53 protein-coding genes and 2 tRNA genes (2 of these 55 only partly in view) are annotated in these 56,969 nt (G+C 67.6%); 24 read left to right on the top strand and 31 right to left on the bottom strand.

The features are described from left to right. Positions 1-171: the beginning of an NAD(P)/FAD-dependent oxidoreductase gene (locus tag ACH34W_RS28005; protein ID WP_395964075.1), read on the bottom strand. The gene continues 975 nt to the left of window position 1, outside the view; only the first 171 of its 1,146 coding nucleotides appear in the window; the start codon lies at positions 169-171; its stop codon lies off the left edge, out of view. A 9-nt stretch (positions 172-180) separates the two neighbouring features. Next, positions 181-1,743, bottom strand: a complete 1,563-nt coding sequence (locus ACH34W_RS28010; RefSeq protein ID WP_395964076.1) for an aldehyde dehydrogenase family protein — start codon at positions 1,741-1,743, stop codon at positions 181-183. 185 nt (positions 1,744-1,928) lie between these two features. On the opposite strand from ACH34W_RS28010, the gene ACH34W_RS28015 reads away from it, so the two are divergent. The 5 genes from ACH34W_RS28015 (at position 1,929) to ACH34W_RS28035 (ending at position 8,229) form a co-directional block, all read left to right on the top strand. Next, positions 1,929-2,969 carry a hypothetical protein gene (locus ACH34W_RS28015; protein WP_395964077.1) on the top strand — a complete coding sequence of 347 codons (1,041 nt, stop codon included), beginning with the start codon at positions 1,929-1,931 and terminating at the stop codon, positions 2,967-2,969. A gap of 165 nt (positions 2,970-3,134) precedes the next feature. Then, complete coding sequence (locus tag ACH34W_RS28020; RefSeq protein WP_395964078.1) at positions 3,135-5,372, top strand: thiamine pyrophosphate-dependent enzyme; 2,238 nt, start codon at positions 3,135-3,137, stop codon at positions 5,370-5,372. 66 nt (positions 5,373-5,438) lie between these two features. Next, entirely contained in the window at positions 5,439-6,422 is a 984-nt protein-coding gene (locus ACH34W_RS28025; protein WP_395964079.1) for an ornithine cyclodeaminase family protein, read from the top strand. A gap of 159 nt (positions 6,423-6,581) precedes the next feature. Next, positions 6,582-7,085: a SigE family RNA polymerase sigma factor gene (locus ACH34W_RS28030; protein ID WP_395964080.1), complete on the top strand. Its 504-nt coding sequence runs from the start codon at positions 6,582-6,584 to the stop codon at positions 7,083-7,085. After that, positions 7,078-8,229: a hypothetical protein gene (locus ACH34W_RS28035; RefSeq protein ID WP_395964081.1), complete on the top strand. Its 1,152-nt coding sequence runs from the start codon at positions 7,078-7,080 to the stop codon at positions 8,227-8,229. Before ACH34W_RS28030 ends, ACH34W_RS28035 begins: the two co-directional genes overlap by 8 nt. Positions 8,230-8,302: 73 nt before the next feature. Here ACH34W_RS28035 and ACH34W_RS28040 read toward each other — a convergent pair whose 3' ends face one another. Further along, positions 8,303-8,659, bottom strand: coding sequence for a hypothetical protein (locus tag ACH34W_RS28040; protein WP_395964082.1), 357 nt, complete (start codon positions 8,657-8,659; stop codon positions 8,303-8,305). Between the two features lie 74 nt (positions 8,660-8,733). Between ACH34W_RS28040 and ACH34W_RS28045 the strand changes: the two genes are divergently transcribed. Further along, positions 8,734-9,945 (top strand): hypothetical protein, encoded by a 1,212-nt coding sequence (locus ACH34W_RS28045; RefSeq protein WP_395964083.1) that lies wholly within the window; start codon positions 8,734-8,736, stop codon positions 9,943-9,945. Positions 9,946-9,986: 41 nt separating this feature from the next. Here the strand turns inward: ACH34W_RS28045 and ACH34W_RS28050 are convergent, their stop codons facing one another. From ACH34W_RS28050 to ACH34W_RS28075, 6 genes are all read right to left on the bottom strand, one after another. Next, positions 9,987-11,294: a sensor histidine kinase gene (locus ACH34W_RS28050; protein ID WP_395964253.1), complete on the bottom strand. Its 1,308-nt coding sequence runs from the start codon at positions 11,292-11,294 to the stop codon at positions 9,987-9,989. Between the two features lie 147 nt (positions 11,295-11,441). Then, complete coding sequence (locus ACH34W_RS28055) at positions 11,442-12,056, bottom strand: nitrile hydratase subunit alpha (protein WP_395964084.1); 615 nt, start codon at positions 12,054-12,056, stop codon at positions 11,442-11,444. Then, positions 12,043-12,297: an SH3-like domain-containing protein gene (locus tag ACH34W_RS28060; protein WP_395964085.1), complete on the bottom strand. Its 255-nt coding sequence runs from the start codon at positions 12,295-12,297 to the stop codon at positions 12,043-12,045. Before ACH34W_RS28060 ends, ACH34W_RS28055 begins: the two co-directional genes overlap by 14 nt. Positions 12,298-12,445: 148 nt before the next feature. Next, positions 12,446-12,709 carry a hypothetical protein gene (locus ACH34W_RS28065; protein WP_395964086.1) on the bottom strand — a complete coding sequence of 88 codons (264 nt, stop codon included), beginning with the start codon at positions 12,707-12,709 and terminating at the stop codon, positions 12,446-12,448. A gap of 58 nt (positions 12,710-12,767) precedes the next feature. Next, positions 12,768-13,748: a glycerophosphodiester phosphodiesterase gene (locus ACH34W_RS28070; RefSeq protein WP_395964087.1), complete on the bottom strand. Its 981-nt coding sequence runs from the start codon at positions 13,746-13,748 to the stop codon at positions 12,768-12,770. A 101-nt stretch (positions 13,749-13,849) separates the two neighbouring features. Next, the gene (locus ACH34W_RS28075; RefSeq protein ID WP_395964088.1) at positions 13,850-15,637 is read right to left on the bottom strand and encodes an adenylate/guanylate cyclase domain-containing protein; all 1,788 of its coding nucleotides are present in this window, start codon (positions 15,635-15,637) and stop codon (positions 13,850-13,852) included. Positions 15,638-16,102: 465 nt separating this feature from the next. On the opposite strand from ACH34W_RS28075, the gene abc-f reads away from it, so the two are divergent. The 3 genes from abc-f to ACH34W_RS28090 all read left to right on the top strand — a co-directional run bounded on the left by abc-f (position 16,103) and on the right by ACH34W_RS28090 (position 18,523). Next, a complete protein-coding gene (gene abc-f, locus ACH34W_RS28080; protein ID WP_395964089.1) occupies positions 16,103-17,722 on the top strand; it encodes a ribosomal protection-like ABC-F family protein in 1,620 nt (539 codons plus the stop codon). A 631-nt stretch (positions 17,723-18,353) separates the two neighbouring features. Then, positions 18,354-18,431 (top strand) — tRNA-Asp (locus ACH34W_RS28085). Positions 18,432-18,449: 18 nt separating this feature from the next. Continuing rightward, positions 18,450-18,523 (top strand) — tRNA-Phe (locus ACH34W_RS28090). Between the two features lie 147 nt (positions 18,524-18,670). Here ACH34W_RS28090 and xerC read toward each other — a convergent pair. The 11 genes from xerC to ACH34W_RS28145 all read right to left on the bottom strand — a co-directional run bounded on the left by xerC (position 18,671) and on the right by ACH34W_RS28145 (position 31,022). Further along, the gene (gene xerC, locus ACH34W_RS28095; protein WP_395964090.1) at positions 18,671-19,552 is read right to left on the bottom strand and encodes a tyrosine recombinase XerC; all 882 of its coding nucleotides are present in this window, start codon (positions 19,550-19,552) and stop codon (positions 18,671-18,673) included. 82 nt (positions 19,553-19,634) lie between these two features. Beyond that, positions 19,635-20,282 (bottom strand): hypothetical protein, encoded by a 648-nt coding sequence (locus tag ACH34W_RS28100; protein WP_395964091.1) that lies wholly within the window; start codon positions 20,280-20,282, stop codon positions 19,635-19,637. Between the two features lie 1,221 nt (positions 20,283-21,503). Beyond that, positions 21,504-21,878 carry a plasmid mobilization protein gene (locus ACH34W_RS28105; RefSeq protein WP_395964092.1) on the bottom strand — a complete coding sequence of 125 codons (375 nt, stop codon included), beginning with the start codon at positions 21,876-21,878 and terminating at the stop codon, positions 21,504-21,506. Continuing rightward, entirely contained in the window at positions 21,875-22,156 is a 282-nt protein-coding gene (locus ACH34W_RS28110; protein WP_395964093.1) for a hypothetical protein, read from the bottom strand. The genes ACH34W_RS28105 and ACH34W_RS28110 overlap by 4 nt, the downstream gene beginning before the upstream one ends. 453 nt (positions 22,157-22,609) lie before the next feature. Next, positions 22,610-22,975 carry a tyrosine-type recombinase/integrase gene (locus ACH34W_RS28115; RefSeq protein ID WP_395964094.1) on the bottom strand — a complete coding sequence of 122 codons (366 nt, stop codon included), beginning with the start codon at positions 22,973-22,975 and terminating at the stop codon, positions 22,610-22,612. Between the two features lie 129 nt (positions 22,976-23,104). After that, a complete protein-coding gene (locus ACH34W_RS28120; protein WP_395964095.1) occupies positions 23,105-23,686 on the bottom strand; it encodes a hypothetical protein in 582 nt (193 codons plus the stop codon). 509 nt (positions 23,687-24,195) lie between these two features. Further along, complete coding sequence (locus tag ACH34W_RS28125) at positions 24,196-25,131, bottom strand: hypothetical protein (protein WP_395964096.1); 936 nt, start codon at positions 25,129-25,131, stop codon at positions 24,196-24,198. A gap of 221 nt (positions 25,132-25,352) precedes the next feature. Further along, positions 25,353-26,717: an N-6 DNA methylase gene (locus ACH34W_RS28130; RefSeq protein ID WP_395964097.1), complete on the bottom strand. Its 1,365-nt coding sequence runs from the start codon at positions 26,715-26,717 to the stop codon at positions 25,353-25,355. Between the two features lie 45 nt (positions 26,718-26,762). Continuing rightward, positions 26,763-26,945 (bottom strand): hypothetical protein, encoded by a 183-nt coding sequence (locus ACH34W_RS28135; protein ID WP_395964098.1) that lies wholly within the window; start codon positions 26,943-26,945, stop codon positions 26,763-26,765. 601 nt (positions 26,946-27,546) lie between these two features. After that, complete coding sequence (locus ACH34W_RS28140) at positions 27,547-29,316, bottom strand: hypothetical protein (protein WP_395964099.1); 1,770 nt, start codon at positions 29,314-29,316, stop codon at positions 27,547-27,549. Positions 29,317-29,657: 341 nt separating this feature from the next. Continuing rightward, complete coding sequence (locus ACH34W_RS28145; RefSeq protein WP_395964100.1) at positions 29,658-31,022, bottom strand: hypothetical protein; 1,365 nt, start codon at positions 31,020-31,022, stop codon at positions 29,658-29,660. Between the two features lie 200 nt (positions 31,023-31,222). Between ACH34W_RS28145 and ACH34W_RS28150 the strand changes: the two genes are divergently transcribed. After that, positions 31,223-32,260, top strand: coding sequence for a septum formation family protein (locus tag ACH34W_RS28150; protein WP_395964101.1), 1,038 nt, complete (start codon positions 31,223-31,225; stop codon positions 32,258-32,260). Positions 32,261-32,660: 400 nt separating this feature from the next. Here the strand turns inward: ACH34W_RS28150 and ACH34W_RS28155 are convergent, their stop codons facing one another. Continuing rightward, complete coding sequence (locus ACH34W_RS28155; RefSeq protein ID WP_395964102.1) at positions 32,661-35,930, bottom strand: BTAD domain-containing putative transcriptional regulator; 3,270 nt, start codon at positions 35,928-35,930, stop codon at positions 32,661-32,663. 107 nt (positions 35,931-36,037) lie between these two features. Between ACH34W_RS28155 and ACH34W_RS28160 the strand changes: the two genes are divergently transcribed. The 3 genes from ACH34W_RS28160 to ACH34W_RS28170 all read left to right on the top strand — a co-directional run bounded on the left by ACH34W_RS28160 (position 36,038) and on the right by ACH34W_RS28170 (position 38,011). Beyond that, the gene (locus ACH34W_RS28160) at positions 36,038-36,712 is read left to right on the top strand and encodes a hemerythrin domain-containing protein (RefSeq protein WP_395964103.1); all 675 of its coding nucleotides are present in this window, start codon (positions 36,038-36,040) and stop codon (positions 36,710-36,712) included. A 53-nt stretch (positions 36,713-36,765) separates the two neighbouring features. Further along, the gene (locus ACH34W_RS28165) at positions 36,766-37,293 is read left to right on the top strand and encodes a DUF4267 domain-containing protein (RefSeq protein WP_395964104.1); all 528 of its coding nucleotides are present in this window, start codon (positions 36,766-36,768) and stop codon (positions 37,291-37,293) included. 220 nt (positions 37,294-37,513) lie between these two features. Further along, complete coding sequence (locus tag ACH34W_RS28170) at positions 37,514-38,011, top strand: hypothetical protein (protein ID WP_395964105.1); 498 nt, start codon at positions 37,514-37,516, stop codon at positions 38,009-38,011. Positions 38,012-39,074: 1,063 nt separating this feature from the next. Here ACH34W_RS28170 and ACH34W_RS28175 read toward each other — a convergent pair. After that, positions 39,075-39,476, bottom strand: coding sequence for a nuclear transport factor 2 family protein (locus tag ACH34W_RS28175; protein WP_395964106.1), 402 nt, complete (start codon positions 39,474-39,476; stop codon positions 39,075-39,077). A gap of 94 nt (positions 39,477-39,570) precedes the next feature. On the opposite strand from ACH34W_RS28175, the gene ACH34W_RS28180 reads away from it, so the two are divergent. Next, positions 39,571-39,951, top strand: coding sequence for a winged helix-turn-helix transcriptional regulator (locus tag ACH34W_RS28180; protein ID WP_395964107.1), 381 nt, complete (start codon positions 39,571-39,573; stop codon positions 39,949-39,951). 331 nt (positions 39,952-40,282) lie between these two features. Here the strand turns inward: ACH34W_RS28180 and ACH34W_RS28185 are convergent, their stop codons facing one another. After that, entirely contained in the window at positions 40,283-40,564 is a 282-nt protein-coding gene (locus tag ACH34W_RS28185; RefSeq protein ID WP_395964108.1) for a hypothetical protein, read from the bottom strand. Between the two features lie 326 nt (positions 40,565-40,890). Here ACH34W_RS28185 and ACH34W_RS28190 point away from each other — a divergent pair, with 326 nt between their 5' ends. Beyond that, entirely contained in the window at positions 40,891-41,079 is a 189-nt protein-coding gene (locus ACH34W_RS28190; RefSeq protein WP_395964254.1) for a helix-turn-helix domain-containing protein, read from the top strand. 153 nt (positions 41,080-41,232) lie between these two features. Then, a complete protein-coding gene (locus ACH34W_RS28195; RefSeq protein ID WP_395964109.1) occupies positions 41,233-42,339 on the top strand; it encodes an RNA-guided endonuclease InsQ/TnpB family protein in 1,107 nt (368 codons plus the stop codon). 664 nt (positions 42,340-43,003) lie between these two features. Here the strand turns inward: ACH34W_RS28195 and ACH34W_RS28200 are convergent. After that, positions 43,004-43,519: a nuclear transport factor 2 family protein gene (locus ACH34W_RS28200; protein ID WP_395964110.1), complete on the bottom strand. Its 516-nt coding sequence runs from the start codon at positions 43,517-43,519 to the stop codon at positions 43,004-43,006. A 58-nt stretch (positions 43,520-43,577) separates the two neighbouring features. Here ACH34W_RS28200 and ACH34W_RS28205 point away from each other — a divergent pair, with 58 nt between their 5' ends. Together ACH34W_RS28205 and ACH34W_RS28210 are read left to right on the top strand one after the other, a co-directional pair. Next, positions 43,578-44,225: a winged helix-turn-helix transcriptional regulator gene (locus ACH34W_RS28205; protein ID WP_395964111.1), complete on the top strand. Its 648-nt coding sequence runs from the start codon at positions 43,578-43,580 to the stop codon at positions 44,223-44,225. Next, complete coding sequence (locus ACH34W_RS28210; RefSeq protein WP_395964112.1) at positions 44,222-44,953, top strand: hypothetical protein; 732 nt, start codon at positions 44,222-44,224, stop codon at positions 44,951-44,953. Before ACH34W_RS28205 ends, ACH34W_RS28210 begins: the two co-directional genes overlap by 4 nt. Before the next feature lie 364 nt (positions 44,954-45,317). Here the strand turns inward: ACH34W_RS28210 and ACH34W_RS28215 are convergent, their stop codons facing one another. Next, the gene (locus ACH34W_RS28215; RefSeq protein WP_395964113.1) at positions 45,318-45,710 is read right to left on the bottom strand and encodes a VOC family protein; all 393 of its coding nucleotides are present in this window, start codon (positions 45,708-45,710) and stop codon (positions 45,318-45,320) included. Positions 45,711-46,147: 437 nt separating this feature from the next. Here ACH34W_RS28215 and ACH34W_RS28220 point away from each other — a divergent pair, with 437 nt between their 5' ends. After that, complete coding sequence (locus ACH34W_RS28220) at positions 46,148-47,212, top strand: hypothetical protein (protein ID WP_395964114.1); 1,065 nt, start codon at positions 46,148-46,150, stop codon at positions 47,210-47,212. A gap of 271 nt (positions 47,213-47,483) precedes the next feature. On the opposite strand, the gene ACH34W_RS28225 is transcribed toward ACH34W_RS28220, so the two are convergent. Beyond that, on the bottom strand, positions 47,484-48,350 hold the full coding sequence (locus tag ACH34W_RS28225) for a peptidoglycan-binding protein (RefSeq protein ID WP_395964115.1): 867 nt from the start codon (positions 48,348-48,350) through the stop codon (positions 47,484-47,486). Between the two features lie 455 nt (positions 48,351-48,805). After that, positions 48,806-49,240 carry an ester cyclase gene (locus ACH34W_RS28230; RefSeq protein WP_395964116.1) on the bottom strand — a complete coding sequence of 145 codons (435 nt, stop codon included), beginning with the start codon at positions 49,238-49,240 and terminating at the stop codon, positions 48,806-48,808. Between the two features lie 335 nt (positions 49,241-49,575). Here ACH34W_RS28230 and ACH34W_RS28235 point away from each other — a divergent pair, with 335 nt between their 5' ends. Next, the gene (locus ACH34W_RS28235; protein WP_395964117.1) at positions 49,576-50,118 is read left to right on the top strand and encodes an RNA polymerase sigma factor; all 543 of its coding nucleotides are present in this window, start codon (positions 49,576-49,578) and stop codon (positions 50,116-50,118) included. Between the two features lie 48 nt (positions 50,119-50,166). Continuing rightward, positions 50,167-50,634, top strand: coding sequence for a peroxiredoxin family protein (locus ACH34W_RS28240; protein ID WP_395964118.1), 468 nt, complete (start codon positions 50,167-50,169; stop codon positions 50,632-50,634). A gap of 100 nt (positions 50,635-50,734) precedes the next feature. Here the strand turns inward: ACH34W_RS28240 and ACH34W_RS28245 are convergent, their stop codons facing one another. From ACH34W_RS28245 to ACH34W_RS28255, 3 genes are all read right to left on the bottom strand, one after another. Next, complete coding sequence (locus ACH34W_RS28245) at positions 50,735-50,974, bottom strand: EF-hand domain-containing protein (RefSeq protein ID WP_395964119.1); 240 nt, start codon at positions 50,972-50,974, stop codon at positions 50,735-50,737. 150 nt (positions 50,975-51,124) lie between these two features. After that, positions 51,125-51,559, bottom strand: a complete 435-nt coding sequence (locus ACH34W_RS28250; protein ID WP_395964120.1) for an iron chaperone — start codon at positions 51,557-51,559, stop codon at positions 51,125-51,127. Positions 51,560-51,656: 97 nt separating this feature from the next. Then, positions 51,657-52,217 carry a hypothetical protein gene (locus ACH34W_RS28255; protein WP_395964121.1) on the bottom strand — a complete coding sequence of 187 codons (561 nt, stop codon included), beginning with the start codon at positions 52,215-52,217 and terminating at the stop codon, positions 51,657-51,659. 284 nt (positions 52,218-52,501) lie between these two features. On the opposite strand from ACH34W_RS28255, the gene ACH34W_RS28260 reads away from it, so the two are divergent. The 3 genes from ACH34W_RS28260 (at position 52,502) to ACH34W_RS28270 (ending at position 55,996) form a co-directional block, all read left to right on the top strand. After that, positions 52,502-53,656 carry an alpha/beta hydrolase family protein gene (locus ACH34W_RS28260; protein ID WP_395964122.1) on the top strand — a complete coding sequence of 385 codons (1,155 nt, stop codon included), beginning with the start codon at positions 52,502-52,504 and terminating at the stop codon, positions 53,654-53,656. Between the two features lie 199 nt (positions 53,657-53,855). Beyond that, on the top strand, positions 53,856-54,311 hold the full coding sequence (locus ACH34W_RS28265; protein ID WP_395964123.1) for an ATP-binding protein: 456 nt from the start codon (positions 53,856-53,858) through the stop codon (positions 54,309-54,311). 62 nt (positions 54,312-54,373) lie between these two features. Beyond that, the gene (locus tag ACH34W_RS28270) at positions 54,374-55,996 is read left to right on the top strand and encodes an FAD-dependent oxidoreductase (protein WP_395964124.1); all 1,623 of its coding nucleotides are present in this window, start codon (positions 54,374-54,376) and stop codon (positions 55,994-55,996) included. 6 nt (positions 55,997-56,002) lie between these two features. On the opposite strand, the gene ACH34W_RS28275 is transcribed toward ACH34W_RS28270, so the two are convergent. After that, a protein-coding gene (locus tag ACH34W_RS28275; RefSeq protein ID WP_395964125.1) for a sensor histidine kinase crosses the window boundary here: on the bottom strand, positions 56,003-56,969 show its 3' portion. The gene runs 254 nt beyond the window's last position; the window shows 967 of its 1,221 coding nt (coding positions 255-1,221); its start codon lies off the right edge, out of view; the stop codon is at positions 56,003-56,005.

Consider the following 56,969-nt stretch of genomic DNA (forward strand, 5'->3'; position numbering starts at 1 on the left):
GGAGAACTGCGCCCGCACTCCCCCGGCCGCCTTGCAGGTCGAGCCCGAGCCGAGCTCGTCCCGCTCGATCAGCACCACGTCCACCCCGGCCTCCGCCAGGTGGAACGCGATGCTCGTCCCCATCACGCCCCCGCCGACGACCACCACGTCGGCCGATGCCGGAAACTCCACTCAGGCCCCCTAAAGCCGGAAGCCGAGGTCGGCGTCGATCTCCAGTACGTCCATCTGGGCCTTCTGGAGGCGGCCCGAGTAATCCCAGTTCATCGACTGCCAGCGCGTGAACTGGTCGAGCACCCAGATCCCAGACTGCCGGCTCCCGTTGCCTGAACGCCCGTTGCCGCCGAACGGCAAATGCGCCTCGGCGCCCGATGTCGAGTTGTTGGCGCTGACCATCCCGGCCCGGATGCCCCGGCGGAATGTGAAGACCTTCTTCGGGTCCGTCGTGTAGATCGCCGACGACAGCCCATAGCCCGGCGCGTTCGCCAGCGTGATCGCCTCGTCCAGCGTCCGGTAGGTCGTGACCCCCACGATGGGCCCGAACGTCTCGTTCAGGAACAGCTCGTCCCCGGCCGTCACCCCGTCCACGATCACCGGGTGGTAGTAGAGCCCGCCGAGATCTCCCACGAAGCCCTCGCGCGGCTGGCTCTCGCTGATCCGCCCCACCGCGCCCGAGCCGTAGACCCGGTGCCGCGCGGGATCGATCCATCCCAGCGACTTCTCGAAGCCGTCCGCGAAGCGCTCGTTGATGAGCGGGCCGAAGAGGATGCCCTCCTCCATGGGATCGCCGACCTTCGCGGCCCGCGTGGCCGCGTCCAGCGCCCGCACGAACTCCTCGTGCACGGACTCGTGAACGATCACGGTCCCCAGTGACGTGCACCGCTGCCCCGCCGTCCCGAACCCGGCGAACAAGGCCCCCTCCACCGCCAGCTCAAGCTCGGCGTCTTCGGTCACGACCATCGGGTTCTTGCCGCCGAGCTCCAGGCAGGGCGTCTGCAGATGCCGCCCGCACAGCTCCCCGATCCGCACCCCGACCTCTGTGGACCCGGTGAACCCCACCTTGTCCACGAGGCCTTCGCCCAGCGCGGTCTCCAGCCCCCGGAAGGCCTCCGCGCCGTCCGCATAGACGACGTTCAGCACGCCCTCCGGGACTCCCGCGTGAGCGAAGAGCTCATAGAAGGCCTCCGCGCACGCCGCCGCGTACTCCGCGGGCTTCCACACCACCGTGTTGCCGCACAACAAGGCCGGGACGATGTACCAGGACGGCACCGCGACGGGGAAGTTGCCCGCCGTGATCACGGCCACCACGCCCACCGGATCCCGGAACGTGAACAGCTGCTTGTCGGGCATCTCCGAAGGCACGGTCTGCCCGTACATGCGCCGCCCCTCCCCCAGAAAGAACGCGCACGTGTCGGCGATCTCCTGGACCTCGCCCAGGGCCTCCCCGTACGGCTTCCCGACCTCCCGCGAGACGATCTCCGCGAGCCGCTCCTTGTTGGCCTCGACCAGCCGCCCGGCGCCCGCGATCACCTGGCCCCGCACCGGAGGAGGCACATCACGCCAGGCGTCGTGGGCGCTTCGCGCGGCCCGGCAGGCATCCACGAACACCCCGGCGTCCCCGAGCGCCACCTCGGCGACCACATCGTCCGGCCGGGCCGGCGACGTCGACACATAACGGTCTGCACGGTCTGCACGGTCTGCGGCCAGCTCCACACGGGACCCGGCGATGATGGAGGAGAGCGTCATGCCCCCAGACTGCGCCCCGGGCCCGCTCCCGCCAAGATCGGACGGACCACGGTTTCTTACGAAGATATTAAGCATCTCGCGCCCTTCCACCATGCCAGCCACAACTGGCAAGTTGCGCGATAGACTCCCCGGACCCTCCGATACCTGGCTTCCCGGGAGACTCCTTGCGCCGCATCGTTCTCGGAATGCTGACCGCACTCGCGGTCATGCTCTCGTTGCTCTCCCCGCCCGCCCACGCGGCGGCCGACCCGCAGATCACCTCCGCGCGGATCTCGATCGCCTCCAACACCACCTGGGTGAAGCCGGGCGGCCAGGTCACGCTGACCGGCCTCCTCGAGGGGTACGACCAGACGTCGTCGACCTGGATCCCGCTGCCCGGCAAGGACATCGAGTTCTACGTCTCGACGAACACCCCGGCGCGGCCGACCACGACCACCGACGCCAACGGCCGGTACCGCCTGGTCGCCACGGTCCGCGAGACCATGACCTTCGAGGCGCACTGGGCCGCCGACTCCAGCGTCGGCTACGGCGCCACCAGTCCCGCGGTCCGCATCACCGTGCCGACGCGCGTCAAGATCTCGTTCCATGAGTTCCGGTACAGCCCGTACGGCAAGCTCACAGCGGCCGGATACATCGAGGCCTATCCGCAGAACATCTCCACTCTGCTGCTGGAGTACTCGCCGAACGGCCGCGCCCCCTGGAAGCTGGTCAAGAAGTTCCGCCCGACCGACGGCTCTTCGTTCCGCACCACCACGCAGTGGAACAGCTCCGGCTACTGGCGGATCCACACCAAGGCCAACCGTGACCATCTGGAGGGCTTCAGCCCGGTCCGTCTGGCCCTGCGCTGGCGTACCGACATGTCCAAGATCAGCGTGTCGCCGGGCAAGGTCCGCAAGAACCGTTACGTCACCGTCCGCGGCACCCTCACCCGCTGGTACAACACCAGGCGCCGCGGCGCCTACAAGGGCCAGAAGGTCGCGATCCTCTTCCGCTTCAAGGGAAAGAAGACCTGGTACCTGGCCGGGTGGGCCAAGACCAACTCCAAGGGCCGGTTCAGCAAGAAGGTCCGCGCTTACGGGGACGGCTACTTCGCCGCCGAGTTCACTGGCGGCAAGGGAACCTTCGCCTCCGGCTCCCCCAACATCCGCTACGTGAACACCTACAAGACGGATCTGCTCCCCACAACGCGCCAAGCCGGGCCCTCAGCCCCCGTCTGGATTCCCTGACTCCCTAACTCCTGACCCACCGTCAGGCCCGCTCCAAACGGTTTTGGAGCGGGCCTGTTTGGAGCGGGCCTGAGGTATGGGCTCGGCTTGCTTACCGCGGCGTTAAGGAGATCGTGGTCTCCTCGCACTTGGCTGGTCCGGGGGATCAGGCCGATGCTCGGAAGCATGTCCACCGATGCCTATTTCGCGGAGACGGTCTCGGCCCTGGAGCCCGTCGCACCGCATGGCGAGTTGCCCTTTACGAGTGAGCGCTGCCTGGAGCTCTTCGACGCGCAACTCGGAAGCCGGCACCTCGATCTCGCCGCTCGCTGGTTGCAGTCGCAGGGACGGGGCTACTACACGATCGGGTCAGCGGGGCATGAGGGGAACGTGGCGGTGGCCGCGGCGACGAGGCCTGGAGACCCGGCCTTGCTGCACTACCGCTCTGGGGCGTTCTTCCTGGAACGGGCTCGGCAGGTGCCGGGGCATCGGGCCTTGCGGGATGTGCTGCTCGGAGTGGTCGCGGCGGCGGAGGAGCCGATCGCGGGCGGGCGGCACAAGGTCTTCGGGAGCCACTCGCTGAGTGTCATCCCGCAGACGTCGACGATCGCGTCGCATCTCCCCCGTGCGGTCGGTGTGGCATTCGGGATCGAACGGGCCAAGCGGGTCGGCGTCGAAAGCCCTTGGGCCGAGGACGCCATAGCTGTGTGCAGCTTCGGCGACGCTTCGGCCAATCACTCGACGGCTACCGGAGCCATCAACGCGGCTGTGCATTGCGGCTATCAGGGATTGCCGATGCCCCTTCTGTTCGTCTGTGAGGACAACGGGATCGGGATCAGCGTGCGCACTCCTGAGGGTTGGATCCAATCGGCATACGGATCTCGGGAAGGGCTGGAGTACTTCGCCCCAGACGGATGTGACTTGGCCGAGGCGTATGTGGTCGCCCAGAACGCCGTGAAGTTCGTACGCGACCGGCGGCGCCCCGCGTTCCTGCACCTGAAGACCGTACGGTTGATGGGGCACGCGGGGTCGGACGTCGAGTCGGCCTACCGGACTCCAGCGGAGATCGCGGCCGCGCAGGCGGGAGATCCACTGCTGGGTACGGCCAAACTCCTGGTAGATCACGGGGTCGCCACGCCGGACGAGATCAACGCCCTCTACGAGGCCAAGCGCGACGAGGTCATGGCGATCGCGGCTGAGGTCGCGGGGGCGCCGCGCTTGAGCTCTGCACACGAAGTGATGGCCCCGCTGGCGTCGTCGCCGGCGTCGTTGGCGGCGGCGTCGGCGGCGGCGGCGGCGGCGTCGGCGGCGGCGGCGTCGGCGGCGGCGGCGGCGTCGGCGGCGGCGGCGGCGTCGGCGGCGTCGTCGCTGGCATCGTCCCGACCCGCAGCGACGCCCCTGGCTGAGACCTCACAGCCACTGACCTTGGCGCAGGTGATCAACCGGAGCCTCGATGACCTGCTGGGAAGCGTTCCGGAGCTCCTACTCTTCGGCGAGGACGTCGCGCGGAAGGGCGGGGTGTACGGGGTGACGCGGGGGCTGCACAAGCGGCACGGAGCCGCCCGCGTTTTCGACACGCTGCTCGATGAGCAGGCCATTCTGGGGCTCGCCTTGGGAACGGGAGTTTCGGGCTTCGTGCCGATGCCGGAAATCCAATACCTGGCTTACCTGCACAACGCCGCTGATCAGCTGCGAGGCGAAGCGGCCACTCTGTCGTTCTTCTCGAACGGGCAGTACCGGAATCCCATGGTGGTGCGGATCGCCGGCTACGCCTACCAAAAGGGGTTCGGCGGGCACTTCCACAACGACAACGCCATCGCGGCCCTCAGGGATATCCCGGGGTTGATCATTGCGTCGCCGTCCCGACCGGAGGACGCGGCGGGAATGCTGCGCACCTGCGTCGCGGAGGCCATGACGAACGGGCGGGTCTGCGTCTTCCTGGAGCCGATCGCGCTCTACCACGCACGTGACCTCTATGAGGAGGGCGACGAAGAGTGGCTGGCCTCCCCAGGAGAGCCCGTCGAGCTCGGACGCGCTCGCACCCATGGATCCGGCACCGACCTCACCATCGTGACGTTCGCCAACGGACTCCCGATGAGCCTCCGCGCCGCCCGCAGCCTGGCCGAGTCCGGCATCAACGCTCGCGTCCTGGATCTTCGATGGCTGTCCCCCCTCCCGACCGAGGACCTGCTCCGAGAGGCACGCGCCACCGGACACGTCCTCGTAGCCGACGAGACACGGCGCAGCGGCGGAGTCTCGGAGGGCGTGCTCGCCGCCCTGTCCGACGGCGGCTTCGAGGGACGTGCAGCCCGCGTGACCAGCGAGGACAGCATCATCCCCCTTGGCGACGCCGCGTACCACGTCCTCCTGTCGGAGACCGACATAGAACAAGCCGCCCGCAAACTGCTCCAGGCCACCGGCTGAGTAACAAGCACCGCTTTACCTTCTGCTCTTGGCAGTGCGGCGCCGAATTCGTGAGGATGACCTTGTATGACCAACGTTCTCCTCATGTCAGCCGCCGACGTGCACGCGGTGTTCGACGTCCGCACGGCGATCGAGTCGCAGCGGGCCGCGTTCACCGCCCTCGGCCGGGAGGAGGCGCTCCTCGCGCCGCGGGCGCTGCTGCCCGCCGGCGATGGCGATGATGTCGCGTTCTGCTACGTCTCCCGGCTGCCGGGGACCGGCCCGGTCGCCAAGTTCGGCAGCGTCAACCCCGGCAACGGCGAGCGCGGTCTGCCCAGCGTCTCGGCGATGGTGACCGTGCTGGACGGGACCACCGGCCGTCCCGTCGCGATCATCGAGGGCACATCGGTCACCACGCTGCGCACGTCCGCCGCGAGCGCGGTCGCCGTGGACCACCTCGCCCGCGCGGACGCGTCACGGCTGGCGATCATCGGCTGCGGCGTTCAGGGGCAGGCCCATGTGAGGGCGATCGCCGCCGTCCGGGCGCTCAGCGAGGTTCGCCTCTACTCCCGTACGGCCGGCTCGGCGACGGCGGTGGCGGCCAGTCTCGAAAAGGAACTGGGGCTCTCCTTCAGCGTCGCCGAAAGCTCCCAGGAGGCCGTCGAAGGGGCCGACATCGTCGCGGCCTGCACGACCAGCGAGCGGCCGGTGGTGCGCGGCGCGTGGTTGTCACCCGGCTGCACCGTGGTCAGCGTCGGCTCGTTCACGCCCGACCACTCCGAAGTCGACGCCGAGGTGCTGGCGCGCGCCGCCGTGATCGTGGTCGACGATGTCGCCACCGCCGCGGAACAGGCGGGCCCGGTGGTGAGCGCCCTGCGTGACGGCAGCTTGGCCGAGGCCGACCTGTTGCCGCTGGGCCGGGTCACCGCCGGTCTGGCCACCGCCCGGCGCTCGCCCGAAGACATCATCTTCTTCAACAGCGTCGGGCTCGGCGTTCAAGACACGGCAGCCGCAGCGAGGATCGTCGACCTAGCCCGCACCAAGGGAGCCGGCACCGTCGTCGATCTTTAACAGGCGGGCAATTTCACGGCTTTCTTCGCGTTCGCGTACGGGCTGGCGTGCGCTTTGCGTGCGAGTTGGCGCGCTGAGCCTCATCCGGCTCCGAACCGGCGGAAGATGGATGCAGCAGAACGGCGGTGTCAGGTGTCCCTGGCTATAGGGAGGTAAGCCGTGCCGCAGCCGGATCTGGGGCCGTTCGAGGAGTTCGTCGAACACCGACTACCTGCGCTCTACCGGTATGCGCGTGTGCTGACCGGCAACCAGCATGACGCCGAGGACCTGGTCCAGGAGGCGCTGACCCGTACGGGCGCGAGCTGGCGCCGGGTACAACGCAAGGACGACCCCGAGGGCTACGTGCGCATGACGATGGTGCGGCTCGTCGCCAACCGGCGGCGGCGGTGGGGACGCGAGGAGCTGACACCCGACCCACCGGACCGGCCGGTCGCCGACCACCGCCTCGACCGGGTGACCGGCGACGCCGGGTTCGCGGCGGCGCTGGCCGGGCTGGGCCCGCGCATGCGCGGCGTCCTGGTGCTCCGGTACGTCGACCAGCTCAGCGATCCGGAGATCGCGCAGGTGCTCGGCTGCTCCCCCAGCACCGTACGCAGCCAGGCGGCCCGCGCCCTCGCCAAGCTGCGCACCACCGTGACCGCCGAGGAGGAGTCCCGTGGATGAATTCGAGCTCAAGGTCGCCGAACATCTGCGGACCGCCGGCGGCGACGAGCGGCCGCCGTCCGGGCTGGGTGCCCGGATCGTGTCCGGGGCCGGGCGACGCCGCCGCGGGCGGCACCAGCTGACCGCCGTCGCGGTGGTCGGCGTGGGCGCCACACTGGCCATTCCGGTGATCATCATCTCCGTGAGGGACCAGGCCTCTCCCAAGCCGAGTTTGTCGGTGACCCAGGCGGCCACCGTGTCGCCGAGGCCGCCCATGGCGACGATCTCGCGGAGGCTCCCGGGTGGCGACCGGTTCAAGGCCATGGCCCTGGGCTCGGACGGGACGGTGCTCGGCGGCGCCGTGGCGGTCGACAGCGACGGCTTCGTCGCACCGCGCCGGGGCGTGTGGCAGGTCAGGCCCGGTGGCAGGTCGGCGGAGCGCGTCTCGGACACCCCATCCGGGTCACTTCCGTTCCTCTGGCTCATGGCCGTGGGCGGAGCCGGGCGCGTGTGGCCGGAGCGCGAGACGCTGAAGTGCCTGCCCGCCGGTGAAAGCGGGGAGGCGCAGGCCGGTGAGAGCAGCCGGGCGCACACGCTCAAGGCAGGGTGGGACGGCCGTGAGCCGTTCTTCGTCGGCGAGGGCGTGATCGTCTGGAGCGATCCCGACCGTGGCGAGCTGATCGTGGCGAACGGCTGCGAGGCGCCGCCCAGGACGGTGCCGGTGAAGGCCACGCTGGAGGCGTTCGCCCACCCCTACGCGTTCGTCCGCCCGGCGTCAGGCGGCCTGGTCGAACAGGTGGACGTCCGTACGGGCGCTAAGACCACGATCCGGACGAACGCCGATTCGTCCGGCGCGTTCGGCGCGGGTCCGGACACGCTCGCCTGGGCGTCCGGCGACACGCTGACCGTGCATGCCCTCCGATCCGGCGCACGCCGAGTCGTCCACGGGCTGCCTTATGCACGCAATGCCGAATACAGCGTACGGATCACCGTGGGCGATGGCCTCGTCGTCTACTCGGCGACGCACCAGGATGCCGACACCGCCCGGTCGCTGGTCTATGACCTGCGCACCGGCAAACGATCAACGGTCCAGGGCGAAGCCTGGGCCGCCGGTGATCTGTTGCTGTGGCGCGAAGCCGACTCCTACCGCCTAGCACAACACTGACCGGCCCCGAGTCCGCCGCTGACCGCCCCCGACGCCGACGGCCGTATGGCCGCCGCTGAAGGCCGCCCGCTGGTCAGTGGGCCTTCCGGGCCGGATCGGTGAGGGTGGCGATGAACGCGGCGGACTCGGCGAGCAGGGCACGCCAGCGGGTGCGGTCTTCGGGCGTGCCCGTCGCGGGCACCACGACCCATTCGCGCATGCGGCGCCCGCCGAGCACGCAGTTCTCCCCCTCACCCTTGCCGACCATCTCGTCCACGCGCGCCGCGGGGACCTTGAGGAAGAGCCGCTCCTTGGACACGAACGCGAACGACTTGCCGTTGAGCTGGAGCGAATCGCTCTGCAACATCTTTCCGACGGTGACATCGGGCCGCGTCAGCTGCTCGGCCGCGAGCTCGTCGAAGATTTCCTGCGCTGTCGGTTCTCCGGGCATGGTCCGAGACCACCATCCCGTTCAGGAGCAGGTCAAGGGGTGGTGGCGGGCGCGAGGGGTGACACACTCGGAGAATGGAGCTCATGCCTCCGTCCCCCGAGTGGGAGGAGCGATGGGAACGGCTTCAGATCGAGCTCGACGAGCGGATCCGCAGCTGCGACTGGCCCCTGCTCGCCCTCGCCGAATCCGCTGCACTGCCCGCACCACGGATGGTCGGCGACGTCTCGATCACGAACGGAGAACTGCGTGAGGTGGGGCTCTCGTACGGCGATCCGATGCGTCCTGACGGCCCGCTGATCCAGGTGCAGACGGCATCCGTTCCGGCGGGGCGGGACGTATGGCCCGACGACCTGCGCGACCTGCTGGAGCAGGAGCTTGATCGGATCGGTGATCGGTCCGAGGCGGACGGCCCCACCCAAGGCACGCGGCTGGTCGTCGAAGGCACCCGCCGGCCCGCACTGCTGGTCCGGGCCGGTGCGCGGTTGTGGGCGGCGCGCTGTGTGCATATGGGACGCCAGGTGACGGTGACCGCTCGTGACTGGGAGCTTGAGGGCATCCAGCTGGTCAGGGTCACCGACCCCGAGGTGTTCCTGGAGGGGCGCCGGGACTATATGGCCGCGTTGCGGAGCCGCGTCCCGGCCAGGCCACCGGGCCACGCCGGGCCACCGGGCCACGCCGGGCCATCGGACCACGCGGGGCCATCGGACCGCGCCGGTCCGGCAGACCACGCCGCGGAGCAGCCGGTCGATGTGGCCAACGCGCACCGCACGCTCGTCCGGGCGTGCCTGGAGCAGACGGCCGAGTTCGTGTCCCGAAGCCGTGACCGCGATCGCGATCGTGACCGCAGCCGGGATCGGCGGGAGCGCCGGTTCCGCGGCATTCTGCCCGAGCGGTATAGCGAAATGTGGGACGCGGCGGTGCGGGCGCAGATGCGGTTGTCCGACCAGAGCCGAGAGGAGGCGAACGCAGCCGTCACCGCGCTGGTCAACCAGCTCACCCAGCTCCAGGAGAAGGCCGCCTGGTTCGCCGACGAGCGGCTGCGCGAGGCCGCCGTCACCGAGACGCTGCTGTATTGGAGCGGGTTGACCGAGCGCGTGCGCAGCCAGTCGGCACAACGGTCGTGGCACCACGCCTGGGCCGCACGGACGACGGGCCTCGCACGGCAATTGGGCGGCGCGGAGGCGTCTCCCGAAGAGCTGAGACGGCGGCATCGCGACATCCGTTCGGCCGAAGACGCGTGGCTCGATGCCTGGGCCACGTGGGCGGCGACGTTCCCTGAATCGTGAAGCTCACGTGAGGAGACGGGAGCCCGTAAGGGGCGTGAGGCTCAGTCGCTGCGCGGGATGCGGAGGACGATGCGGGCGCCCTGATCGCTGTCCTCGATGCGGAGGGCACCGTTGTGGGCGAGGGCGACCTGGCGGGCGATCGGAAGGCCGAGACCCGTGCCCCCGGCGTCGCGGCTGCGGGCGGCGTCGAGCCGGGTGAAACGCTGGAAGACGATCTCCCGGTCGCCAGGCGCGATTCCCGCGCCGTCGTCGTTCACCTCCAGGATCGCCATTTCACCCTCGATCCCCACAACGACATGCACGGTGCTCGTCGCGTGCCGTTCGGCGTTGTCGAGCAGGTTCGTCAGCAGCCGCGCCAGGCGCAACCGGTCACCGCGCACCGTCACGTCCGGCTCGAGGTCGGTGACGATCTCCTTCGTGCGCGGCGACCGCGAGAGCTCGGCCTTGACCAGGTCGGCGAGATCGACCAGTTCGCTGCCCTCCTGGGCCGCACCGGCGTCGAGACTGGCCAGTTCGAGGAGGTCGGAGACGATGTCCTGGAGCCGCTCGAGGCTGGCGAGCACCGCCCGGGCAACCGCCGGCCAGTCGGTGTCATCGGGATGCTGCAGCGCGTCCTCGACCTGGGCGCGCGCCGCGGTGATCGGGCTGCGCAGGTCGTGCGAGGCGTCGGAGGTGAAGCGGCGCTGCTGTTCGATCGCGGCGTCGAGACGGTCGAGCGTCGCGTTCGCCGCCTCGGCGAGGGCCCTGAGCTCGTCCCGGTTGGGCGGTACGGGCACGCGGCGGCCGGACTCGGTCGCGGTGATCTCCGCGAGCTTCGCCCGGATCGCGTCCACCGGGGCGAGGGTCTGGTCCACCGTCCGCCAGCAGCCGACGACCGTGACCAGCACCAGGAGCACCGACAGGCAGAGCAGGAAGACGACGAGGTTCGAGCTGACGTACCACGGGATGACGTCGTCGGCGGCGTACACCGTCCAGTCCCCGTCCGGCTGGTACACCCGGAACGCCACCACGTGCATGCAGCCCTTGAGCCCTGCCGGCGGGCAGAGCATCCGGATCGAGTAGACGCTCTGCTCGGTGGGCTTGAACGAGGCGATCGGCGAGTGGCCCTTGAGGTTGGCGGACGGCGAGACGACCCGGTCCTTGGCGTTCAGGACCTGCAGCCCGGCCGTCTCGCCCAGGGGCAGCACAGCGGGCAACCGGTCGCGCTTGATGAGATGCACCACCTCCAGGGCGGCGGAGATCGTCTTCTCCCGTTCGAAATCCTCCGCCTGGCCGCGGACGCCGAGAAGGACGAGCACGCTGACGCCCGCGCACACCAAGGCCGCGATGGTCCCCGCCGTCAGGGTCATGCGCACCCGGATGGACCATCGACGTTCTCCGACCACTCGACCTCCCGAGGGTGAGACAACCACCCTGCAGGCAGGCCCGCACCCCGGCCTTCTCACATACCGACCAGGAGAAGGCAAAGAACCGGTTCGTCACCTCGCGACGAAGGATCAGACGCGCGCCGTCCCGATGAGCCCCTCGCGGGTGACCAGCCGGGTCAGGGCCTCCTCGTCCAGATCCGCGGTCCCGTCCGGCCGGCGTGGCAGCACCATGTAACGCGCTTCGGAGCTGGAGTCCCAGACGGTGATCTCCAGCTCCTCCGGCAGCTCCAGCCCGAATTCGGCGAGCACGGCGCGCGGCTCGCGGACCACGCGGGCCCGGTAGGCGTGGCTCTTGTACCAGGACGGGGACGGCCCGAGCAGCGCCACCGGGTAGCAGGAGCAGAGCGTGCAGACGATCACGTTGTGCGCGGTGGCGGTGTTCTCGACGACCATCAGCCGGAAACCCTGGCGTGCGGGGTCTGCCGGGCCGATCCCGAGCTCGGCGGCGGCCGAGTTGCCGTCGGCGAGCATTCGTTCCTTGAACGCCGGGTCGGTCCACGCACGCGCCACGAGCCGCGCGCCGTTCGTGGGCGACGCACGTTCCAGGAACTTGGTGAGGAACGCATCAAGCTCCGCGTCGGTCGTCAGCCCCGCGGCGACGGCGCGTTCCTCCAGCCTGCGCACCCGCGCGGCGACCGGCAGGTCGACATGGCCATCGGCGTCGCCTTCCTCAGCATGGCTCAAGGTAGGACTCCCAGAGGTCGACGGCGACGGTGTGGTCACCGACGCCCCACAGGTCGCGGGCCGCGAAGCGGACGACATGGACGGTCTCCACGCGTGGCGGCTCGATCCCGCGTGCGCGGTCGTCGGGCAGCGGCGCGGCACCGTGCGAATGAACGATCTCGCCCTGCTGACCGCGTACATAGCGCGGGACCCTGGTGTGATGCTCAGGATCGAGGGCGCGCACACGGACCCTGTCGCCCACCGTGAACGCGGCGGCATGTGGCTGGGCCTGCGGCTCAGCCAGAGCCTTGGCTCGGCCCCGCGCTCGGGCATGGGGCTCAGCCTGAGCCTGCGCTCGGGCCGGGGGCTCAGCCTGAGCCTTAGCCTGGGCCTGCGTTCGGGCCTGGGGATCAGCCAAGGCCCTTCGCCTCCAGCAGGTCTTCCATGGCCATGAGCCAGCGCTCGTAGTAGGACGTGCGCAGATAGGTCTCCGGAGGGATGCGTTCGATGGCGTCCCGGAATTCGTCCACGTTGAACGCGCCGGCGCGCAGGAGCGCCGAGCTCAACGCGAAGACGCGGGCCTCCCAATCGGCGTGGAACGCGGGCTCACCACCCACGACCACCGGTACGGGGCCGAAGCCGAGTTGCCCGCCCACGTCGTGCACCCTGCTCATGACCCCGACGCTAGCTGCCGAGATCTCGTACCGGAAGGCCCGCCGTCGTGTCGCCGGTCTAACGTTCGTGCAGCACCCGGGCGAGTACGTCGGGCTTGTTGGTGATGATGCCGTCCACACCCAACTTGAGGGCGCGGCGCATCTTGGCGGAGCTGTCGATCGTGTAGGTGAAGGCCTCCATCTTGTAGCGATGGACGCTCTTCACGTAGGAGGCGGTGAGTCCCGTATACCGCGGGTTGATCTGGTCGGCCCACCGGGAGAGCGCGGGCAGCTGGGCGGTCGACGGCTTGCCGAGCAGCGCGACCGGCACCTTCGGGAGGAGCCGGTTGAAGCGGCGTGCAGAACCGAAGTCGAACGACTGGACGATGAGCCGCCGCTCCCGGGGGTCGGGACGCAGCCACGAAGAATTGCGACGCAGCTCGTACGCGATGCGGCGTTCGATCCCGGGGTAGCGGCTGGGCGCCTTGATCTCCAGGAGCAGCCCGAGGCCGCTGCTCTTCATGACGCGCAACGTCTCGCCGAGGGTCGGTACGCGCTCGCGCCTGTACCTGGAGCTGAACCACGAGCCCGCGTCGAGCCTGCGGATCTCGGCGAGGGTGAAGTCGGAGACCCGCCATGGCGACCGGCTCGGGAACACCGACTCCACGTTGGTCGTACGGGCCAGCGTGGTGTCGTGCATGAGCACGAGCTTGTGGTCTTTGGTCTCCTGCACGTCGATCTCGAAGAGGTCGGCGCGCTTCGTACGGGCGAGTTTGGTCGCGGCGATCGTGTTCTCGGGAGCGGCGGCGGAAGCACCGCGATGTGCGACGTTGGCGACCTTGCGAGCGGCCTTCGCGGCTTTGGCGGACTTCGCGGCTTTAGCTGCCTTGGCAGCCTTCGCGGCGTTGGCGACGTTGATCGCCTCGGCAGGGGTGGCCGTCTTCGCGGTGGTGGCGGTGGGTGTCGCGGGAGCGTTGGCGGGGGTGGCGTCTGCGGTAGGGAGCGGGATGGTCGTGGCGGCCACGGCGGCGGCGAGGGGAAAACCGAGCCGTCGGAACATTGTCACCTCGAACGGGGAGGGGAACCGTCCCTGTCAAGTTTTGTTGCGCACGATGAAAGCGAAGTAACAACCCGATAGCAGGTCGTGTACAGCTGGTGACCTTATGCGTCTGATGACTCCGACGCCGACCCGGGCGATTCGGGCGATTCGGGAACTTCGGGGACTTCACGGGATTTAGAGGCCCCGGAGTCCTCGGAGTGCGCAGGGTCCCCGGTTTCATGGCTCGCGCGGATCGCCCGGCGCAGGCGCCTGCGAACGCGGGGCCTCCGGAACCGCCGCCGGATCGGTTCGCCCTCGATGGCGCCGGGTGCGATGACCTTGGGCAGCAGGGGCAGACGGGGCGCGGCCAGCTGCGTCGGGCGGCTCCGCCCACGCAGGGTCACCGACTCGCCGAGGGCCCATTCGTCGGCCTCGGCGAGGTGCGCCAGTTCGAGCACGGCGCCCGAGGCGAGGACGCGGCCCGGCGCGACCTTCGCCAGGTCACTGAGGCGCGCGGCCTCGTTCACCGGATCGCCGATGACCGTGTATTCGAAGCGCTGCTCGGCACCGATGTAGCCAGCGACGACGGGCCCGGCCGAGACCCCGATCCCGGCGTCCACCTGCGGGACCTCCGTACGCAACCGGAACGACAGCTCGCGCGCGGCGCCCAGCGCGGCACCGGCCGAGTCCTCCACGTCGGTCGGCGCGCCGAAGATGGCGAGCGCGGCGTCACCCTCGAACTTGTTGATCCATCCGCCGTGGCCGTTGACCGTCTCGACCACGACGCCGAAGAACTGGTTGAGCAACGTCACGACCTCGTCGGGCGCGTGCGTCTCGGCCAGCCGCGTCGAGCCCGTGAGGTCGACGAACAGCACCGAGACCTCACGGGTCTCACCGCCCAGCTCGATGTGGCCGTTCTCCAGAGCGAGGCCCGCGACCTCCTCGCCCACGTGCCGTCCGAACAGGTCACGCAGGCGTTCGTGGTCGCGCAGGCCGGTGACCATGTGGTTGAACCCGGACTGGAGCTGCCCGACCTCGCTGGCGTCGTACACCTCGATCTCGGTCTCCAGATCGCCGCGTTCGACCCTGGCCATGCCCTTGCGCACGGTCTTGATGGGGTCGGCGATCGCCTGGGTCGCCAGATACGTGACCGCCATGCCGACGAGCAGCGCCGTGCCGCCCAGCCCGAGGATGGTGATCGCCAGCTGGGTCGTGCCGATGCCTCCGGCGGCGAGGGCCCCGATGGCCACGCAGACCAGCCCGAAGACCGGGATCGCGGTGCCGAGGGCCCAAGCCAGCATCACCCGCGTCGTGACCCCTGGAAGCTTGACCCAGCGTGGGTGTTCGGTGGTCAGGACGAGCGCGGCCGCCGGGCGCAGCAGCCGTTCAGACAGCAGATAGACGATCGTGCAGGTGGTGGCGGCGCCGAGAAGCGACGTGAGCCCTGTCTTCACCGCGAGCCGAACGCCGAACATCACGAGGTCCAGGACCGCGATGCCGACCGCGCCGAGCGCCCACAACGTCCCCATCACGAGCGTCACCCGGAGCGGACCGAGCAACACGGCACGCCGCTGCTGCCGGTCGGGTGTGCCACCTTCCCGTACGAGCCGTACGACTGGACGCCAGAGCCGGAAGCCGAGCGCCAGAGCCACCGGGACCGCGAACACCGGATAGGTGAAGAACGCGATCACGTTGACCAGCCGGGCGTACGCGAGGTCACCTTCGGACATCGGCGGGTCGGGCACCACGAACAACGCGAACAGCAGCACCACCAGCGCCCCGACCACGTTGGCGACGCCGACGACGAAGAGGAGCACCCACCGCACGCGGACTTCGAGCATCGTGCGCGGAACGCTGGGGAGAGTGTCCAACCGGGCACCGAGACTGCGTGCCACCGCCTTGCCCGTCACTGTCACCGCCTCGCCGGTCGCACCACACCGGTCACAACACAGGACGATCTCACGATAGAACGCAAAGCCCGCGAACATCCTGGTGTTAGGACCACCGTCACAGAGAGTACAGAGGGTTTACCGGTATAATTGCGGCCATGAGTTGTTCTGGCACCGGTCCCGTGGGGATCTGGTTCTACTGACCTCCCGCGCTGACGCGGCGATCTGATCGCACGCGTCGGGCGCGGTCGAGCATGCCGACTCTGAGCATCGCGTCGTGTCGCGTCCCCGTAGCCCCGCTGCCGGGACCTCATTCATTCTTCGCACCTGAAGGTGTCCGTTGGCACCCTGCGGTATCCGTACCGGCCCCGGTGAGCGGGATAAGTCCTGATTAATCCCTCCCGGATCCACCCTGCCTTGCCTTGCTCAGCCTGGCGCAATGGCGACATCACGGTGGCCGGGAGCAAGCATTCGGAGGTCGACACCATGACCCGCCACCGCCCACAACACACCGGAACCTCCCAGCTCAGCCTCAAGGACGTCACGAAGGCGTACGAGGGCCGAGTCGTGCTCGAACAAGTCACCCTCTCGGTACGCAACGGCGAAAAGGTCGGTGTCATCGGAGAGAACGGTTCCGGGAAGTCCACGCTGCTCCGGCTGCTTGCCGGCGAGGAGGAACCCGACACCGGAGACATCACTGTCATGGCCGCAGGCGGCGTGGGCCACCTCGGGCAGACGTTCGACCTGGCCCCCAATCTCACCGTGGCCAATGCGATCGACCACGCCCTCGCCGACTTGCGTGAGCTAGAACGACGCATGCGAGAAGCCGAAGCCACCATGGCCGACGCGTCTCCGGAGGAGATGGCCGCATATGGCGACCTGCTCACGGCGTACGAGGCACGCGGAGGATACGAGGCCGACGCCCGCGTAGATGCGGCGATGAACAACCTCGGCTTGACGCACATCACCCGCGACCGAGAACTAGGCAGCCTGTCCGGCGGCGAGCAGTCCCGGCTAGGGCTGGCCTGCGTCCTGGCAGCCGCACCCGAACTCCTCCTGCTAGACGAGCCGACCAACCACCTAGACGAGCAGGCCGTGACGTGGCTCGAAGGGCAACTCCGGGCACACCGGGGCACCGTCGTCACAGTCACCCACGACCGGGCGTTCCTCGAAGGTTTCGCAACGGCGATCCTGGAGGTCGACCGGCAAACCGTCACGCGCTACGGCAACGGCTGGAACGGCTACCTCACCGGCAAAGCCGCCGCTCGCCGCCGCTGGGAGCAGGAGTACGCGGAATGGCTCAGTGAGATCGACCGGCAGACCGAACTGGCCGAGTCCGGCGCCGAACGCCTCGGCTCGCTAGGCCCGGTCAACCGGGAACAACGCATGTCGGGCCGCCACCGCCGGTCCCACGAGGGCGGCGTGTCAGCCCTGATCCGCAACGCCCGCGAACGCCTTCAGCGGCTCCACGACAACCCAGTCCCACGCCCACCAGACCCGCTCCGTTTTACTGCCCGAATTGAGGGCGACGGGCTCACCGCCGAGCTCGCCGGAGTCAAGGTCTCCGGCCGGCTGGACATCGAGGAGTTCAAGCTCGCGCCAGGCGAACGGATGTTGCTCACCGGCCCGAACGGCGCAGGAAAAACAACACTGCTCCGCGTCCTGGCCGGGGATCTGTCCCAGGACCACGGCAAAGTGAAGCGCCCAAGGAGAATCGGTTACCTACGTCAGGAGCTGCCAGCCGAAAAATCCCGCCGCAACGTCCTAACCCTCTTCGCCGAAGACCTCCCCGGCACCCCCGCCGACCACGCCGACACCCTGCTCAAACTGGGACTCTTCCGAGAAGAAGACCTAGAACGACCAGCATCAGCCCTATCCACCGGACAGCGCCGCCGCCTAGAACTGGCCCGCCTGGTAACCCGTCCAGCAGACCTCCTGATCCTGGACGAGCCGACCAACCACCTGTCCCTGTCCCTGATCGAGGAACTAGAAGAAGCCCTCGATTCCTACAAAGGCTCCCTGCTGGTGGTCTCACACGACCGCCGCTTCCGAAGCAGCTTCACCGGCACTCGCGCAGAACTAAGAGAAGGCCGCCTAGCCGCCTGACCAACCGGGGCGCCCCGGCAAAGATCACCGGGGCGCCCCACACTCCCCCAACCGACCAACACCACCCACCCACAGAGCAACCCCGTTCCCGCCCGACAATCAGTCCCTTGGAGATCTTCACCCCAGGCGCCAGAACCGCCCTTAAATGCATGGCCCTCACCCCAACCTGATCAACAAGCGCCAGGCCAGCTGGCTTTGGCTCCCCGGCGATGGCGCATCATCGCGTCCCAGCACGTCCCTGTTGCCGACCCTCCGTGTGTACTTCTACCTCGGACTGCCTATCGGCCCCTGACTCAACAAGCTGGAATGGTGCGGAGCGACCTGAGGCGGCGGAGCCAGGCCTCGACCGTCTTCAGCCGCACCGAGGGGTTGGCCGCTGCGGCTCCGTGGGTGCCGATCAAGGGCGAGATAGATCCGCAACCTGGTGGCGTGCCCGTTCCTTGAAGCACGCACCACCAACTCACGCTCCGTGATGGCCTAGGCAAGATCAGGGATCCGGCCTACGCGCTGCCCGCCTGCCCCTGAATCAAGTTGGCGCCCACCTCAGCCATCGCGTATGCTCTCGGACGTCGCCAAGAACGGCCCAGCCGGTCGGGAGACACCCCCAGAGCAGCTAAGCTCTAACCAGCAAGGTCCTGTGGAGCAGCTAGGAGTGCTCGCCACCCTGTCAAGGTGGAGGCCGCGGGTTCAAATCCCGTCAGGACCGCCAGGCGCGTGCGCGCGTCATGGGCAGGTAGCTCAGTCGGTACGAGCGTCCGCCTGAAAAGCGGAAGGTCGGCGGTTCGACCCCGCCCCTGCCCACCTCTCTGATCAGCAAAAAGGCCCCGAGAGCATCGCGCTCTGGGGCCTTTTGACAGCAACGGTGACAGCAACGGCCTCAGCCGAGGGCATCCCCCAGCTTCCGCAGCGCCTTCCGCTTCTCGTCGAGGGCGGCGTGTGCGTAGATCGTCATCGTGACTTCGATGTCGCTGTGGCCAACGATCTTCGCCGAAGGTTGTCCGGCTCCATGGGGGTGCCGAGACGGGACGGGAAGACCAGCCCGTGATCCTTCCAGTGCGGCCAAGCGTCCGCCCGCTCATCCTCTTGACGGACCATGTGGTTGCAGAGCGCATCCACGCACAACGCCGGAAGCGGGACGGTGCGCTTGGAGTTCGCCGTCTTGGGCGGTACGAACCGCAGTTCTCCCCCAACCCGCTGGAGCGTCTGAGCCACTTCCAGGATGGCGCTTCCGACTCCCGTCTCCTCACAGTGCTCGCACGGATCCCCATTGGGAGTGCCACCCTCACCGAGGCAGGCCCGACAGGAAAGGATCTCGATGTTCTCCCAACGCAGGCCGAGCAACTCGCCGCGCCGAAGGCCCAGGCAGAGCGCGAGCACGTACAGCGCGTAGAGCCGCTCCCCCTCCGCCGCCTTAAGCACATCGCGCGCCTGGTCGACGGTGAGCCCCCGGTTGACGTCGTACTTGGGAGCGGAGACCGTGACGAGCTTTGCCACGTTGCGCGGGATGATCTCTTCGCGGACGGCCGCCTGTAGCGCGTTGCGGAGAACGGCATGGAGGAACTGGACCATGCGGGGTGAGAGCCTGTCATGGCAGCACTCCCCGCCCTTGAGCGAGCAGCAGCGAGCCACCTCGCGAGCCTCATCCCAACCATTCCGGCAGCACTGGCAGGTCTCCCGGATGCGCGTGAGCGCCAGCCGGACGTCACGGGCTGTCAGCTTGCCGAGGCGCTTCTTGCCCAGCTCAGGGCTCAGGTATCGGCGGACCGCGCCCGGCTCTGCGCGCCGGGCATGCGGCCTGTTCCGTCCGGTCCCACCTCGCAGCCCGGCCACGGCCGCCCCAGCCCACCGAGATCGCCCGGAAGCCCGATCGACGTTCACCACAAGGCCGACGAGCACAGTGACCGTTTCGAGGTCAACGGAGGACGACCCTGCCTGCCCGCAGCGCTTCGACGTAGCTCCGCGCTTGTTTGATGCTCAGATCGGTGTCCTTGCGCGCTTGGACCACCGCTTCTCTGCTCTTGCCGTCGGCGATCAGGCGCAGCACCTCAGGCGAGGGCGCCGTGATAACGGTCTGTCGGGTTACCAGTCCGCCCTCGTCGAGAAAGGTCGGTTCAAGGTAGGGGTCTTCGTGGAAGCGCCAGTAGACGTCGAGGTCGAACTGCGGCTCGGACACCCGACTTTGCAGCCACTCAACACATGCGGTCGTCCTCTCGAAATCATCGGGGTGTATTTCCTGGCGACACGTCAGAGCCCAGCCGGGGCGCGGTTGGTCGTACTCGCGTCGCTCCAACGCGGCGAAGAGCACCCCGCCGATCCGCCAGGCTGGCCCGCGCCGCGCCAGCGCCGGGACCTTCACTTCCACCCAAGAACCGGCTGCGCCAGGTGCGTAGTCTGTGGGATTGCCGTCCTCGTCGACGAACTCCCCGGGAAACTCCGTCACGATGGTGCACTCAGGCGGCTCCGGTCCCAGTCCCAGGTGCCAGCGCAGCTCATTCACCTCGGCCTCTGAGAGGTCGTCGGGAAGGTCGGCGTTGATGAGCAGTTCGTATGCGTCGGCCATGCCGCATATCCTCACACGGGCCGTTATAGAGCGGCGTCACGCCGGGGCAGATTGGCTCATATGCAAGTGGCGCGCTGCACGTGACAGGGTGCAGGCCCGTAATGGCCGCGACAGCGCCCTGCGCGCGATCAGAGACGGCACCACAGCAGTTGCGGGACAGCCCTTAGCCCGTGACGGTCTACGCGTTGACGGGTTGGACGTGCCCGAAGCGAGGGCCTCGCGGCCCCCAGCCCCCCGCGTGCCGGAGCACTCGTTCGCGCGAATCTGTCTGTCACACCTTGCTCGCCGTCCGCGCGAACGAGCACTCCGGGTCGTGGTGGAGGTGTGCGAGAAGTGCTAACGCAGGTGCTAACAACGGCCCTGGATGACCTTGGACAGTCGTGGACGTGCGGGAAGCTGCGCCGCTGGTCAGAGGATGGATTTGGACGGTCCTGGATACCGCTGATCTTGCTACGGATCAGAAGGCGGCGGACACCGACCGGCTGACAGCCGAGGCTTCCTCACCGAGAATAGAAGTGTGGTTCGGCGGGAGCAGTACGAGCGCCTTGAGCGTCTTCTTCGGTCAGACGGTCGCGACCGCATTGATATGACGTTCGCTGAGGTGACGGCGGTGATCGGTGCAGCGTTGCCCCAGAGCGCTTACGACCACCCGGCTTGGTGGGGTACAGACCCGAAGCACACTCAAGCGGTCTGGTTGGACGCCGGCTACCAGGCCCGCCCGAACCTGACAGCGCAGCGCGTGACCTTCATTAGGACCGCCTGAGGCTGACAGCAACGGTGACAGCAACACCAGCCACCAGCCCCAGCTACGAGCGCACGCCGACAGCCCGTCGACCTCAGCCGCGTTCCTCCGGCAGGGGCGTTGCTATACCTGAAAAGCGGAAGGTCGGCGGTTCGACCCCGCCCCTGCCCACCCTTCTGAACAGCCAAAACGCCCCGAAGCCATAGGCTCGGGGCTGCTTGTGTAGACAGCAACGCGCCTAGTCCAGCGGCGGACGGTCACTGTCTTGCATGGGACATCCGCGCTAGTGCAACCCCGTCTACAGCCGAGCAGGTCAACTCCCCGCGAGTCAACGCGGAGTAGCGCTCATGCTTGGACGGGCGGGTTTACGTCAGCGCGTAGGCAAGATCCAACGGCGGCTAGTACCTGAAGTTGCCGTCATGAAACCCCCGAGTGCCAGATGGCGAGACACTAGGTTCAACCCACCTTGGCGTTGGTCACTAGACCCTTTCGCGGTCTTCTTTGCGGACCGCTACAACTTCGGCAGCGTCTTGGATACGGGTGAGCGCGACTCCGAGATCTTCACGAAGGCGCTGAAGGTCGATGACGTCACTCGCGGCCGCCGCAAGCGCGGCCTTACGGATGAACGTGGCCGGCCTCATCCCAGCTCGCGCGGCGGCTGCCTTCACCGCGCTCAGTTCGTTGGTGGCGAACCGCGTGGAGACAACTTCATCCAGCGGAGCATTCACGCCAGCCAGTTCAACTCCCTCGCCATCAGCCATGATGGCTTCGCGCCGAGAATCGTAGTACTCGGCCAGTTCCTTCTCACTCATCGCCTCAAGTTCGGCCTGAGTCTTCTTCGGGGCAGTCGTCATGTCTTCAGCTCCCATGCGGTGATCGGGCGAGGGGTGGGCAACTCCTGCCCGTGTGGGGTGATCACGGGATACTGGAACACCACGGCAACACGCTTCCCGCCGTCGGTGATCCCGTAAGCGATGTAGTCGCCACTTCGCAGCTCACCGCTGTTGCTCTCGATCTTGAGAGCGTCCCGGTTGGCGAAAATCTGGTTGATCTCCGTCTCAGAGACACGCCTGGTCGCGTGTTCGCGATTGGCATCGTCCCAGTCGAGAGGGGTCTCATAGTCATCCTTCACATCATGTTCCCTCCTGTATTACAACTCACACCCGACTGTATTACAAGTGCGCCAGGAGTGGGAGGCGCCACATACTCCTGGCAGCCGAACCATTACCCTGTGTGCATGTCAGAGTCGGCCCGACTGCCAGCGGTCGAGAGGGTGTGGCCCGTCCCGTGCTCGTCGACCGTGTGAGGGCCGCTGAGTCGGGGAGCATGAGCGTCGCCATCGTTCGCTGAAGGACCAAGGGCAGGGCAGCTGGACGTGACAGCAACGTTGACAGCAACAGTGGCGCACGACCCCCACCCCGGGTGCACCCCAACAGCCCTGGAAGCATGGCGAACTCGGCTGAACTCGACTCCCGCTATTCCTGAAAAGCGGAAGGTCGGCGGTTCGACCCCGCCCCTGCCCACACTCTAAGCAGCGAAAACGCCCCGAGGCCAATGGCCTGGGGCGTTTTTGACAGCAACGGCCTCAGCCGAGCGCATCCCCCAGCTTCCTCAACGCCGCCTGCTTGCCATCGAGCGAGGTGTGGGCGTAGATCGTCATCGTGACTTGGATGTCGCTGTGCCCGACGATCTCCTTGACCACGTCCGGCGCGACGCCCAGGTGCAGCAACGAGACGCAGGTGTGGCGCATGTCGTGCGGGCGCATCCCCTCCAGGCCCGCCGCCGCGGATGCGGCCCAGCTCCGGCGGAGGTTCTCTGGCTCCATGGGTGCGCGAGGCGCGAGGGGTAAGACGAGCCCGTAGTCCTCCCAGTTCGGCCAGGCGTCGGCCCGCTCGGTGGCCTGCCGCACTTTGTGCTCGCAGAGAGCCGCGATGCAAGCCCGCCCCACCATTCAGGACACCCAGGAAGGACGCGAGCGAGCCAGCAAAGATCAACCGCTACCAGGGCACCCTTCGCCCTTACCGGCCTGGATCCGGTTGTGGTCTGGATCACGCCGTCCGCATCAACAAGGACTCCGGCGCTAAGTCGCGGGGGCCGCTGACCCGCGTGCTGTTTCCAAGCGGCTTCTTCGTTTGGCAACGCCAGGAACCAACCAGCGGATGACGGACGGCTTGACCGGATGCCTGCGGTCGAAGTCGAGCGCCACATCGATGACGGGTCTGCCGAGCGCCTCAACGACCGCACGGTCTGATTGATAGCTGAACCATCGCAACCATAGGACGAAGATGAGCAGCCACCCGCCGGGAAACAGGCCAACCCCCAAGATATTGACCCAGCCAGGAACACCGAACGGGATGTTGGCCAGCGAAATGACGAGGGTGAGTACGACGAGATGACCGAGGAGCGCCCGCCCGAGCCTGCCGAAGGTACGAGGGTAGACCTTGTAGCCAGCGCAGACCTCCGCCAGAATCGCTTCCCTCTCCGCCGGTCGCAGCGCGTCGAACGGCGGGCCGATCACCAACACAAGGTTTCCGCCACGCTCTCGAAGGCTGATACCTGTATGCGACCAACGCGAGGTCCGGCCGAACTCGACTTCTGGTGAGCCGATGTTGAACGCGACAGCGAGCCTGCGAGCCATTGCGCTGATCTCGTCGATTTCCACGCGTGCATGATCGCAACAGTCACAGGCGTTTGCCTAGGCGGCGACGGTGAACAGCCACGGCGTTCACATCCTCACCATGGGCCGCTCGAGTGAGCCGTCATCCGCGACGGCGGTTGAGCGTGTCCGAAGCGGGGCTTCACAGCCCAGCCCCCGCGCACCGGAGCACTCATGCGCGCGAAACACTCTGTCGCACTCTCTCGCCGTTCGCGCGGATAAGCACTCCGGACCGTTGTGGCACGGCACGGGGACCGGTGACCAGCTGGCACGGCGCCGAGGCAGGCGAGCAGGTGCCGGGCAGCGGCTTCTAGGTTGTGGACGCTTGGAACGGAATAGCCGACACGGCGCCGGCTACTCCCTTACGGTCGCCCCTACGGGGTGGCCTACGGCCATGACCGGCCCCAACCAGGTCAGCACTAAAAGGGGAGCCGCAGCCCTCACCGGACCCGCGTTCTCCCGAGGAGGCGCGGACCCCGTCCCCTCCGGGAACGGGTGACCGAAGGATGATGCCGTCAGATGATGCGTGCCGCGATCAAGGACACGTCTCGCAGCACCCGATCGAGCAGGTCCTTCAGCAGCCAGTTCTCCTCAAGAGCCAAGCGGGCTCTGTCGTGAAGAGGTTCGACCGCTTCCTGGAACCGTCGGCGAACTTCGGAATTGGGCCAGGGCAGTTCCAGTTGCGAGAAGGCGCGTCGGCTGATCTCCCTGGCCTGCCGGCCTTGCGCGATCTTGGCAAGGTCGGCGCTTTGGGAACGCAGCTCGTGCAGCAGCCACCAGCGGTCCGAGGGGGCGGACGGGCGCACCGCAAGCACCCCCCGTTTCGGGGTGGTCGGCACCCATGTCAGTGCGGTGCGGGCACCCTCGGGTCTTGACGCGACCAGTACGGTCCCCGGTTCGCAGACGTCGCCCGGCTCGGCGGGCGTTTCCCGTCCTCCTTGGATGTAAGGAGGATCCGCGGCCAGGACGTCGGCCGGCGCTATCCGGAACGTCGCGACACCGCCCATGACCGGCGGCGGCTGACTCGGTCGGCCGGTCATCACCGAGGCAACGGCACCGAATGTGGAAGATGTCCACGAATGTCCATGCCGCCGCGCCAACATGGCGTGATGAGCGTCGGCCAAGGTGACGGCGTCCGCGGCGATCCGCTGGTTCAGGTCCCTCTTGTCCTGCACCAGCTCGACCAACCGAGTGATGGTCTCGATTCGTTCGGGGGGAGGGACGGCCACCTCCATCGCCCTTAGCCGGTCGATGCTCAAGGTCGGCTCGACATGCGCCGACACATGCCGGTCGAACCACGCGCGGGCGATCGGCGTCTGGAACCAGATCTTCAGCCAGCGGGTGATGTCGTGGTTCCGTGCGCGGAGGATGCCGACGGAGCGTGTCGTCACCCAGCCGGAATGCCACTGGTCGATCAGTGCCGCGTCACCCACCCGGCGGATGAGCACCACGACCAGATCGCCCTCGGCGAGGACGGCACGACTGTTCTTGGTGCTCGGCGTCGCGGCAGGATCGGGGGGAGACGTCCGCAGGCGGCCATCGCGGACGTCACTGGCTCTGATCACTCCCCGTCCGCTGGGAAGCTCCTGTTCGGGAAGCCCGTAAGTGACCTTCAGGTCCGCGGCCTCCTTCACCGTCATGCGCTGCCAGCCCTCAGCGCTGAGTTCGCGCATCACAGCTCGTCCAACACTCGAAGCAGGTCGGCCTCCAGCATGCGCGCCTCCTCGAACTTGTACCGGAGTTCGGCGGCCAGTTCATCGATCTGCCGTTGCTCTGGAGCACCTTCGATGCCGAACTCACCGGTGTACCTCGGCGGTTGCAGGTCGTATCGCTGACCGGCGATCTCCTCGGCGCCGACGGAACGGCACCGACCGGGCTCGTCACGGTATTTTCCGGCCGCCCCTCGCCACGCCTCGAGCGTGTGCAGTATCTGCTCGACCCCTTCCGGGCTGAGGCGACGCTTACGCGTCCTCGGCACCGGTTCGTACGCCGTCCGCGCGTTGACGAAAAGCACCTTGCCTCGACGGTCGCTGCTCCCCCAATCATCGCGAGGCCCCTTATCCGTGTTGAGCAGCCACAGGCAACAGGGAGCGCGGCTGTGAGGGAACAGGCCCGGCGGTAGAGCCACCACACATTCGACAACATCGTCTTGGACGAGCCGTCCGCGCAACTCCTGCTCTATCTGTCGTGCCCCGGTCGCGGCCCCCTCCGCCATGAGGATTGCCGCCCTGCCCCGAGGAGCGAGCGCGTGGACGATATGGAGAATCCATGCCAAGTTCGCGTTGTCCCGTGGGGGCGCCGCGTCCGACCACCTCGGGTCGTCCGCGTGTGGTTCGGCACGCCACGAGCTGTTGAATGGCGGATTGGCCAGAACGATGTCATAGGAGGACTCAGCGGGCCGCGCGAGACTGTCCATCGGCGCAAGCAGCCGCGCGTCCAGGTTGCGGGCAGTCAGGTTCATTCGCGCCACATGGAGCGTGGAAGCGTGTACGTCTTGGCCGGTCAGTTCGAGATTCGATGGTCGGCCCGCGCGTTCGGACACGTGCCGGGCGGCACCTATGAGCAATCCGGCTGATCCACACACCGGATCGAGCACCAGCTGGCCTTCCTGCGGATCCACCGCCGCCACCATCAGCCGCGCGACGTCATTACGGGTGAAGTAATTCCCGCTTTTCGCGTGCGTTTCGGACAGGTCCTGAAGGCACCGGTCCAGGCAATCATCGAGGTGGTCGACTCGATCTGCCGCCTTAACCAGGCGACGTAGAACGGCGTCGGCGGTTGGAGGAAGACGCGGCACGAACGCGCGGTCCTCCTCGCCTTGATACCGGAGCAGGCATTCCCGCACCAAAGACCCCATCTGCTGCTGCGACTTGTCCGCTTGAGCCAAGAGCCGTGCCCACGAGGAAGCCTGGTCGTTCTGCGGGTAGTTTCGCGCCTGATCTCTCAGCATCATGAGGCCGACCACGACGCGGCAGGCGTCATGAAAGCTCAGAAGACCACCCAGATCACGCACTGGAATTCGCACTTCAGGCGGCATTACAACTCCTCTTCGTGACCGGACGCACTGCTCCCGGGTCCTTGCTCACGCGATGCCGCCCGTTTTCATGAGCAGGACGACCACCGGGACCGCGGCGGCAAAAGCAGCGGCCCCGGCTGCCATGGCCCCGATGACCCGGCCGTCGTCGAGCCACTTCAGGAATCCGGTCAGCAGCGCCGCGATCAGCGCCACCAGGATCACCACGACCACGATGAGTACTCGCTCCATCTGCGGCTCCATCTCTACTGGGCGCGAGGCCGGCGAACGGTCGCGCAGGGGTTCCGGTGCGGCGGGCGGCCTGCCCGCCCGACACAAGAACGGTAGGACGCTACGGCCTCGGCGCCACTAGAGCACGCTGTTTGGGTTTTCCTACAGAGGGATTGATGCCTACTTCTAGCCATATGTCGGTTTTTGGCGGTGCGGGGAGGTGGCCTGCTTGTGGCTGATCCGCGAGAACGGGCTCGGATGGCCGTCCAGGAGGCCAATCAGGAGCGAAACGGCAGGTACTCGAACGGCGAACGAAGCCCGGCCATTTCCTCGTGGCTTCCAGAGACGGCATGCAGACCTCACGGTCGCCGTCAGTCTCCCGGGGTGATCAGCCGACCGTCGAGTTCAAGGTTGCCGCCGATTAAGGAGTGCGTTTCGTCCATCAGGACCCGGAACTGTTCGATGGCGCGGGGATGCGACCAGTCCGTCGGCCAGCACAGCCCCTGACGGAAAGGCTGCTCGCTCGCTCCATCAATCGTGCCCGCATCTGGACCCGCGCCTACCGCGGCACGTGACCGGACTCGGTGCGTGCGTTCGGGCCCTGCTTCTCTTGGCTCGAGTCCTATTCGGCATCACCGGTCGTAGCCTCGGATCCAGTCGATTCCGTAGACATCGTGCCAGTACTCTCGCCCTTCTTGCCCGCCTCGATGGGGGCGTAGCGCCGCCGTTGAAGCTCATCGCGTTCGGCGTCCGGAATCGACATCGACTCGGCCAGCACGGCGGCGAGCGCCTCCACCTGAGTGTTGTCGATGTCAGCGTGGAAGAGCCACCGGATGTTCTCGTCGCGCGTGATGAGGTCGATCGCCAAGCGCCCGCTTCCGTCCTGTGTGGTCGCTACTCGGACGTATCGCACTCGGCCAATCGGGATGTCTTGCCCGATCTCGCCTTGCTCAAGGAACGCGTTCGCCTTGGCCGCGATGATGCGGCGATCCGTAACGGCGACCAGGGTCTTTGCCGCTGCCTTGTCGATCGCTGCCGCAAATCTCTCCTTCGCCACGCTGAAGATGGCAGAAAGTGGACCGAGGGCATCGAGCTGGTCGGGGAAGCCGAGGACACGAAGTGTCTCACCGTCTTCGAGGAACCATCGCAGTATGCGAAGGTGTGGCTCGAGATCCAGCGATTCGGGTGCGCAGACGACACCCGGAGCCTCGAGCGGAGGGGCTGGGGGATGGAGAGCGTCGGCAAGAGGCTCGATCGCCTCCAGAAGACGGGCGGAGGTTTGGCGGGCCGCCTTCGAGTCCCTCCGCTTCCTCGTCAGCGACTGTGGCAGTGCGTCGCGTCCGGGGAGCTCGGCGATGATTCGGAGCTCCCGCGTCAGCGAGTCGACGAGGCTCGTGGTATCGGTGAGAGCGGAGCCGAGCCTCTTGCCAGTGTCGCGCGCAATAGCGTCGACGAGCCGCGCCTCGCCGGCATCTTCGGGTGCAGCGGCCCTCGCCCGCGCGGCGTGGAGCGCCTGATACCCGGTCCAGGCCTTGACGGAAGACAGAAGAGCATTGGCATCGAAGAGGATCGCCTCGGCGCTCGTCTCGAGATACTCACGGCGGCCACGAGTGTCGAGCTGATGAATCTGCCGGACGTGGTTGCCGACGTTCAGTCGGTACAGCTCCAGCTGCTTACGCAGGTCCGCCTCTTTGCCCGCGACAGTGTCCCAAAGGGTCGTCGGGACCGACTCGATCTCTCGCGCCTTGTCAACGGCGTGATCGACGGTGGTGACTAGCCCTGTCAGCTCCGCCCACTGCTCGTGGCGGATGGTTGTGAGTACCTGGCTTGTCAGGGCGATGTTGGTCCTGACAAGGCCCGTGATCTCACTCAGCTGCATCTGAAGGGCGACCATGGCCAACGCTGGTCCGACCGCGGCCGCGGTCTGCGCCGAGCTCACCGCAGTCACGGGGATGAAGCGGGCCTGAGCGAGGCCGCTGGAGGAGATCACTGTTCCGAGATTTGCGCCATCCTTGGTGGCAAGCGCTCCGCCGGCCTTCAGTAGGGCCCGTGTCGAGTCGCTGAGCCTGTAAAGCCCCTGCACGCTGGCAAATGCGTTCCCGAGGTTGCCGGCCACAGTCGCCGTGTTTCCGAGCGAGGCGAGGACCATGGAGATTTGCTTGCGGTCGGCGGCCGACACGAGCCCAAAGTCGATCAGATCAAGCTTGAGCTCATCCGGAACCTCACCGGACACGACAGCAACCCCTGGGAGCACCTCCGCGATGACCGTCGACACCGTCGTCGAATCGATGTCCGAGTTGGGTGTCGGATCATCCACAGGTGAGTCGGTGGCATTGCTCTGGCCGTTCTCCTCACGCGCAGCGATCTCCATCGAGTCCGAGGGGTCCGGCATGCGATCTCCTCCACGCGACGGCGTACAACAGCCAAACAACGTCGGCGTTCACTGCCGCAGGCTACGGCACGACGTCCTGCGGTTCAGTGGTACCACGTCCCGTCGCTCCGCGACCTGGCTGGACGAGCGCGACCGCCACCCTGGCCTGGCGCGGCCAGGTCCAAGCACTACTTGTGCACGCCTCCATCGACACCGCCGCCCGCTACTTCCGATCCGGCTCTGCCGAGAACACCGCCGTCGCCGAGCGACATCTTCGACCAGTAGGCCCACCGCTCCTACCTTGCGACTGAGGTCACGTTCGGGGAAATGGGCGTCGGCCCGGCGCACGCACGAGTCGAGCTTTACTTGATCAACTTTTCCCAGAAAGACTGGTTCTTGAGCAGGTAACTCACCAGCGGCAGCAGAAGCCCGAGGTTGCGCAGAGTGAATCGCCTCCGGATCGACGCGTCGATCGGCCAGATCGGAGCGCGCTCCAGGGCGTCCATTCGCTGCACCAACGCGTTGAGCTGTCTCTCCGCATCCTCGCGGGCTAGGACGCCGTCCTCACCCAACTCCCTGCGGGCCTGCTCGATCCGCCGCGACAACCGGTCGGACTCAGCCCACAGTGTGGCCTCCTTCTCCTCGCGCATGACCGTGTGCAGCGACCACATGGGCGCGAGGAACGCCAGCACCTCAACGGCGATAGCGAACGGCAGCAGCCATTGGAACTGGGTCTCGAACGACTGATATCTGCTCGCGATCCCTTTTCCGTCGGTAAAGGCGAAGAAGAACAACCAAGCACCCATGTAGATGGCGGGTATCGCCGCGAGGAGCGACTGGTGCAGGAGGTAGGCGCCGATGGGTTGGAGCCCGCCCGCACCGTCCTGGTGGCCGGCGACCACTCGGATCCGCATTTCGTGTTTGCGCACCGCGCTGCCAATGCGCCCGTATGAGGCGACTCGCCCCAGCCACGCACCCGCGAGGGCCACCCCTAGAAGGATGGGGATGAGGTAGGCGGTCCCGAAGGGACCGAGCCAGATTGTCGGGCCATCTGTTTCACTGGACATCCATCCGATCCACGGCCCTGTCACCATGAACGCCACTAGGGCGCCTATGCCCGAGCCCCATGCCCAGCGGCAAGCAAGGCGGTCGAGTTCCCCCGACAACTCCTCGACTGCACCTGGCCCACCCGTCAAAACGTCGCGGTCGCTGAGCCGCCGCAAGGTCCGCCGCAGCCGTTTGGACAGGCCCTTGGCCCGTGACCATCCGGCGACCGTGAGAACCGAGGCGGGAGCCCACAAGAGATCCCACTGGCGTGGGTCAGTCCCGAACGCGACGAGCTGCACCGTCACAATGACCGGAGCCATGGACCAGGCGAGCATGTACAGGACACGGCTCTCGACCGGCTCCGCACGCAAGGCGTCCAGCACCATCAACGCAGTCATACCGGACAGCCAGGCGCTAGCGGCGAGATGCAACGTCAGAGGGCCCGCTCCATCGCGGTAAATACCGGTCGGCAGGACGGCCGCCACGGAGCCGGCCACGAAGGCGACCTGCCAGAAATGCATCGAGAAGAGCTGTGCATTCCCGACGGAGAAAACCTGAGTGGGTGCTACGACCCGTCTGATGCGACCCGTCCAGCCCACCTGGCGTATCACGACCTTTCGATGCGGGAGTGACAACGTATAACGTTGCTGGACACCCCTTGGAGTGTCGATCTCGGCCACACCCGGCCACAGACACAGGCGGTGAATTCACTGGTCTTCGCCGACGACTGGTTCCCGCCGAGCAGGGACGTCGGCGACAGCATGGCCAAAGGCGGCCGGAGTGATCACAAATTCAGAACCTCACCCGTTTCGATCCATTACGTCCCATACTGTTGCCGCTCGTGACTGTGCCTCCTGGTGGTGACGATAAGGCCTGGGTCTTGCCCGACCCCGCTGCGTTGATCCCCGGCCCACACGTCAACCAGCCGCCAGCCAGCGCGCTGAACACCGAACCGAAGACGAGCTGGTTCGCCATCGTCGCGCTGGTCACCGGGCTGATCGGCGGCGTGGTGTTCGCGGTGGGTTTCGCCATCGTCGCGCTAGTGCAGATCAGGCGCCGAAACCGGAAGGGCAAGAGGCTGGTCATCGGCGGCCTGGTCGCCGCAGCGATCTGGACGGTGGTCATCGCGGTCGTTGTGGTCGGCGCCTTGCCCAGCGGCCCGGACCGTGATCACTCCGGCCGGATCACCAAGCGCGGCAAGGCGACCGTCGCGGCGCTGAAGGTGGGTGACTGTTTCACCGGCTTGCGCGGCAACACCACCAACGTCAGTGTTACGGCACTGCCTTGCGCCGAGCCCCATGACAGCGAGGTCGTCGCCAGGATCAATCTGGCCGACGGCTCGTTCCCTGGCGCGGCCGAGTTGGATCGGCAGGCGAAGGCCGAATGCGACAAGCAGATCGGGGCGGTCTACAACCGCAGCCGCTACGCCGCTCATCTCAAGCTGTACGCATCCTCACCCGACAAGGCGTCCTGGGACGACGGCGACCAAAGTGTGGCCTGCGTCATGCAATACACCGGCGGTGGTCGGATGACCGCCGCCCTCACCAACACCATCGACCGCACTCTCACGCCTTGGAATGACGTCCGGCAAGGCGACTGTTTCCGAGAATGGACAACTGAGCTGTTTCAGCGCACCGTTGCGTGCACCGAACCCCACCGGCACCAGGTCATCGCCACCCACGAGCTCACCTGGGGGCCGCGCTGGCCCGGCGACAAGGCGATGGAGAAGAAAGCCTGGGCGGGATGCGAGAAGCGCATCACCGCCATCTTCGGAATGCCTCCGTCCCTGTCCCTGCTGCCCGTCAAGTGGTCGTATGTGCGCCCGTCGGAGTCGCAATGGGGCAATGGCATACGCGACGTCATCTGCCTGGCCGAAGCGGAGACCGGCACCCTCAACCGCTCCATCCTTCCGCGTTGATGTGACGCCCAAGTCGGCTCCGACCTCGCGGGGCTGACTGTCAGCTAGCGGCAACGCTCCCGTGGCGGGTAGTGCGGTGGCCGCGCCGGTTGGGGAAGGCGGCGGTGGGTTCGTCGACTTGGAGGTCGGAGCCGGCAGATCGGCGTACGGTACGCCGACGGCGCCAAGGCAGTCGAGCCTGCGGATCGGCCGGACGGCCCGATCTTGCTCGGTTCGGCAGTGGTGGCGGTAGGCATGGTCGCGACGCGATCGCTCATCACGAGTGGGGATGTGGCCGTTTTCGCCGGGGAGCGGTTCGAGTTCGCGGTGGAGTGACCGTTGGCCGGGATCGTCCTCACGCTGGATGGGCGGCGATCGCGGACGCTGTTGAGCGTTCGAGGTTGTTCTGGTCGGATGTGGATCAGCGTTCGCTGATCTTTGCGCGTGCGTCGGCGGCCCAATGGGGGGCGTTCCAGCGGTCGGCGATGTCGGCTGCCTGGGCGAAGTGGGCGGCGGCCTCGGCGTCGCGGCCGAGGAGCAGGGCCAGCGAGCCGAGAGTGTGGGCGACCGGGGGGAGGGCCAGGGACAGGCTCGTCGCTCCGGCCGGGGGGCCGTCGCGGTGGGGGAGCAGGGTTGCGTAGAGGCCTTCGGCGGCGGCGTGGTCGTTCAGCGCTAGGGCGGCCATCGCGCGCACGGTCATGAGGAAGGTGAAGAAGAAGTCGGGCCGGATCGGGGTTGGTGCTGCGCGGACCTGGCGGGCCTCGGCGTCGTGTCCGCGAGTGTGGAGGGCCAGCGCGTACAGGTCGGCGACCATCGGGCCTAGCTCCTCGTGCAGGGCACGGATGTCCTCCAGGTGGTCGCCGAGCGTGTTGTTGTTAACCCAGATCGCTGCGAGCGCGAGCTCGAGGAAGCCGCTGGCGTGCACTGATCCAGCGCGCCTCATGCTCTGGCCGGCCTTGATGTAGAGGCGTTCGGCGTCGGCGAACCGTCCCTCGATGAGCACCATGGCCGCCAGCGCGATCTCGGCGACGGCGACCGCCTCGGGCATCCGGTAGGCACGGGCGAGTTCCAGGGCCTCGGTGGTCATCCGGCGCATGGTGTCCGGGTCGTTCGCGGCGGCGGCCACGGCTGCGTGGTTGAGGAGTCCGGTGACCCGGTAGACGGGCAGGTCGTGCTCGGTTCCGATCTCCACGAGCTCACGGCAGAAGTCGTCGCGTTCGTGGGTGCGGGCCAGAAGCCAGAGGGCAGCGGCGCGCAGGTGGGGGCCGGAGGCCAGGTCCAGGGCCTCTTGGGCGGCCTCTATGACGGTGGGATCGTCCTCGCCCACCAGCTCGTCGGCGTAGGCGGTCAGGAGGCGGGCGCGTACCTCTGGTGCAAGGTCGCCGCGCTTGAGCAGGCGGCTCAGGCGGTCGACGATGGGACGGTCGACGGTGCCGTAGGTGCGGGCAAGCCAGGTGGTGGGCTCGGTCCAGGCGGTGAACGCGGCGATCATCAGGTCGTCGCGCCCGAGGGACTCGGCGTACTCCACCGCCTCGCGGCGCGTCTGGCGGGCGGCGGCCACGGCTCCGGCGCGGATCTGGGCGCGAAGGAGCCTGCCCAGGAGACCGACGCGTTCGTCTGGAGCGCTGGAGTTGGCGACCGCGTCCTTGAGCAGCTCGGCCGCCACGTCGTGCGCGTAGCGCGCCTCGGCCAGCTCGGCGGCCCGGACGCAGTAGCCGACCGCTTTCGGCGACCCCGCGCGTGCGTAGTGGTGGGCGAGTGCGGTGATGTCGCCGGTGGCCTCGAGGGCGGCGGCGATCCGGCCGTGCATGCGGGTGGCCCGCAGCCGGCTGAGGTCGGCGACGAGCGTGTCCCGGACGAGGGCGTGCACGAATCGGACGCGCCCGGGGCCGGGCTCGTCCAGCAGCCCGGCGATGACACCCGCGTCGAGCGCGTCCAGCACGCTGTCCTCGTCTGCGTCGGCTGCGTTCACCAGCACGTCGACCGAGCTTTCGCGGCCCGTGACCGCAGCCAGCCGCAGGACCGACACGCCACCTTCGGGGAGCCGCGCGAGCCGGCGGCGCAGCACGTCCCGTACGCCCTCGGGGACCTCTGAGAGGGCCACCAGTGCGCCCTCGCCATTCAGCAGGCGAGCGCTCTCCCGCACGTAGAACGGGTTGCCGCCGGTGCGCTCGGCGATACCCGCAACGGTCACGTCGTCGGCCTCGCACTCGGTCCGGACCAGCTCGGCGACGGCCGCTTCGTCCAGTCCCGGCAGAGCGAGGCGGACGGGCGCAGTGCGCGCGAGCGATCCCAGCGTTTCGGTCAGGCGCTCGCCTTCGTCCGGGCGGTACGCGGCGACGATCAGGATGGGGGCGCGCAGGCCGACGCTGCCGGACAGGAGCTCGAGTGTTGCCGCGTCCGCCCAGTGCAGGTCGTCCAGCACGACGGCGACCGGGCGCTCGGCGGCGGCTGCGGCGAGCCAGTTCCAGAGGGCTTGGCGTAGCCGGAAGCGTCCGGCGGCGGCGTCGCGGTCCGTTGGAACGGTGTCGGAGAGCAGGGGTGCGAGGTCGCCCGCGAACTCGCGCGGGGATGTGCGGGTAGCGAGGGCCCGCAGCGCCTCGACCCAGGCGGACGCGGGCGGTGCGCCCTCGGCTTCGGGGCAATGGCCTACGGCGACCAGCCACCCGTCTTGTTCGAGGTGGTCAACGAGGTGTTTCAGGAGCGTTGACTTGCCGAGCCCTGCCTCACCGGTGACAAGGGCGACGCGGGCTCCGTCGGAGGCGGCCTCGCCGGCGGCCGTCACCAGCGCCGACAGCTCGGCCTCTCGCCCTACGAACGAGGCGTCGGGGCGGGGCGGGGATGTTCGCTTTTCGGGCTGCGGCACGGGCAGGGGGACGGACGGAGGCACGGGCGGAGGGACGGGCGGAGGCACAGGCGGGGGGACGGATGCGCGCATGACGTCGGTGCGCTGGGTGAGGATCGCCTCCTCCAGCGCCGTCAGGTCCGGGCCGGGATCCAGCCCCAGCTCGTCGGCGAAGATGTCGCGGGCGCGGCGGAGCGAGGCCAGGGCGTCGGCCTGCCTGCCGCTGCTCCACAGCGCAAGGGCGTGCAAGCGCCAACCCTCCTCGCGGAGTGGTTCGTCGCGAGTGAGCCGTTCGGCCTCGGGCACCACCGCGGCGGGGTCGCCGGTGCGCAGGCCCGCGGCGACGTGCAGCTCGCGGGCGACCAGGCGCAGCTCGTTCAGCCGTGCCGTCTCGGCGGCGGCCCACGGGTCGTCGGCGACCTCGGCGAACGCGGGCCCCCGCCACAGCTCGAGCGCCTCGGCCAGCCGTGCGCGGGCGGCGCGCGGGTCGGCGACCGTACGGGCCGCGTGGAGCAGATCCTCGAACCGCCACGCGTCCACCGACTCCGGGGGCAGCCGCAGCGCGTAGCCGGGCGACGCGCTCACCAGCAGCCGGGCGGGGGTACGCGGCGGGCGTCCGGGCTCCAGCAGCTTGCGCAGGTTGGAGACATATGCCTGCAGGGAGGTCAGCGCCCGCGAGGGCGGCTCGCCGCGCCACAGGTCCTCGATCATCCGGTCGACGGGGACCACCTGGCCCCGCGCCGCCACCAGCAGGGCCAGCACTCCCCGCTGCCGCGGCCCGCCCAGGGGAACGGGCTCGCCGCCGATCTCGGCCCCGAAAGAGCCCAATACCCGGATCAAGACCATGACGTGGGACATCGTACGCGCGCGGGGGGATTCCAAGTCGGTTCCAAGTCCCTTCCAAAACCCCGGGAGCAGCCTTAGCACGTCGAACCGATGAAGGGCAGGAACCGATGAGCGTCAACACCCAGGACATGGAGATCGTCCACCGCGCCTTCCGCCGCGAGTCGCGGTTGCTGATGGAACTCGTGGCGGCCGTCGCCCCGGGTGACACCGCTCGCGCCAAAGTGCTCGCCGACCATTTCCGCGGCTACCGGCTGGGCCTGCACAACCACCATGAGGGCGAGGACGAGCTGCTCTGGCCGCCGCTGCTATCCCGGGTGGATCTGGGTGCCGACATCGTTCTGCGCATGGAGGCGCAGCACGAGCGGGTCGCGGCCTCGCTGACCAGGCTGGACACCGCGTTCCCCGCCTGGGAGGGCGCGGCCGGGGCAGGCGAGCGCGACGCCGTGGTCGCCGCCCTGGCCGAGCACCGTGCCGTCTTGATCGAGCATCTTGACGACGAGGAGGCCACTCTCCTCCCGCTCGCCGCCGAGCACATCACCGAGCAGGAATGGGCCTCGATGGGCGACCACATGGTGGCCAACACGCCCAAGCCGCTCCTGCTCAGGCTCTTCGGCGCCGTCCTGGAGGACGCGGACCCGGCCGAGCGCGCTCTCGTCCTCTCCGCCCTGCCCGCGCCGGTCCGCGCCATCTGGCACGTGATCGGCCGCCCCAGTTACGCCCGCCATGTCCGCCGGGTCCGCGGCGTCCGCCGCGCTCGCCGCGCCCGCCACGTCCGCGGCTGACCCCGCACCACCCTGCCTCGCCAACAAACCTGAAGCTCATAAGGAGAAGAACCATGTCGCTGAAGAACATCAACACCGTCCTGGCCACCGCCGTCGTCCTGTTCACCTTCTACCTCGGGATCTCCTTCGTCCTGATCCCGGAGACTCAGGCGCCGGGCTTCGGCCTGCCGAGCTGGCCCTCTGGCGACGGCGGCGGCTTCCTCAACGTGAAGGGCAACCGCGAACTCGCGATGGGCCTGGCGATGGGCATCCTGCTGGTGACGGGCCAGCGCCGCGCCCTGGGCTGGGTCCTGCTGATGGTGGCCGTCGCCCCGTTCGGCGACATGATCACCGTCCTGGCCCACCACGGCTCCGTGGCCACCGCGCTCGGCGTCCACGGCCTGACCGCCGTGGTGATCGCGGCCGCTGGCCTGCTGACGCTCCACGAGACCCGCAAGGCCGCTGCCGCCGAGCCCGCTGCCACCGCTGCCGCTGAGCCCGCTGCCGCTGCCGCCACTGCTGCCGAGCCCGCTCCGGCCGCCGCTCCCGCGACCGCGCCCGCCACTCCCGCAACCGCGCCCGCCACCCCGCAGGCCGTCTGATCACATCGATCCGAACCGTGGCCCGGCCCCCTCGGCCGGGCCATCCTTTCGTCTTCCTGAAAATGGACATTTGGATATCCGTGCAGGTCAGGAAGGGTGTCATCAATGTCCGGACGATGCTGGACAGGAACGATCTTCGTGGTCGGAATTCTGTGGGTATGGTCGGCCCTGCCCGCTCTCAACACGGGCCGTACGGAGCCTTCCACCAGGAGAAACGCAGATGTTCAAGCGCATTGTCACGGTGCTCGTCGCGGCGGCCGCCGTCGTGGGCCTCACCTCCGCGGTCTCCCCCGCGGCGAACGCCGGCGGGTACGGCTGCAAGGGCAACCTTGTGGGCTCGTATCCCGTCCCGCTCAAGGACATGCTCACTGGCAAGCGGTACTACCGCAGCGATGTGAAGCTCTACTACAACCCGGCGAGTGGCTGGAACTGCGCCGTCATGGTCAAGCGTCCCGGGCACGCGCGGTACAACGACAAGGTCCCGATGTACCTGCAGATCATGAACTCGCGCTGGGCTGAGGACCGCCAGAAGAACAACGTCGACACCGACCAGGGCAACTTCCGGCGGTACGCCGGTCCGGTGAAGGTGCAGGGCAAGTGGAAGGGCAAGGGCCTCTGCATCAGCATCTTCGCCCTCTACGAGGACGCCGAGGCGAACGGGCAGAAGCCGGAGTGGAACGGGCGCCTTCACAAGACCAAGCTCGCCTGCCGCGCCTGACACCCTGCCGCGCTCAGGACACCCGATGACCTGACCATCTGAACGCCCAGTCTCCGCCCCGCCGAGCCAGCGCCCGGCGGGGCGGTCGCGTATCCGGCTTTAGGGACCGCCGCTGCTCCTTGTCAGGGGCGAGTGGGACCACCCGCCGCTGCAGACGGACGCGGCCGCCTTGGTCGACGCACTACGCAAGCGGTATGCCCACCCGGACGAGGTCGAGCTGACGACTGTGCCGGACCTGGCGCACCGCTGGCCGACGAGCACGGCCTGGCGCCGATCCCGCAACTGCCGACGACGAAAATGGTCGACGAGATCCTGACGCGGTAGTTCCTCCGGCGGCTCACGCCGAACTGAGCGAGGTCGAGATCGGGCCAGACCAGCTCGCCCCGGTCCGCATGTCACAACGCGCCTGCGGTACCCACCTGTCGTGACGGGCCGGAGTGCTCATCCGTGGGAGCAGCGAGAGATCCCTCTCGCGCGGATGAGCACTCCAGCTCCCGAGCGCTGTTAGTGCCGGATGTGGCTGGCTGACTCACGCAGGAGATTCATGCCCCAGGCGTTCACTTGAGCTTGGAGTTGGTCACCTTGTAGGTGAACGGCCCGCGCTTGTCGGTGACGACGTCGTAGGTCAGCACCCCCCTGGCTGTACGAGCGGGGGGTTTCCCACAACAACTGCGGCGGCGTACGCGTGAGAGCGCGCCAGCGGCAGTAGGCGCATTTGCTACGCACTTTTCCGGACCGATACCTGGACGCCGAGCAGGAGGAGGAGTAATGCATCGCGCCCTGGAACGCAGCGCCTATCTGCATGGCGTCATGCCTGCCCCTGCTGCAAGCGCCTATCATGTCGGCGCTCGGAAAGCAGGATCAACGGACTTAAGCACTACGATCGAGCGATATAACAAAGCGCCGCCCCAAGGCGGCGCTTTGCCATATCGTCGCGCAGACCTCCATCGGTCCGCCCGCCTGAGACCGTCCGGCCGTCTGCGCGGTGACTCACCGGGCCTGGTCCTTGGCAGGACGACCCACCCGTGGCCCGCGACGTAGCGACTGGTCCAGGCCGCTGTGTTCAGGCAGCCCAGAAGTCGTCTTCGGCCTGCTGGTCGGCCGAGAACAGCCACACCTCCGCAATCTTGTCCCCCTCGACCCTCAGCACGTCGACACCGTCCATCGACATCTGCGCACCGTCGCGCTTGGCCGAGAAGTGGACAGGAAACGCCGCGAGCGCGTCGTTGACCATGGGCTCGCCGGTGATCGCGATATCGAGCGTCCCCTCGGTGGCGGCCATCTGGCCGCCGATCGCCCCGTTCACCGCGTCGGCGCCGCGGTAGGTGCCGGAGAAACGGTGACTGCCGGGCTGGTGCCAGATGATGTCGTCGGCGAACAAGCTCCCGATCGTGGCGAAGTCCTTGGCGGCCATCGCCTCGACGTAACGGCGAGCGACAGCGAGGGTGCTGGCGGACGTGGTCATGGAAGTATCCCTTTCGTCGAGTTCTTCCTGCTAGACGCCAATGCTTTCGAATGGTAACCATTTACCTCAACGTAACTAACAGAGGGTGTGACCCATGTCACAACAGCTGGATCAGCATCCGGACTGGAACGTGCTCACCAAGACCTGCCCATCGCGCACGTCACTGGCCCGCATCGCCAACAAGTGGACGGCGATGGTGGTGATCGTGCTCGCCAACGGCAGACTGCGCTTCGGTGACATCCGCACCGCAGTCGACGGGATCAGCGGGAAGGTCCTCACCGAAACACTGCGGGACCTGGAACGCGACGGGCTCGTCCAACGGCACGTATACGCCGAGATGCCCCCAAGAGTCGAATACGAACTGACCCCACTGGGACAGACACTGCACACACCCCTGCAGGCGCTCGGCCGCTGGGCCGAAGCCCACATCGCCGAGGTACTCACCGCACGCGAGGAATACGACACCCGCCGCTGATCCTTCCGAGCGAGCCAAGGCGACAGTTCTGCTGCCGCACGCGGGGCACGTTCACCAGAAGGCTGTGCCACCACAACCAAGAGCAGATGAGGCGATCCAGGCGATTCGCTCCACCAGCGAATGCCCGTTCGCCCGGTGAGGCACCTGGCCAGCGCCGCACTCGCACGCCTCCAATCCCGCAGAGTGGCCGAAGGCCGTGCGCCGTACGCGCCAAACTCCCGCCCAGCCGGACAGCCACCGCTGCCAAGCCCGCGGCGTCGGCATCACCGCAATCTGGGTCCACAGCGACCTGGACACCATGCACGAGTACATCGAGGGCCGCGACGCGTCACTACTCGTAGCCACTGGCCATGACGAGCGCTTCAGAGATCAACTGCCACGTTGGTTGGGCAGGAAACTGCTCACCACGGTTGGCATAGAGGGCCGACAACGCCGATAGGCAGGCAGCCAAGGCTTCGAGAAAGCGCTCCAGGGTGGCGTTCTCCCATTCGTCCGGATGCGCGCGAAGGTCGTCGAGCATCTGGGACACGATGCGAGCCGCATCGACGTGTGAAGAGACCTGATCAAGCCTGTTGACTTCGGCCGATCTGCCAGTCTCGTAAGGACTGCTCATACGAGCCATCTTGCCGCCTACCGCTCTGACGACCGGGCGAGAGCCGCGCTCAGCGGCCGTGCCCCCCGTGTGCCGAGTGAGAACCTTCTCTACGTTTCAAGGGCGCCAGCTTCGCGGTCGCCGGGGCGGCGACCGCGCCCGGCTCTGCGTGCCGGGCATGCGGCCTGTTCCGTCCGGTCACAACGCGCAGCTCATGCGCCGACCCCGAACCCGACACTGCCGTACGCCAGACAACCCCCATCCTCGATAACCCTGCTGCGCACCGAACGCGCCGGCGCCTGGGCCCAGGCTTCCTCCGCCCACTGCAGCCCCGGCACCGTCGCACCCTGCAGGCTTGGGTCGACACCAACACCGACGCCCAGCAGGCAGCCCGTCGCCTCGGGATCAGCCGTAACACCGTCCGGGCCCACCTGCGCACCGCCGAAACCCAGCTGGGCCGCGACCTGCTGACCACCGGCGCCGACGTGTACGACGTCGTCCACGCCGTGCACATCAGCGCCGCCCGGGCTGCCTGAGCACCGTGCACAATTGCCACCCCGATGTGATGCGGCGTGCTAGCGCCGCCCGGGGCCGCCTGAGGCCGGTGGTGGAGCGGCGTTGGATGTGTCGGTCACCACAGATGTGTGACGTTGAGTGATTTTGTCGGTGCTGTTGGTTACCTTGTGGGTGTGAAGATTGTGGTGCAGGTGAAGCTGCTGCCGACGCCTGAGCAGGCGGCGGCACTGAGCGCGACCCTGCACGCCTGCAATCAGGCGGCGAACCGGGTATCGGCCCAGGCGCACGAGACCGAGGTGTTCTCCCGCGCCAAGCTGCAAAAGCTCGTCTACACCGAGGTGAAGGCGGCCGGGTTGTCCGCGCAACCGACCCTGCACGTGATCCGGAAGGTCGCCGACGCCTACACCACGCTGCACGCCCAGATCGACGCCGGGCTGCTGGGCGGCGAGCGATCCAAGCGGCGCCGTAAAGCCGAGTCCAAGCCGATCGCGTTCCGCCCCGATGCGGCGCACCCGTTCGATGACCGGTGTCTCAGCTGGCAGTACGACGCCCGCACGGTGTCGATCTGGACGGTGCACGGCCGGTTGCCGGGCATCGCGTTCACCGGGTCGGCCGCGCAGCTGAAGACCCTGGCCGAGCACCGCCAGGGCGAATCGGATCTGGTGTTGCGGGACGGCATGTGGTTCCTGTACGCCACCTGCGACATCGAACAAGCCCCGCTCAACTCTGATCCGGGCGACTGGATCGGGGTGGACCGGGGGATCGAGAACCTGGCCACCACCAGCGACGGGGACAACTACCAGGGCCAGGCGTTGAAGCGGTACCGGCGGGCCCAGGCGCGCCGCCGCGCCGAACTGCAGGCCAAGAAGGCCGCCGGATCCAGATCGGCGGCGCGGCGGCTGGCCAAACGCACACAGCGCGAGGCCCGGCACGCCACCCACCAGAACCACATCATCTCCAAGCAGATCGTGGCCGATGCCCAACGCACCGGACGCGGAATCGCCATCGAACACCTCGATGGCATCCGCGACCGGGTCCGGCTCAAGCGGCACCAGCGGGCCACGCTCTCCAACTGGCCGTTCCACCAGCTCGGCACCTTCCTGGCCTATAAGGCCCTGCGGGCCGGGGTGCCGTTCCTGCAGGTGGATCCGGCCTACACCTCGCAGAAGTGCCCCACCCCGTGGTGTGGGCACGTCTCGAAGAAGAACCGCCCCACCCGGGGCACTTTTTGTGCGTCGCGTGCGGGCTCGCTGGCCTGGCCGACGACATCGCCGCCGTGAACGTCCGCAACCGGGCGCGCACGGCGTGGGCATTTGTCACCATGCCCGACCCCAACCCCCCCACCACCCGGCCCACCCGGGCCAGGCACGGGACAAAAGGGGTGATGCGCCCCACCACCACAACCAGTGGCGACCAGGGAGCGCGACGAAGCGTGAACGGAACCACCGGGCCGTTCACGGCCGAGAAGGTGACTGAGCCCCGCTCCGCGCCCACTGAGGCTGGCTGGAAACTCTGGCGCAACGGCGACAGCGCGCGGGGCCTGGTCGGCCATCAGCGGCTGGTCAACGTCGTCCGCACGCTGGGAGCACGCCTTCGACGTCAACGGGACCGTTGTGAAGAGCCTCTACCCCAGTTGGACTCCCACTGCGCTAAGTGACAGTCCCGACTGCCAACGGCCACCCAACGCCATCCGCTGCGGCCCCGAAGCGGGTCGAAACATCCAGGACTTCTACCGCTCGCTGTAGGCCGAGCCAACAGTCGATGGATATCCCTCATCGACGAAGCCGGCTCAGCACAGGCCGCTCTCCCATCCACAAACCGCACGCGCGGTCCACGCAAGTGGACCGCGCAAAGCGCACGGGCCTTCTCGCGGTCAGACCACAAGCCCTCAGCGTCGCAACCAGTGGCAGGTGGTCAGGCTCGGAGCGTGGCCGAGTGGAGGGACTACAAGAATCTGGGCGTCAAGCGGTCGGCGGTGCGCAGCACGAAGGCGAGTGGCCGAGTGAGGACCGCCACGGTCGCGCCCCGCAGACGTCCGCGACGCCTCGCCGAAACCCGTGGCGGGAGGGCGGCGAACAGTGTCGCGAGGCCCGCAAGCGGGCGGACGAAGACCGTGAACTCAACGATCTGTCCCTGGTCGTTGAAGCGCACCAGATTGATGGCTTCGAGCTCGACCCCGCGAACGCGCGCATGAAAGGAGAACGAACGCGTATCGCCGCGCGCGAGTGGTTCGGTGGTGTGGATGTCCTCGAGGACGGCGAAGATATCGCGGTGCAGTGCCGTGACCTCTTCCTTGCCCTCGAAGCGTATCCGCGACGTCATCGGGGAGTGAAAGACGACGTCGGGCGCCAACAGCTCGGCGACTGCATCCGCGTCGCCGCTCTCCCCGGCGGCGCGCAGGGCCGTGATCGCCGTTGAGATCGGCGAGGTGGAAGGAGCGGCCGGACCGGAGACAGACATCGGAACCCACTCTCGTGACAAGCATCTCCTGTTAGGGTGCTTGATAAAATCAAGCTGCATGGAGGAAGTCAAGCTGATGCCGACTCGCTCCTATGGGCAGTTCTGCGGCCTGGCGCGCACGCTTGACGCGGTGGGTGATCGCTGGAGCCTGCTGATCGTCCGCGAGCTGCTCCCCGGCCCGATGCGCTACAGCGAACTCGTGGCGTCGCTGGGTGGGATAGCCACCAATCTGCTAGCCGACCGCCTGCGGAGCTTGGAGTCCTCCGGAGTGATCGAGCGGCGGGTGGGCCACACCAGCGGTGTCGTCTACGCCCTGACGCCCTGGGGCAGTCAGCTCCGTGAAGCAGTCGAGGCGCTCATCCGCTGGAGCACCCCGCTGATGATCAGCGGCCCAGGAGACGACGCCATGCAGCCTCGCTGGCTGGCCGTCGCACTCCCGGCGCTGCTCCGCGGAAGAACGGCGACGCCTCCGGTTGAGCTCGGCATCGAGTTTCCCGGTCTCTTCATGACCCTTCGGATCGACAAGGACGGCCCCCACGTGACCGTCCAACCCGACCGGCGTCCCGACACCATCCTCACAGCAGAGCCAGCGGCGGTCCTGGGACTCGCCGCCGGCGCGATCACCATCGACCAGGTACTGTCCCAAGCCAGCGTCCACGGCGATCCACGCGTCCTCACCACGGTGCTCGCCGGCGCCCAGACATGAGCGGGCTGCTCGACGAGGTCCTCACCGCCCATGGCGGCCTTGAACGATGGCGCGCGGTGACCGCCCTCACCGCCCGCGGCAGATTCGGCGGCCTCCTGCGCTCACGCTTCCCCGGAAACCGAATGGCCAACGTGACCGTCCGGGTGGATTTGGCAGAGCAGCACGCCGTCTTTCACGGCTTCCCACAACAGGATCAGCAAGCGGTGTTCGATCGAGGCGACGTACGGATCGAGACCCGCGACGGCGAACTGATCAACGCCCGGCGGAACGCCCGCGCCGCCTTTGCCGGCCTCAGCGGACTCCGTCGCAACCTTCGCTGGGACGCTCTCGATGCCGCGTACTTCGCCGGATACGCATGGTGGAACTACCTCTCGACACCCATGCTTCTGACGCGTGAAGGAGTCACCGTCACCGAAGGCGACGCGTGGCCGGAGGCAGGTGAGCAGTGGCGACGCCTCGAGGTCAGCTTCCCCCTGGACGTCCACACCCACTCCCAACGACAGACCTTCCACGTGGACGCTGCCGGCCTCATCCGCCGTCACGACTACGTCGCCCAGCCAATCGGTCGGTGGGCGCACGCCGCCCACTACTGCTACGACCACCGACACTTCTCTGGACTCGTCTTTCCCACCCACCGACGGGTGCGCCCACGAGGACCCGGCGGCCGGTCCCTCCCCCATCCGACCCTCGTCGCAATCGACCTCGATCAAATCAAGATCGAGACATGACCGCACGGTCCCCAGCCGAGCGTCGAAACTCCCGTAGCGGGCAACCGTCGCCGGAGTTGACTCGCTCCAAGCTGCCGGTGCCACACGCGGCGACGACCCTCACTGGCACCTGCAGCGCAGTCATCAGCGCGAGCGGACGGACCTCAAGATCGCTATGCGACCGCATGGTCTGTGCCACGAATGTGCGTGACGGCCCCGCTGACCGCGTTCCCGGTCACCTACCTGCAGCGGAGCGTCTGGCGCGGCTACGGGCTCTGTGGGGTCCAGCGGCGGACGTGACCGAGCAGGAGAGGACGGACGCCGGGGCCTGTCACGCGCTCGGCTTGGAGCCGGCGCCCGGTGATTAGCGCATTGCCGAGTGGAATCAGACGTCGGCTTCGATGGCAAAGGTATTGCCGTCTGGGTCCTGGAACCACGCGATACGTCCACCGCCAGCCCGAGGAGTGATCCCCTTGGCATCATGTTCGAACTGGTCGTAGCGGACGAACTCGACGCCGGACAAGACGAGCTCGTCAACGATCTGGTCGATGTCGTCGACATACCACGTCGCCAGTGTCGCCGAGGTCTTCCCGGCAGTGTCCGACTCGTACACACTCAGCGCCGGCCCGCCACCAGAACCGTAGACGCGGCTGCCTTCTTCGATGTCTGCGCTGGGGCCGGACTCCAGCACCGGCAGACCCAGTTTGCCTTCGTAGAACGCGACCGCCCTCTGAATGTCGGACACGGCGATCGACGGCCTGAGTTCATAAGCGCTCAAGGGCATAAACCCACTCTCTCACACGCGCGCAATCGACCGTTCCCGCTGCCCTGGCGCCTCTTCAAAGGCACCAGCGAGTCCGCGCGGGAGCGCGCTACCCGCTGCCGACTGGGTACGGCACGCTGGCTGGTCGGCAACGTGATTGGGATTCACAGCCCGGTGTGGCAATGGAAGCTCGTTGCGGCGCAGCGCGGAGTGCCAGATCGCGTTGCTGGCGTGACGACTTCCGCGCCCTGCAGTCCTGTTGACTCGCGCCCTTGCCCCTCAGGCGCACCCGTTGACAGCGTGATCGAGCTAGCGCAAGCATGATCGGCATGCTTCGGCGACTTTCGATCATCGTGCTGACCGCGACAGTGGCCATACAACCGTTTGCCCACGTTGGCGCCAAAACGGGAACGCCCGCAGCCAGCTCTGCGAAAGCCCCCGCTTCAGGAGCCTTGGGCGCGAACTTCAATCAGAATCTGGACGCGCTCGATTATCGCGAGCTGAACGAGGCGCGAGTCAGGTGGGTGCGCGGATTCTTCCCGATGCCGGCGGTCGACAAGAGGCCGCCCGCCAAGCACTTCGCGATCCGCACGATCAGTGACGCCGCAAGGCGTGGCCACGACACGATCCTGAGCCTGAAGTTTCCCTACAACGGCACGTCGTTCCCCAAGCCGGGCAGCCCGAGGATGCGGGCGGAGCTGGTCAGGCTGAACAAGGTGCTGCCCCTGGTCATGGGCAAGGTCGACATTCTGACCATCGGCAACGAACCGTTCATCGAGAGCAAGCCGGGCGAGCGTGATCAGCGGCTCAACGTGTTCTACGAGACCGTCGCCAAGCACGTGATCGGCTTCCGCAACAAGCGCTGCGGCGTGAACTGCGGCACGGCGCTCTACATGGGCGCGCTCAACCGGATCCACCAGCCCGCCCAGCGCACGCCCGCGGTCGAGCGCTGGATGGCCTTCGTGCGCAAGACGCCGGAGATCAAGGGTGTGGACATCCACCCGCACGTCCCCGCCTCGCGCGACGCCAAGGCCTTCGTCGACTACATCCTGCCGAGGATGCGCAAGGACCAGAAGTTCCTGGTGACCGAGTTCTCGCTGATGCCGCTCTGGCGCCAGCACATGACCGACTCGGTCCCGGTCTCGTTCACCGCCAAGTACGGCTACCCGAAGGGCATCAAGGTCTGGCAGGTGATCAAGGCCGCCATCGGTACGCCGTTCAGCGAGCGGAAGTGGGCCGACTTCCTGGGCGCCTGCCCGTGGTTCGCCAAGCAGTCGGGCTTCCTGCGCGAGCAGATGAAGCTGTACCGCGGCACCGGCCGGCTGGCAGTCGCCACGTACGCCTTCAAGCAGGACGACCTGATGGTGCAGAACTGGGGCCCCAAGAAGGACCCGTGGCTGCTCAACAGCGTCTACGCCCGCTACACCGTGCAGCCGCGAGGCAAGCTGTCCGGCCGCAGCCCCTGGTTCCACGACTTCCGCGCCCTGCAGAAGGCCCCGGCCCGACAGCCGAAGTGACCCCCAGCCTCCGTCGGCACGAGCGCAAGAAGGAGTTGGCGAAGCGCCCGATCTCACGGTGGCCCAAACGCCGTGAGCCTTCGCCGGTGTTTTGGTGAGGCGTCGCCCGCCCGGCATGGAAGTGCACCGATCTCCGGGGACGCATTTCGGTCTCACAGATGGCGCGAGCGGCGAGTCGCCAAAAACGGCGATGGCTTCGGGTGGTCACCCGAAGCCATCTGTGCCGAACTAATTCCCTGAAGGAAGCGAGCCCCTGTAAGCGTGAGCGCTATCAGCGGCGCTGGCGCTGGTACTCCTCCCAGGTGCGGATGGGCACCTTCGGGCCGTCGTCCTTGCCGCGGTTGGCGAGACCGTTCAGACCGAGGTAGTAGTCACCGACCTGGTGCTGGGCCGGGGTGGCAAGGTCGGTGTCGTTGATGGCGGTGGCGTGGATGTGCCACGGCCAGTTGCCCTGCTTGGGGCTGCGCACCCATGCCGCGAAGCCGACACGGCGCAGCTCGCGCACAACCTTGGTACGGGTGGCGGCGTTCATGCCCTTCACCGAGATGTCGATGACGCCGCCGCCGTCGTGGGTGCCCTTGGACGTGGGGTCACCGCCGGGGTTGTACGAACCCTGGTCCAGCACGAGATTGCGACCGCCGAGCCGCTTCTTCGCCTCGGCCAGCATCTTCTTCGTACGGGTGTTGATGACGTAACGGCCATACTTCACCCGGGCACCCGGAACGATGACGTGGTTGAGCTTGAAGCGGCCGGCTCCGAGCTTGGTGAGCGACGCCTTGCCCGGCAGGCCGTTGGCGGCGACCCCCTTGTAGCCGAGCGACTTCTGGTACTTCGTGAAGGCGGTGACCGTCGTGGTGCCGTAGTGACCGTCCACGTACTTCGCGGCGAGCAGGCGGCGGTCGCGCAGCGCCCGCTCAACGAGGAGCACGCTGGCCTTGGCGCCCGGGGTCAACTTGTTGTTGGGCCGCCGCGGGTCGATCTGGGCCGCCTTGACAGTGGCTTCCATGTTCACGCTCGGCAGTGCCTTGGCGCCGGCCGTCTGCGCCGCCGGTGTCTCGGACGCTCCAGCCAGTCCGGGGATGGAAGCGAGCAGGCCGGCCACCACGAGGCCAGCGGCGTATGTGGGAAGCTTCATCATTTCTCCAGGTTGCAGACGCTTGGGGGGCGATGCCCATGGAGAGTCCACCGCATTGATCACCAATGCGCAACAAGATCGACATTGTCCAGCCAACTCCGGACGAACCGGAGACGCGTCCGGCTGGATCTGGATATTTCGCAGCCTGAAGGACCTGGGCATTTACTACACAGAGCGAGAAGACGGGCGCGGGGGCTTCGCAGCCCTCAGCACCCGCGAGCCGGAGCACTCAGCCGCGCGATTCTTCCCGTCACGCCGTTCACGCGGGTAATCACTCCGGTCCGTCGCGGCATGTGCTGCATCGAGGCGAGATCACGCGACGCTGAGGGGGCGCGGGAGGAGCTTCTACAAGGGATGACGCTTGAGACTGGCGCTACGGCGCCAGTCGGCCCCTCGGGGGCTGCGGCCATCGACCGGCGCTGGCGTCTGGACAGCATGGAACGCGCGGTATTGCCCGGCTATCCCGACGCACCGCCAGGCGTCGGCATGACACCAAGCTGCTGAAGAAAGCCGAGGAGATCCTTGTCCGACCACTTTTCGGCAAGCTTGCCGTTCTCGATGCGATGAATCACCGTCGCGGTCATCTCGATTGGCTTGCCGGTGGCAGGGATGCCTGGAAGGTCCCTCTCGTGTACTCCGCGCGCCGTCAGCCGGGTCACGACTTTGTCGCCCTCCGCGATCTGGTCTTCGATCTCGTGGGTTCCGGGCGTCGCGTCCCAGAACAGCTGGAACGCCTGCTTGAGCCCCTCGCGACCGGGCGCAAACCCGGGAAATGGCGGCGGTGCGTGATCCTTGTAGTCCTCAGCCACAAGTTCGTCCATGGCGTCCAGGTTGCCCTCGTCGATTTCCCGATAGAAACGACGAACCAGCCTCTTGTTCTCCTCGGTGGACACAAGAACCCCTCTGCGTGTTTACCTTGCGTCGCCGGAACACCACATCCAACTTGTCTCCCTACCCTTCATGCTTTCTGGCCAGATCCTCGACATGCCATGCCACGGTAAACGTTCACCCAGGAGCCGCCGCCGGTCCGTTCCGCTCGTCGGGACGGGCTGGGGTTTGTCCGCGTGCGGCCGGCGAGGTTGGTCGTGACTACGGTGAATCCTTTCGCGGTGTGGGGGCCTCTTATGGGGTGATGGCCACACTGGGAAGGAGAGGTGGATGGGTGAAGTCATGATGCCGAGTGTGCGGCGGGCGCTTTTCAGGACCTCGGTCCGGCAAGGGCGTGGACGTGGCTGAGCGCCCCTGGGCGAGCGCGCAGCTCATCGAGGCCGCGCAGGCTGGTGACCGCGAGTCGATCACGGCGGTGGTTTACGGTGCCCATCCTCATGTGCGGCGCTTCGCGGAGCATCTTTGTGAGTCTCCGCAGGATGCCGAGGATGCCGCGCAGGAAGCGCTGATCATCCTCTACCGGAAGATCGGCTCACTGCGCGCCACCGGAGCACTGGCGTCGTGGATGTTCCGAATCGTACGGAACGAATGTCTGCGCCGCGCTCGACTGCTGTTCGACCGCTATGACGAGCCCGAAGGTCTGGTGACCTCCGCGGAGGACGAGGCCATCCGGCGCCTGGAAGCCGAACTCGTCGCGCAGGCGATCAAGGAGTTGCCGGACGTGCAGCGCAGAGTATTGATCATGCGGGATGTGCTGGGCTACCCGGGGCGGAGCGTCGCGGAGGTGCTTGGTCTGAGCAACGCCGCGATGAAGTCACACCTGCACCGGGCCCGCCACAAAGTCCGGCTCAGCCTGAGCGGCCCCGGGACCACCGGCGCCTGACCCGAGTCGGCCGCATTCCACAAACCCGAGTTGAAGGGGAGTTTCGCCATGCTTGAAACCGGATCGTCCGCGCCCGACGTGGTCCTGGAGGACACCGACGGCCAGCCCGTCCGCCTGTCCGACTACCAGGGCAGTCATGCCGTCCTGATCTATTTCATGCGGTCGACGTCGTGCCCGGTGTGCAACAGGCACGTCCAAGACCTCGCCCGGCGTCGTAACGAGCTCGCGGCTGATCATGTCCAGGTGCTTGTCGCGGTTCCTGGAGATCGCCAAGAAGCGGCCGCGTGGAAGGCCAAGCGCCAGATCCCGTTCCCCGTCCTCGTAGGCCGCCGGGGCACCCCGCACGAGATGATCGGCCTGGGCAGAAAGCTCTTCGGCTCGATGCAACAGTCAGGCAGCATCCTCGTTGATTCCCAGGGCATCATCCGCCACGCCCACGGCGCCACCATGCCCACCAGCGGCTATGACACGAAGGGGATCAACGCCGCCGTCAAAGGCCTTCGCGCCCACGCATGATCTAGAAGCGGCCTGCTCTGCCTCGTCCAGGGTGCACCCTGACGAGGCAGCGGCCTCTCCGGACAGCACAAGGCCGGCGGCTCGGCCCCAACCTGGACATTCAGTCTTCAGAGCCGAGTTCGGGAAGGTTCTTCGCCAGCGGGACGAACTCAGCCACCGAGAGCAGACCGTCGTTGTCGGTGTCGTACTCGGCGAACAGTGCCTTGACGATGCCCGACAGGTCATTCACCTCGGCCGCGGGAAACATTCCCGCGATCGCCGCCGTCACCTCGTCCACGGTGAGCTGGCCATCCCCATCGGTGTCGTAGCGAGCGAACACCGCCTCGTACTGATCGGACATGATTCCCTTCCGCGCAGGCGACCTTGGTCCTGATCGTAACCACTCCACGGTGGCCGTCGGTCGTTGTTGACGATGTCGTCGTGGCGTGCGGACGGGCGCAGCTCTTCGGGGGCGGCATTCGATGCAGGGCGGGCCGTGGCCTGTTGGTCTTCAGCTCACGGCCTTCTTCACGAGCGCGGCGATCTTTTCCTCGTCGGCGGCGGTCAACCCGGTCAGGGCGAAGGAGGTCGCCCACATGGTGCCCTCGTCGAGGTTCGCGTCCTCGTTGAAGCCCAATGTCGCGTATCGGGTCTTGAACTTCGCCGCGCTCTGGAAGAAGCAGATGACCTTGCCGTCCTTGGCATACGCGGGCTGCCCGTACCAGGTTCTCGGCGAGAGGTCCGGTGCGGTGGCCTTGATGATGGCGTGGATCCGCTCGGCCATGACGCGATCCTCGTCCGGCATCTCGGCGATCTTCTTGAGCACCTCGCCTTCCTTGTCCGCCTTGGCCCCGCGGCGAGTGCTCCTCACTTCTTTGGCGCGCTCCTTCATCGCGGCTCGTTCTTCGTCGGTGAATCCCTCGGCCGACCCCTGGGTGTCCTTCATTGCAGGTCCTTCCATGCACGTCTTGATGACGACCTTCATGCTAGGAAGGCGCCCGAGGCGGTGGCTTCTCCAAAACTGACCGGTCGGCGATGCCGGCTCAGTGCCAGATGATCGGGCCTAGTTCGTCGTGGTCGTTGAAGCTCGGTGCCGGGTCGTCGGGGTGCTTCGCGTTCGTGCCGTACGGCGGGGCCATGTAGTGGATCTCTCGGAGCGGGTCAGATCGGGTTGACAGCGAGAGCTTGCAGGTCACCCATCTGGCGCCCTTGTGGTCGAACGTGGCGGGGGCGGGGACCTCCGGGCAGGCGGGCAGTTCACCGCCCAGCAGGCTGACGTTGGTGATCTCGCCGCCGCTGCGCCGGGCCTCCATCCGGGGCGTGGACAGCGACATGGCGTTGCCGCTCTCGTTGGTGATGACGATCTCGGCGTAGTACGCGGTGCTCCCCTTCAGGAGGGCCCTGTCGTCGGCGTCGAAGTTTCCTCTGATCTTGGAGCCGCTCGTCTGCCGGATCCGCTGCACCGCGATGCCCAGCACGCCCTCTTCGTAGGTCTTGTGCAATGGGTTGAACTCCCGGATGGGCACCATGGCTTTTTGCCCAAACCGCAACCGGGTCCCTGGCCTGGTCATCTTCCCGGTCACCCGTAGCGGCTGGGTCGGCATGGCGGTCTGCGTCTTGGGAACTGGCTGGGTCGGCGGCTTCCGCGCTGGTTGGGTCGGCGGTTTAGGCGCTGGTTGTGTGGCTTCGCTTCCGGAACAGCCAGTCAGCAATACAGCGAGGGTGGCGGCTCCAATTTGGCGGCGGGGGTTCATGCGTACATTTTCCAGGACGCCAGGAGGAGGGGTCATACCTGGGTGGCAGGCGTTTATCTGGCACTGGGAGGTGACGCTGGCTACGGCCTTGGTCTTTAGTGTCGGTGGCCATGAGACGTAGGTCGGTTCTGGCGATGGCGGCGGGCCTGGCGGCGGCCTCGGTGGCGCCGGTTTCGGCGGTCGCGCATGGCGCTGTGCGGGTTGAGTTACCTGCGCCGGGCGGCCCTTATGAGATCGGGACGGTGGCGCTGCACCTGGTTGACCGTTCGCGAGCCGATCCTTGGGAGGGTTCGCCGCAGCGGGAGTTGATGATCAGCGTCTGGTACCCGGCTACCGGGTCTGGGCAGCGGGTTGCGCCACATATGGAGAGGGGTGCGGCCGAACGGTTCGGTGCCGTCACCCGCCATCGGATCCCGCCGGGCACGGTCGACTGGGCGGCCACTCGCACGCATGCCGGCGAGGGCGCGCCGGTCGATCCTCGGGGTCCGTGGCCGGTGGTGGTGTATTCGCCGGGCAGCGGTGATCCGCGCAGCTGGGGCACGGTGTTGGTCGAGGAGCTCGCGAGCCGCGGGTACGTGGTCGCGACGATCGATCACACGTACGAATCTCCGGCCGTCCAGTTCCCGGACGGCTCCGTCAAGGGCAACGATCGGATGCTGGAAGAGTTCGCGCGGGCACAGGAGGAGGGCACTGTTCCTGCTGTGCTGGCGAAGATGCTCCACGCCCGTATCGGCGATACCCGGTTCGTTCTGGACCAGCTCGCCACATTGCCGCGCGGGATGGCCGATCTGCGTCGGGTGGGCATGTTCGGCCAGTCTGCTGGAGGGTTCACGGCCGCCCAGGGCATGTACGAGGACCGGCGGATCCGGGCGGGGATCGACCTCGACGGCACGCTCGAGTTCAACAGCGAGCCGAACGGAACGAATCTCTCGTCTGTTGCCCTCCATGGCTTGCGCCGGCCGTTCATGCTGATGGGCCGGCAGGGCATCGACCACACGAACGAGCCGTCGTGGGGAGCGTTCTGGTCACACAGCCGCGGCTGGCGCAGGGATCTGACCCTGCTGGGTTCCAAGCACCAGACCTACACCGACCTGGCAGCGATCATGCCGCAGACGGGGTTGCCCCGGAATGTCATGGAGGGCGCCATCGGCACGACGGATCCCAGCCGCGCGGTGGTGGCGCAGCGGGCCTTTGCCGTGTCCTTCTTCGACCGCTGGCTGCGACATCGCGACGACCATCTTCTGGACGGGCCGTCCCCGCGTTATCCCGAGATCAAGTTTGTGCGCTGAAATCAAGGTTGACGCAGTGATCAGAGCCCGGCCAGGAAGTCCTGGCCGGGCATTCCAATCAGACACCGGCGCCCGGCACGGCCGTCCTCGTGCTCACCGGGCTCGACGACGCCCACGCCCCTGGTCTCATTGCGGTGATTTCCTGTCGATTCGACGGGCATGGCAAGACATGCAACACCAACCGATAGGAGGAACCGCGATGGAGTTCCTACTGGTGCTGTGCTTGCCCAGGGACGCCAAGACGGCCCACCTGACGCGGGAGGTGCTGGATGCGTCGCTCACCACGCTCGGCGTGGACGAACAGATCTGCGACGACGTCAACCTGGCCGTCGGAGAGGCGTGCGCGAACGTCATCCAGCACGCCGATCCGAGCGACGAGTACGAGGTGCGTGTCCGTACCGTCGAATCGCGATGCCGGATCGAGGTCATCGACACCGGCCGCGGCTTTGACGCGGTGCAGCTGGAAGAGGCCGCCGCGGACGCCGCCGTGACCGCCGAGCACGGGCGCGGTCTCCAGATCATCGACGCGCTCACCGAGAACCTCCAGATCTCCAACCGCCGCCAGCACGGCGCGATCATCCGTTTCGAGATCCCCCTCAAGTGGGAGCCCGGATCCCCTGGCGAGATGCTGGCCGCCATGGCCGGCTGTGGTTAGCCGGTCGCGGGCAGGGCAGGGCGACCCATGCGGGAGCCCCCTGCCCTGCTTGGAGGATCAGCGTGGACCCACTACCCGAAACGACGCTTTCCTACTGGGTTGACAGCGCGCCTGGCCCGTTCAAAAGGGATTGGCCTCCGCTGCCTGACGAGGCCGACGTGCTCGTCCTCGGTGCCGGGATCGCCGGACTGACGACCGCCTACCTGCTGGCGCGCGCAGGCCGTTCGGTGACCGTGCTGGAAGCAGCCCGGATCGCCGAGGGAGTGAGCGGCCACACCACCGCCAAGGTCACGTCCCAGCACAATCTGATCTATGCCGAACTGACCAGGCGCTATGGGCTTGAGAAGGCCGGGCTGTACGGGGAGAGCCAGCAGGCGGCAATCGACTGGATCGCCACCCAAGTGGGAAAGCTCGGCGTCGATTGCGACTTCCGGCGTCGCCACAACCACGTCTACGCCGAAGACCCGTCCTATCTGGACACCTTGCGGAACGAGGCGGAGGCAGCCACCGAGCTGGGGCTTCCCGCCGAGTTCGTCCCTGACGTCGACCTGCCGTTCCGCGTCGCGGGTGCGGTCCGGTTCAGAGACCAGGCGCAGTTCCACCCGCGCAAGTGGTTGCTGGCGCTCGCCGAGGCGATCACCGAGGCGGGCGGGCGGATCCTGGAGGGAGTCAGAGCGACGGGCCTGGGCCGTACGGACGAATCGCTCGTGCACACCAGCGCCGGCGACGTCCGGGCGCGCGATGTCGTGGTGACGACCCACTATCCGGTCTTCGACCGGGGAGCCTTCTTTTCGCGGCTCATCCCGAAACGGGTCCTGTTGATGGCGGCTCCGGCCGACTCGGGCGCTCTGTTCGAAGGCATGTACATCGCCGCCGACACCGGACATTCGATGCGTACGACGCCGGACGGCAACGGCGGGGAGATGCTCTTGCTCGGCGGCGCGGGATACCACCCGGGCGAGGAGCCCGAGGTCGAGGAACGGTTCCGCAAGCTGGCCGCCTGGGGCGAGGACCGCCTGAAGGTAGGCCGCTTCAGCCACCGATGGGCGACGCAGGACAACAGCAGCATCGACAGGCTGCCCTACATCGGCCGCTACCACCCGCTGGCCAAGCATCTCTGGGTGGCCGCAGGGTTCGGCTTGTGGGGAATGACGAACGGCACTGTGGCCGGACTGCTGCTCGCCGACCTGATCAGCGGCAATGAGAACCCCTGGTCCCGGCTGTACGATCCGGCGCGCCTCAACGTCCGCCAGTCGGCATCCAAGCTCGCCAGCCTGAGCCTGAAGACCGGCTTGCACTACACGGCTGACTACCCGCGGGCCTTCGCGCCCGGCGACAAGATCGCGGAGCTGCGCCCCGGCGAGGGCACGGTGACCCACCTCGGCCGCCACCCGGTCGCCGCCCATCGCGACGCCGAAGGCCGGCTGACGGCAGTGTCGGCGGTCTGCACCCACCTGGGATGCCTGGTCGCGTTCAACGACGCGGAGCAGACCTGGGACTGCCCCTGCCACGGCTCCCGGTTCACCGTGGACGGCTCCGTCCACCACGGCCCCGCCACCAAACCGCTGAAGCCCATCAAGATCGACGAAGCCCCGTCCCCCGAAGCGCCATCATCCAAAGCGGCGTCTCCCAAAGCGCCGCCCCCTAAAGCGTCCTCTCCCGATACCTCGCCCGAGGCTCCTTGAGGAGAATCACGCGTCCGGGTCGGTCGTTGTGGCGGCGGCCGGCAGCCGGACGGTGAAGGTGGCCCCCACCCCGGGCCGGCCGTCCGCGATGATCGTGCCGCCGTGCCCGTCGACCACTTCCCGGACGAGGGCCAGGCCGAGGCCGAAACCCCCGGGACCGCCGACGAACCTGGTGAAGAGCCGTTCGGTGTCGCGTGGATCGAGACCCTCGCCGTCGTCCTCCACCGTGAGCGTGACCGTCGGGCCGCCGGTCAAGGTCAGCCGGATATGCCCACCCTCACCGGTATGGACGAGCGCATTGTCGAGAAGGGCGGAGATCACCCGCCGCAGCGCGGACTCTGCCCCGAGAACGACGTGGTCGCCGGGGCCCTGCCGCCGGACCTCGATCGTCACTCCGCGCGCCTCGGCCCGTGCCGCCTCGGCCACGGCGAGCTCATCCGCGAGCGCAGCGAGGTCGACCGGACGGCGCGGCCGCTGCCGGCGCGCGAACTGCGCTGACAGCAGCATGTCCTCGACGACCTCGCCGAACTGGCGGGTCCCGGCGACCAGCCGGTCCACCTCCTCGGTCACGTCCTTCCCCTGCCGCAGCCGGTAGGCGATCAGCTGCGCCCGGGTGTGCAGCCGCGTCAGCGGCGTACGCAACTCGTGGCTGGCATCCGCCACGAACCGCCGCTGCCGTACGAGCGCCTCCCCCAGCGGAGCGATCGCCCGCCGCGCGAGCACCTGGCCGATCAGCAGCGAGCCGAGCAGGCCGCTGACCTCCGTGACGGCCAGCGTTTCCAGGAGCCGCCGCCGCTCCGCGTTCTGCTGCCGCAGATCCATGACCGCCTGCACCACGACGTCGCCGCGCCGCTGGGTGTGGACGAGGTAGTCGTGTCCTCCGATCTTGGCCCGGTCACCGGTCACGCTCAGCTCGCCGCCGGCGACCCGTGTCAGATCGGGCGTGAACGGCAGCTCCGGCGGGGCGCCGGGG

The organism is Actinomadura sp. 6N118, from assembly GCF_044326415.1.
Classification (GTDB): Bacteria; Actinomycetota; Actinomycetes; order Streptosporangiales; family Streptosporangiaceae; genus Spirillospora.

What these genes read in the sequence shown, in the direction of transcription:
- ACH34W_RS28010 (WP_395964076.1), bottom strand. Translation starts at nt 1,743, where the DNA reads ATGACGCTCTCCTCCATCATCGCCGGGTCCCGTGTGGAGCTGGCCGCA.
- ACH34W_RS28015 (WP_395964077.1), top strand. Translation starts at nt 1,929, where the DNA reads ATGCTGACCGCACTCGCGGTCATGCTCTCGTTGCTCTCCCCGCCCGCC.
- ACH34W_RS28020 (WP_395964078.1), top strand. Translation starts at nt 3,135, where the DNA reads ATGTCCACCGATGCCTATTTCGCGGAGACGGTCTCGGCCCTGGAGCCC.
- ACH34W_RS28025 (WP_395964079.1), top strand. Translation starts at nt 5,439, where the DNA reads ATGACCAACGTTCTCCTCATGTCAGCCGCCGACGTGCACGCGGTGTTC.
- ACH34W_RS28040 (WP_395964082.1), bottom strand. Translation starts at nt 8,659, where the DNA reads ATGCCCGGAGAACCGACAGCGCAGGAAATCTTCGACGAGCTCGCGGCC.
- ACH34W_RS28045 (WP_395964083.1), top strand. Translation starts at nt 8,734, where the DNA reads ATGGAGCTCATGCCTCCGTCCCCCGAGTGGGAGGAGCGATGGGAACGG.
- ACH34W_RS28050 (WP_395964253.1), bottom strand. Translation starts at nt 11,294, where the DNA reads ATGACCCTGACGGCGGGGACCATCGCGGCCTTGGTGTGCGCGGGCGTC.
- ACH34W_RS28065 (WP_395964086.1), bottom strand. Translation starts at nt 12,709, where the DNA reads ATGAGCAGGGTGCACGACGTGGGCGGGCAACTCGGCTTCGGCCCCGTA.
- ACH34W_RS28070 (WP_395964087.1), bottom strand. Translation starts at nt 13,748, where the DNA reads ATGTTCCGACGGCTCGGTTTTCCCCTCGCCGCCGCCGTGGCCGCCACG.
- abc-f (WP_395964089.1), top strand. Translation starts at nt 16,103, where the DNA reads ATGACCCGCCACCGCCCACAACACACCGGAACCTCCCAGCTCAGCCTC.
- ACH34W_RS28100 (WP_395964091.1), bottom strand. Translation starts at nt 20,282, where the DNA reads ATGGCCGACGCATACGAACTGCTCATCAACGCCGACCTTCCCGACGAC.
- ACH34W_RS28105 (WP_395964092.1), bottom strand. Translation starts at nt 21,878, where the DNA reads ATGACGACTGCCCCGAAGAAGACTCAGGCCGAACTTGAGGCGATGAGT.
- ACH34W_RS28115 (WP_395964094.1), bottom strand. Translation starts at nt 22,975, where the DNA reads ATGGTGGGGCGGGCTTGCATCGCGGCTCTCTGCGAGCACAAAGTGCGG.
- ACH34W_RS28130 (WP_395964097.1), bottom strand. Translation starts at nt 26,717, where the DNA reads ATGCCGCCTGAAGTGCGAATTCCAGTGCGTGATCTGGGTGGTCTTCTG.
- ACH34W_RS28135 (WP_395964098.1), bottom strand. Translation starts at nt 26,945, where the DNA reads ATGGAGCGAGTACTCATCGTGGTCGTGGTGATCCTGGTGGCGCTGATC.
- ACH34W_RS28140 (WP_395964099.1), bottom strand. Translation starts at nt 29,316, where the DNA reads ATGCCGGACCCCTCGGACTCGATGGAGATCGCTGCGCGTGAGGAGAAC.
- ACH34W_RS28155 (WP_395964102.1), bottom strand. Translation starts at nt 35,930, where the DNA reads ATGGTCTTGATCCGGGTATTGGGCTCTTTCGGGGCCGAGATCGGCGGC.
- ACH34W_RS28160 (WP_395964103.1), top strand. Translation starts at nt 36,038, where the DNA reads ATGAGCGTCAACACCCAGGACATGGAGATCGTCCACCGCGCCTTCCGC.
- ACH34W_RS28165 (WP_395964104.1), top strand. Translation starts at nt 36,766, where the DNA reads ATGTCGCTGAAGAACATCAACACCGTCCTGGCCACCGCCGTCGTCCTG.
- ACH34W_RS28170 (WP_395964105.1), top strand. Translation starts at nt 37,514, where the DNA reads ATGTTCAAGCGCATTGTCACGGTGCTCGTCGCGGCGGCCGCCGTCGTG.
- ACH34W_RS28175 (WP_395964106.1), bottom strand. Translation starts at nt 39,476, where the DNA reads ATGACCACGTCCGCCAGCACCCTCGCTGTCGCTCGCCGTTACGTCGAG.
- ACH34W_RS28180 (WP_395964107.1), top strand. Translation starts at nt 39,571, where the DNA reads ATGTCACAACAGCTGGATCAGCATCCGGACTGGAACGTGCTCACCAAG.
- ACH34W_RS28185 (WP_395964108.1), bottom strand. Translation starts at nt 40,564, where the DNA reads ATGAGCAGTCCTTACGAGACTGGCAGATCGGCCGAAGTCAACAGGCTT.
- ACH34W_RS28200 (WP_395964110.1), bottom strand. Translation starts at nt 43,519, where the DNA reads ATGTCTGTCTCCGGTCCGGCCGCTCCTTCCACCTCGCCGATCTCAACG.
- ACH34W_RS28205 (WP_395964111.1), top strand. Translation starts at nt 43,578, where the DNA reads ATGGAGGAAGTCAAGCTGATGCCGACTCGCTCCTATGGGCAGTTCTGC.
- ACH34W_RS28210 (WP_395964112.1), top strand. Translation starts at nt 44,222, where the DNA reads ATGAGCGGGCTGCTCGACGAGGTCCTCACCGCCCATGGCGGCCTTGAA.
- ACH34W_RS28225 (WP_395964115.1), bottom strand. Translation starts at nt 48,350, where the DNA reads ATGATGAAGCTTCCCACATACGCCGCTGGCCTCGTGGTGGCCGGCCTG.
- ACH34W_RS28240 (WP_395964118.1), top strand. Translation starts at nt 50,167, where the DNA reads ATGCTTGAAACCGGATCGTCCGCGCCCGACGTGGTCCTGGAGGACACC.
- ACH34W_RS28245 (WP_395964119.1), bottom strand. Translation starts at nt 50,974, where the DNA reads ATGTCCGATCAGTACGAGGCGGTGTTCGCTCGCTACGACACCGATGGG.
- ACH34W_RS28250 (WP_395964120.1), bottom strand. Translation starts at nt 51,559, where the DNA reads ATGAAGGACACCCAGGGGTCGGCCGAGGGATTCACCGACGAAGAACGA.
- ACH34W_RS28255 (WP_395964121.1), bottom strand. Translation starts at nt 52,217, where the DNA reads ATGCCGACCCAGCCGCTACGGGTGACCGGGAAGATGACCAGGCCAGGG.
- ACH34W_RS28260 (WP_395964122.1), top strand. Translation starts at nt 52,502, where the DNA reads ATGGCGGCGGGCCTGGCGGCGGCCTCGGTGGCGCCGGTTTCGGCGGTC.
- ACH34W_RS28265 (WP_395964123.1), top strand. Translation starts at nt 53,856, where the DNA reads ATGGAGTTCCTACTGGTGCTGTGCTTGCCCAGGGACGCCAAGACGGCC.